Below are 57,212 nucleotides of genomic sequence, written 5' to 3' on the forward strand. Positions count from 1 at the left end.
TCGCTTTGATCGACAGCTGGATCGAACGTGCTTTACGGTCGATGTTGATCACCAGAGCTTCGACGGCGTCGCCGACTTTCAGGTGGGTGCCAGCATCTTCCACGCGGTCACGCGAGATTTCCGAAGCGCGCAGGTAGCCTTCGACTTCTTCCGACAGCTGGATCACGGCGCCTTTAGGCTCAACCGATTTAACGGTACCGTTAACCAGCGAACCTTTGTCGTTCATGGCTGCGAAGTTGTTGAACGGGTCGCCTTCCAGTTGCTTGACGCCCAGGGAAACGCGCTCGCGCTCAACGTCGATGGCCAGAACGATGGCTTCCAGTTCGTCACCTTTCTTGAACTTGCGTACGGCTTCTTCGCCGGACTCGGTCCACGACAGGTCGGACAGGTGTACCAGGCCGTCGATGTTGCCAGCCAGGCCGATGAACACGCCGAAGTCGGTGATCGATTTGATCGCGCCGCGGACTTTGTCACCCTTCTTGTGGGTAACACCGAAGTCGTCCCATGGGTTGGCTTTGCACTGTTTCATGCCCAGCGAAATACGACGACGCTCTTCGTCGATTTCCAGAACCATCACTTCTACTTCGTCGCCCAGTTGGACAACTTTGTTTGGAGCGACGTTCTTGTTGGTCCAGTCCATTTCGGAAACGTGTACCAGGCCTTCGATACCTTGTTCCACTTCAACGAACGCGCCGTAGTCGGTCAGGTTCGTTACTTTACCGAACAGACGGGTGCCTTGTGGGTAACGACGGGACAGACCGGTCCAAGGATCGTCGCCCAGTTGTTTCACGCCCAGCGAAACACGGTTTTTCTCTTGATCGTATTTCAGGACTTTGGCGGTGATCTCTTGACCAACGGTCAGCACTTCCGATGGGTGACGCACGCGACGCCATGCCAGGTCGGTGATGTGCAGCAGGCCGTCGATGCCGCCCAGGTCCACGAACGCGCCGTAGTCGGTGATGTTTTTCACAACGCCGGTCACGACCGTGCCTTCTTTCAGCGTTTCCATCAGTTTCTGACGCTCTTCGCCCATCGAAGCTTCGATGACGGCGCGACGCGACAGAACCACGTTGTTACGCTTGCGGTCCAGTTTGATAACTTTGAATTCGAGGGTTTTGCCTTCGAATGGGGTGGTGTCCTTGACTGGACGGGTGTCAACCAGCGAACCCGGCAGGAATGCGCGGATGCCGTTGGTCAGGACGGTCAGGCCGCCTTTGACTTTACCGTTCACGGTGCCGACGACGATCTCGCCCGACTCCATGGCTTTTTCCAGTGCCAGCCACGAAGCCAGACGCTTGGCTTTGTCGCGCGACAGGATGGTATCGCCGAAACCATTTTCCAGCGATTCGATGGCCACGGAAACGAAGTCGCCTACTTTGACTTCCAGTTCGCCTTGGTCATTCTTGAATTCTTCAACAGGGATGAATGCTTCCGATTTCAGGCCGGCGTTCACGATCACGAAGTTGTGATCCAGACGAACGACTTCAGCCGAGATCACTTCGCCCGAACGCATGTCTTGACGCGACAGGGATTCTTCGAAGAGGGCTGCAAAACTTTCCATATTAGACATTGTAACTTCCAGGTTTGCCAACAAGGCTCGCGATATGCGACTTCAGTTGGGTTAGGGTTGAAACACGTCTAGGCCGCAAAGCGGCCAGACACCTTACCAAAAACATACTACTTAATGCTTCTGCCCACTCATTTGCCTACGGCGGCATACCACTGCAACACCTGCGCGACCGCTTCGTCAGCAGCCATGTTCGATGTTTCCAGCACATGCGCACCTTCGGCAGGGACCAGTGGCGCGATGGCCCGGTTCGTATCCCGGTCGTCCCGCGCCTGCAAATCCATCAGCAGGTCTTCCATCTTAGCAGAAATTCCCTTGGCGATCAATTGCTTGTAGCGACGTTCGGCCCGTGCCGCAACACTTGCTGTCAAAAACACCTTGAGCGGTGCATGCGGGAAGATCACCGAACCCATGTCACGCCCGTCCGCCACCACGCCCGGCGCCTTGCGGAAACCCAGTTGCAGGCCCACCAGCGCATGGCGCACGGCCGGGAAAGTGGCAATCTTCGACGCCGTATTGCCCACCACCTCGGCGCGGATGGCGTCGCTCACATCCTCGTGGCCCAGCAGGATGTGCTCGCCCTGGAAGCTGCATTGCAGATGCTCGGCCAGCTTGGCCAGTGCGTGCTCGTCGGCCAGGTCGGTGTCGCGCCGCAGCGCGGACAACGCCGTCAGGCGATAGAGCGCGCCCGAATCCAGGTAATGGAAGCCGAGCTTATCGGCAACGCGATGTGCGACAGTACCCTTGCCGGATGCGGTGGGCCCGTCGATGGTGATGACTGGAATCTGGGATGTTGGCATGTATTTACTATTTTGCAATCGCCGCAAACGCAGCGAAATATTCAGGGAAAGTTTTGCCGACGCACTTGGGATCGTTGATGCGCACGGTGGTGCCCTTGCGCGCGGCGCCGTCGAGCGATGCCAGCGAGAAGCACATCGCCATGCGGTGATCGTCGTAGGTATCGATAGTAGCAGGAGCGAGGACGGCTGGCGGCGTCACTGTCAGGTAATCGGCGCCCTCTTCCACCACGGCTCCCAGCTTGCGCAGCTCGGTAGCCATGGCGGCGATGCGGTCGGTTTCCTTTACGCGCCAGCTGGCGATATTGCGCAAGGTGCTGGTGCCGTCCGCATACAGGGCGGCAGTCGCGATCGTCATGGCCGCGTCGGGAATGTGGTTGAAGTCGGCGTCAATGGCTTTCAATAGGCCATTGCTGCTGGCCTCGATCCAGTTGTCACCCATGACGATGGTCGCGCCCATCTGCTCGAGCGCGGCGGCAAAGCGCACGTCACCCTGGATGCTCTGCCGGCCCACGCCCTCCACCCGCACCGGTCCGCCGCCAATCGCGCCGGCCGCAAGAAAATACGACGCCGACGACGCATCGCCCTCGACGTGGATGGTGCCCGGCGACTGGTACACCTGGCCCGGCTCGATGGTAAACGACGACCAGCCGTCCTGCGCCACCTGCACGCCGAAGCGGCGCACCAGGTTCAAGGTGATTTCGATATACGGCTTGGAAATCAGTTCGCCGATCACGTCGATGGTGATCGCATGGTCGCGCGCCATCAGCGGCGCGACCATCAGCAGCGCCGTCAAAAACTGGCTCGAGACGTCGCCGCGCACCGCCAGGCGCTGCGCGTGGATCTTGCCCTGCTTGATGTGCAGCGGCGGATAGCCGGGGTTGCCCGTGTATTCGACGTTGGTGCCGGCGGCGTTCAGCGCATCGACCAGGTCGCCGATCGGGCGCTCGTGCATGCGCGGCACGCCATGCAGCGTATAGTCGCCGCCGATCACGGCCAGCGCGGCGGTCAGCGGACGGATCGCGGTGCCGGCGTTGCCCATGAACAGGTCGGCCGATTGGTTCGGCAACACGCCTGCCACGCCCTTGACGTGGTGGATGGTGCCGGTGGCAGTTTGCTCTTCGGTCCATTCCACGCCCAGCGAGCGCAGGGCTGCCAGCATGACAGCGGTGTCGTCGGAGGCCAGCAGGTCGACGATCTGGACGTCACCCTGCGACAGGGCCGACAACAGCAGGATGCGGTTGGAGATGGACTTGGAGCCCGGCAGCCGCACGGTGCCTTGTACGTGTTGGACCGGTTGCAGGTCGATGTAGTCGTGGTTCATATGTATTCCTTTAATAAGCAGTCGTTGCGGCCGTCAGTCCGTGCCCTTGGCACGGCTTAGCGGTATCGGGCCGTTCCGGTGGCGCGCTCCTGCTGCTTCGCTTTATTCTGCTTTATCCTGCGACTGCGGCGTTTCCGCCGTTTCAATCGCGGTAATCCATTGGTGTCTTGCCCTCTGGGCGTTGCCGTACACGTGTTCCAGCCCCGCGCCGTCGCCGGCCGCCAGTTGCGCGCGCAACGCAGCCAGCTGCGCCATGTACGCATCGAGCTCGGTCAGCAGCGCGGCCTGGTTGGCCAGGCTGATGTCGCGCCACATTTCCGGCGACGATCCCGCGATCCTCGTGAAATCGCGGAAGCCGCTCGCTGCATACTGAAACAGCAGGTCGGCATGGGGCTTCCTGGCGATATCATCGACCAGCGCATACGCCAGCAGGTGCGGCAAGTGGCTCACGGCCGCAAACACCTTGTCGTGTTCTTCTGGCGACAGGCGATGGATGATCGCCCCGCACGCGCGCCATGCCGCCGCTACCCGTTCCACATCAAACGCGTCGTTCTCGGCCAGCGCCGTCAGCACGACCTTCTTGCCGACGTACAGGTCGTCGATCGCCGCTTCCGGGCCATAGCTTTCGCGCCCGGCGATGGGATGACCGGGCACGAACTGCGCCACCTTCCCTGCCAAGGCACTGCGCGCGGCAGCCACCACGTCCGACTTGGTGCTGCCGGCGTCGGTCACCACGGTGCCCGGTTGCAGGTGCGGCGCCAGCGCCGCCAGGATCGCGCCGGTCTGGGCCACCGGCGCCGCCAGCAGCACCAGGTCGGCGCCGGCCAGCGCTTCAGCCATGTCGCTGCCGATGACGTCGATGATGCCCAGCTCCAAAGCACGCTGCATCGACGCTTGCGAGCGGCCCATGCCCACGACTGTCGCCACCATGCCGGCTTTTTTCAGCGACCGCGCGAACGAGCCGCCGATCAGGCCCACGCCGAAAATGACGATCTTCTTGAATGCCGTGGACGCCATCTCAGCCCTCGGCCAGCGCCTTGGTCAGCGCTGCGATCAGCACCGCATTTTCCTGCGGCAGGCCGATCGAAATGCGCAGCCACTCAGGCAAGCCGTAGTTGCCGACCGGACGCACGATCACGCCCTGCTTGAGCAGCGACAGGTTGACACGCGCGCCGGCGCCGTCGTCGCTGCCCACCTTGACCAGCACGAAGTTGCCGTACGACGGCACGTATTCGAGGCCAAGCTGCTCGAACGCTTCGATGAACTGCCGGTAGCCGGCGGCGTTGTTGGTGGCGCTCCTGGCCAAAAATTCCTTGTCGTTCAGCGCGGCGATGGCGGCAGCCTGCGCCAGCGAGTTGACGTTGAACGGCTGGCGGATGCGGTTCATCAGGTCGGTCAGCGCTGGCTGGGCGACGGCAAAGCCCACGCGCAAACCGGCCAGGCCGTAAGCCTTGGAGAAGGTGCGTGAGACCAGCAGGTTCGGATATTTTTTCACCCAGTCGGCGGACTCGAACTGGTGTTCCTGCGCCAGGAATTCGTTGTACGCTTCGTCCAGTACCACCACCACGTTGGCCGGCACTTTTTGCAGGAACGCCTCGATCTCGGCGGCGGGGATGAAGGTGCCGGTCGGGTTATTCGGGTTGGCGATGAAGACCAGGCGCGTATCTTCTTCGATCGCTGCCAGCATGGCGTCGAGGTCGTGGCCGTGGGCCTTGGCCGGCACCACGATGTGGCGCGCGCCAACGCCCTGCGTGGCCAGCGCGTACACCGCGAACGAATACTGCGAATACACGACCGCCTGGCCGCGCTCGACGAATGCGTGGGCGGCGATTTCCAGGATGTCGTTGCTGCCGTTACCGAGCGTGATCCAGTCGGCCGGCACGTTGTAGCGCGTGGACAGCGCGGCCTTCAGGTCGAAGCCGTTGGCATCGGGATAGCGTCCCAGTTCGGCCGCAGCGGCGCCCATGGCGGCCCTGGCCGATTCCGGCACGCCGAACGGATTTTCGTTGGAGGCCAGCTTGACGATGGCGTCTTCCTGCAAACCGAATTCCCGCGCGACTTCAGCGATCGGTTTGCCGGCTTGGTAAGGGGCGATGGCGCGGACATACTCCGGCCCGAAATTCTTGGTCATGGTTGTCTCTCGTTGTAATTAAGTGAGGCTCACCGGGTAGGAGCCGAGCACCTTGAAGAAGGCGGCATTGCCCTGCAATTCTTCCAGCGCCTTGGCCACGGCGGGGTTTTCGATATGGCCTTCGACGTCCACGTAAAAATAGTATTCCCAGTTGCCGTTGCGGGCCGGGCGCGATTCGAAGCGCGTCATCGACACGCCGTTCTGCGCCAGCGATCCGAGCAGGCGATAGACGGAACCGGCCTTGTGCGGCGCGGCCAGCGCCATCGACGTGCGGTCGATGCCGGACGGGCCGGTGCGCAGCGTGCCGATCACGGCAAAGCGGGTGCGGTTGTGCGGGTCGTCCTGGATATTGGCCTTGACCGTGCCCAGGCTGTAGCGCACGCCGGCGCGCTCGCCGGCTATGGCCGCCACCGAGTGGTCGTCGCGCGCCATGCGCGCCGCCTCGGCGTTGGACGATACGGCGCGGCGCTCGATTTCCGGATAATTGTTGTTCAGCCAGATCTGGCACTGCGCCAGCGCCTGGGCATGGGCGCAGATGGCGGTCACGCCATCCATGTTGCCGGTGCCGGTGAGCAGGCTGTGACGCACGGCGATGGCCACTTCTCCGCTGATCGTCAGCGGGGTGTTGAGCAGCAGGTCGAGCGTGCGGCCGATGGCGCCCTCGGTGGAATTCTCCACCGGGACCACGCCGAAGTCCGCTGTACCGGCCTCGGTGGCGCGAAACACTTCGTCGATCGAAGCGCAGGCCAGCACATCGACGGCGGTGCCGAACTGCTGGTACACGGCCTGTTCGCTGTAGGTGCCGGCCGGTCCGAGGAAGGCGACGGTGACGCGCTTTTCCAGCGAGCGGCAGGCGGACATGATTTCGCGGAAGATGGTCTGCATCTCGGCGTTGCCCATCGGGCCCGGGTTGCGGTCGGCCACGCCGCGCAGCACTTGCGCTTCGCGCTCGGGACGGAACACGGGGGCGTTGGTTTCGGCCTTGACGTGGCCGACTTCCTGCGCCACCTGGGCGCGGCGGTTCAGCAGGTCGAGGATTTGCGCGTCGATCGCATCGATCTGTTCGCGCAGGGGTTTGAGTTTGTCGTTCATGATGTTAACCAGCGGTTCGGCCGGCGAATTCGTTCAGGTAGTCCACTAGGGCTTGCACCCCTTCGATGGGCATGGCGTTGTAGATCGATGCGCGCATGCCGCCGACGGACTTGTGGCCCTTCAGTTGCAGCAGGCCGCGCGCCTTGGCGCCGGCCAGGAATTCGTCGTTCCGGCTCTCGTCCTTCAGGTAGAAGGGAATGTTCATGCGCGAGCGGCTGCCCGCTTGCACGCGGGTCTGGTAAAAATCGTCGGCGTCGAGCGCCGCGTACAGCAGTTTGGCCTTGGCGATATTGCGCTGTTCCATCGCTGCCACGCCGCCGTTCTTTTTCAGCCACTGGAACACCAGGCCGGCAATATAGATGCCGTAGGTAGGCGGCGTGTTATACATGGAGTCGTTGTCGGCCACCAGCTTGAAGTCGAACGCCGACGGGCAGGCCGGCAGCGCCTTGCCCAGCAGGTCGTCGCGCACGATGACGATGGTCAATCCGGCCGGGCCGATGTTCTTTTGCGCCCCGGCGAAGATCACGCCGTATTTGGCCACGTCGATCACGCGCGACAGGATGTGCGACGACATGTCGGCCACGAACAGCACGCCATCCTGCGGCTGCGGCACGCCGGCGTCGAAGTCGAACTCCACGCCGTCGATGGTCTCGTTGGTGCACATGTGCAGATAGGCCGCGCCGGGCGTGAGCTTCCACTCGGCCTGCGGCGGCACCGACGTCATGGACGACGCGGCGATGTTGACATTGGCGTACTTGGCGGCTTCCTTGATGGATTTGCCCGACCACGAACCGGTGTGGATGAAATCGATGGTTGCTGGCTGCGGCTTGTGGCCCACCAGGTTCAACGGAATCAGGGCATTCTGGGACAAACCCCCGCCCTGCATGAACAAGATCTTGTAATTGTCCGGTACTGCCAGCAGCTCGCGCAGGTCGCGCTCGGCCGCCTTGTAAATCGAAATAAACTCCGGTCCGCGGTGGCTCATCTCCATCACCGACATGCCGCTGCCATGCCAGTCCAGCATTTCGGCAGCCGCTTGCGCCAGCACTTCCTTGGGCAGGACGGCAGGGCCGGCGGAGAAGTTATAGATGTGAGTCACGTTGCGTTCCTTGGTGATCAATATAGGGAGTCCCTAAAAAAACAGGGCCAGTCTATTGTCGCACTGCTGCTCACAATAACCTGGCCCCGTGGCGCCCGGACTGGGGTCCGGACCGATGCTGCGAATTACTCCGGCTGAACGTCGTCGGCAGGCTTGTCGTCACCGGCATCGGTGGCGTCGGCGCCGTCAGCGTCAGCAACTGCGGGGGCAGCCGCTACCACTGGCTTGCCGTCCGGGCCAGGCTCGAGTTCCACTTCGTCGATGTCGGTTTCCACCACGCGCTGCAAGCCGGACAGCTTGGTGCCGTCTTCCACCGCGATCAGGGTCACGCCTTGCGTGGCGCGGCCCATTTCGCGGATCTCCGCCACGCGGGTGCGAATCAGCACGCCGCCGGTGGTGATCAGCATGATCTCGTCGGTCGGCTCCACCAGGGTGGCGGCCACCACGCGGCCGTTACGCTCGGAGGTCTGGATCGCGATCATGCCCTTGGTCCCACGGCCATGGCGCGTGTACTCGGTGATCGGGGTACGCTTGCCGTAGCCGTTCTCGGTGGCGGTCAGCACCGACTGCTGCTCGTTCTCGGCGACGAGCAGCGCGATCACGCGCTGGCCTTCATCGAGGTTCATGCCGCGCACGCCACGGGCATTGCGGCCCATCGGACGCACGTCGTTTTCGTCGAAGCGCACGGCCTTGCCGGAATCCGAGAACAGCATCACATCGTGTTCGCCGTCGGTCAGTGCAGCGCCGATCAGGAAGTCGCCTTCGTCGAGGTCCACGGCAATGATGCCGGCCTTGCGCGGGTTGCTGAAGTCTTTCAGCGGCGTCTTTTTCACGGTGCCCAGGCTGGTGGACATGAACACGTAATGGTCTTCGGGGAAGGTGCGGTTTTCGCCCGACAGCGGCAGGATCACGGTGATCTTCTCGTTATCGGCCAGCGGGAACATGTTCACGATAGGCTTGCCGCGCGAGTTGCGCGAGCCTTGCGGCACTTCCCAGACCTTGAGCCAGTACATGCGGCCACGGTTGGAGAAGCACAGGATGTAATCGTGCGTGTTGGCGATGAACAGCTGGTCGATCCAGTCTTCTTCCTTGGTCGCCATGGCCTGCTTGCCGCGACCGCCGCGTTTTTGCGAACGGTACTCGGAAATCGGCTGCGCCTTCATGTAACCGGTGTGCGACAGGGTGACCACCATGTCTTGCGGCGTGATCAGGTCCTCGGTATTGAGGTCGCTGGCATTGTGTTCGATGCTCGAACGACGCGGGTCCTTGGCAGGATCGCCGAATTCGGTGACCACGCTGGTCATCTCGTCGGTGATGATGGTGGTCACGCGCGATGGCTTGGACAGGATGTCCAGCAGGTCGGCGATTTCGGCCATCACGTCCTTGTACTCGTTGACGATCTTGTCCTGTTCCAGACCGGTCAGGCGTTGCAAACGCATTTGCAGGATTTCCTGCGCCTGGTCGTCGGACAAACGGTACATGCCGTCGGCCTGGATGCCGTAGTGCTTGGGCAGGTGCTCGGGACGGAATGCTTCGATGCCGCCCACGGTATCGCCTTCGCCGGTACGGGCCAACATTTCGCGCACGATGGACGAATCCCACGAACGGTCCATCAGGGCCGCCTTGGCCACCGGCGGCGTTGGCGCTGCCTTGATCAGGGCGATGAAGTCGTCGATGTTGGCCAGAGCCACGGCCAGACCCTCGAGCACGTGACCGCGTTCGCGCGCCTTGCGCAGTTCGAACACGGTGCGGCGCGTGACCACTTCGCGGCGGTGCGACAGGAAGCACTGCAGCATTTCCTTCAGGTTCAGCAGGCGCGGCTGGCCGTCGACCAGCGCCACCATGTTCATGCCGAACGTATCCTGCAACTGGGTCTGCTTGTACAGGTTGTTCAGGACGACTTCCGGTACTTCGCCGCGTTTCAGCTCGATCACCACCCGCATGCCCGATTTGTCGGACTCGTCGCGGATGTCGGAAATGCCTTCGAGCTTCTTGTCGCGCACGTTTTCGGCGATGCGCTCCAGCAGCGACTTCTTGTTGACCTGGTACGGCAGCTCGTCGACGATGATCGCGGTGCGGCCGCCGTCCTTGCCGTATTCCTCGTAGTGAGTCTTGGCGCGCATGACCACGCGGCCACGGCCGGTGCGGTAACCGTCGCGCACGCCCGAGACGCCGTAAATGATACCGCCGGTCGGAAAGTCCGGCGCCGGGATCAGTTCGATCAGTTCGTCGATCGAGCATTGCGGGTTTTGCAGCACGTGCAGCGCGCCGGCAATCACTTCGTGCAGATTGTGCGGCGGGATGTTGGTGGCCATACCCACGGCAATACCGGACGAGCCGTTGATGAGCAGGTTGGGGATGCGGGTAGGCAGAACGGTCGGCTCTTTTTCCTTGCCGTCGTAGTTGGGCTGGAAGTCGACCGTGTCTTTGTCGATATCGGCCAGCAGTTCGCTGGAGATCTTGGCCAGCCGGCACTCGGTGTAACGCATCGCGGCCGCGCCGTCGCCATCGACCGAACCGAAGTTACCCTGGCCATCGACCAGCATGTAGCGCAGCGAGAAGTGCTGCGCCATGCGCACCAGCGTGTCGTAAATCGACGCGTCGCCGTGCGGGTGGTACTTACCCATGGTGTCGCCGACCACGCGCGCGCACTTGACGTAAGCGCGGTTCCACACGTAATTGGATTCATGCATCGAGAACAAGACCCGGCGGTGCACCGGCTTCAAGCCGTCGCGCACGTCCGGCAAGGCGCGGCCCACGATCACGCTCATGGCGTAATCGAGGTAGCTCTTGCGCATCTCTTCTTCGAGGGAAATAGGAATTGTTTCTTTTGCGAATTGATCCATTGGCGGGTCGACTGATCTTTGACTGTGAGGTTATCTTGTAAGCAATGTATGCCGCACTTACTACACTGTTGCCCTGCCCTTCAATAAGGACAGGCAAGAGTAGGATTTTAACATGCGGACAGGGGCACTAACACAATTTGCCCTCGGGGCCAGCGCCTATGCGGGTCGGCGCACGATGCACGCTTGTAACACGATGTAATATTCATGACACATTACTCATTTATTATCGACAATCACGTTGCGACAAAACAACATATTGGTAGTGAGCAAATTGGTGCAAAGGTGCACCGCTTTCGCGCACGAGGATCTATTGTGGCAAAATGAATCAGAAGTCAATTGCTTGTTTCGCAATCGGGAGACGGGCGTGACGCCCCTGCGTGGTAAAATCCGGCCCACGTAATGCACGTCGCGCAGTTTTTCTGCGGATATCACCCCCGAAAGGAAGAAAAATATGAAGAAACTTATTTCGTTGTTGGCCATCTCGGCTGCCTTTGCAGGTTCGGCATTCGCGCAAACCGCGCCTACCGCACCACCTTACGCTCCTGTTACCCAGGACATCAAGGCCGCAACGCCGAAAAGCGCCTACGTGCAAGATGCACGCGGTGTGATCGTGCGTGATCCGTTCGGCCTGTGCTGGCGCACCGGCTACTGGACCCCGGCCGATGCCGTGCCAGGTTGCGACCTGCCACTGTGCGTTGAGCCAGAAAAACTGGAAAATGGCAAGTGCGTAGCACCGCCGCCACCAGTGGCCCCAGCACCTGCACCAGCTCCAATGCCAGCCCCAGCACCGAAACCAGTTCCAGTGCCTACCGCACAAAAAGTGAGCTTCGCAGCTGACGCGTTCTTCGATTTCGACAAATCGGTCCTGAAACCAGAAGGCAAAGCCAAGCTGGACGAAGTGACGTCGAAACTGGGCGCCATCAACCTGGAAGTCATCATCGCTGTCGGCCACACCGACTCCGTTGGTTCGGACGAGTACAACCAGAAGCTGTCGGTACGCCGCGCTGAAGCAGTCAAAGCCTACATCATCTCCAAGGGCGTTGACGCAACCCGCGTGTACACCGAAGGCAAGGGCGAGAAACAGCCAGTTGCCGACAACAAGACCGCCGAAGGCCGCGCGAAAAACCGTCGCGTAGAGATCGAAGTCGTAGGCACCAGCAAGTAATATAAGGGTAACTCTCAAGCCTACTGCGCGACCCGCTATCGCCTCTCCGTTGCTCAGCGTACCTCCGTACGCTTCCGCTACTCAAGACGATATCGGGCCGCTCGCTACGGCTTTCGAGTCACCCCGCCGCACGAACCCCGCCTCGGCGGGGTTTTTTTATGCCTGCTGCTTTAGAATAGCGGGATATCTTTTCATGAAAGCCGCACCATGAACGCTGATCCGTTAGAACTGCAAAAATTTTCCGACCTGGCCCACCGCTGGTGGGACCCTACCTCCGAGTTCCGTCCCCTGCACGAAATCAATCCGCTGCGTCTGGAGTGGATCAATGCCCGCGTGCCGCTGGCCGGCAAGAAGGTGATCGACATCGGTTGCGGCGGCGGCATCCTCAGCGAATCGATGGCGCGCAAGGGCGCCGACGTCACCGGCATCGACCTCGGTGAAAAAGCGCTGAAAGTGGCCGACCTGCACAGCCTGGAATCGGGCGTGCAAGTACGCTACAAACTGGTGGCCGCCGAAGACATGGCCGCGCAGGAACCGGGCCAGTACGACGTGGTCACCTGCATGGAAATGCTCGAACACGTGCCCGATCCCGGCGCCATCGTGCGCGCTGCCGCCGCGCTGGTCAAACCGGGCGGCCACGTGTTCTTTTCCACGCTCAACCGCAATCCCAAGTCCTACCTGTTTGCCATCATCGGCGCCGAGTACGTGCTGCGCATGCTGCCCAAGGGCACCCACGACTACGACAAGTTCATCACGCCGTCGGAACTGGCGCAATACGTGCGCAGCGCCGGCCTGGAAACGCGCGGCATGAAGGGCCTCGGCTACAACCCGCTCACCAAGATCTATTCACTCAATGACGACACCAGCGTCAACTACATGATCGCCACCACCCGCCCACTCGACTGACCTCATGACCACTGCCCTGACTGCCCCGCGCGCCATCCTGTTCGACCTCGACGGCACACTGGCCGACACCGCGCCCGACCTGGCCGCCGCCGTCAACCTGCTGCGCACCACGCGCGGCCTGCAGCCGTCCGACTACGAACTGCTGCGCCCCACCGCGTCGGCTGGCGCGCGCGGCATGATTGGCGTGGCCTTTGGCATGACGCCCGAGGACGATGGCTACCTGGCACTGCGCGACGGCTTCTTCGACAACTACGAAGCCAATATCGCCAACCACAGCACGCTGTTTGCCGGCGTGCCCGAGCTGCTGGCCGGCATCGAAGCGGCCGGCGTGCAATGGGGCGTGGTGACCAACAAACCGAAGCGCTTTACCGACCCGCTGCTGCCACTGATCGGCCTGGGCCACGCCGCCTGCTCGATCTCCGGCGACACCACGGCCCACGCCAAGCCGCACCCGGCGCCGCTGTTCGAAGCCGCCGCGCGCCTGGGCCTCGATCCCCGCGATTGCTGGTACGTAGGCGACGACCTGCGCGACATCCAGGCCGGCAAGGCGGCCGGCATGCCGACCATCGCGGCCGGCTGGGGATACTGCGGCGCGCACAAGCCGCTGGACTGGCAGGCCGACCGCGTGCTGAACGACCCGCTGGCATTGCTGGCCCTGATGCAGGAAACGTTGTAACCGCCGCGCATTTGCTCGGTTCTGTAGAAAACTGTTGATTTGCAAGGAGAGCAGGGGTAGCCTCCGTATTACTGCGTAGAATTACTTATTATTTCTATAGCAATTACTCAGCGACCCTTTTCAACCTACTTTCGACATCATGACTCTTCCCGAGCTGGCTGCCCAAACCCTGCAGCCTCAAGCAGAGCAAATGGCAGATTACACGGCGTACATTCCCGAACGCCATACCGCCCCGCAAAGCTGGTACGCCAGCGTCGCCGATGCCAGGATCCACTGGTACGACCTGATCGCCGGTTTCCCCGAGCGCCTCGACATCCACGATCCGGTCGGCCGCTACCAGCGCCGCATGCAGTTCGAGCTCGACGCGGTGGCCTCCAGGCACCACCTGTTCTTCGCCCTCACCCGCCCGCCGGTGCGCTTCGACGCTGCCGGAACCGTCCACTGGGGATTTTTCTCGCTCAAGTTGACCCTGCCCTTGCTCGTAGGACAGGAGCAGAAGCGCGACAGCATCACCTTCGAACTCACGGTGCCGTTTGCCGCCACGCTGAAAAAGCCGCTGGTCCAGCTCACGGCCAAATACGTCACGCTCAACTGGGGCGGGCTGGTGGAAACTTTCTCTGTCCACGATATCCTGCTGGCCCATGCCCCGGACAAGGTGCCGTGCCAGGTGGTGTACGTGGGCCAGACCCATGACCCGGAAGCGCAACTGTCACGCGCGCATCTCCCCGCGCTGCAAAAGCTGCACGCCAGGCACAAGGAAGATCTCGACACCCTGCTGCTGGTCCAGCAGCTCGACGTCAAGGTCAACTGCGCCAGCGGCGACCCGGCCGAACTGCCCCACAACGCCCACCCGCGCGCCGCCGCCGTGCTGCAAGGCGAACGCATGGACTTGCTGGAAGCGGCCCTGGTCCGCTACTTCGAGGGCACCGCGCCGCTGTCGCGCAAGGAAGACGAACGGCAATTGCGGCGCGAACGCGTGACGGCTGTGCAAGAAGCCAACAACCTGGTGCAGTTCACCATCGATTTACAGTGGCCGGAACTGGGCGCATATGACAAAATCGGCTCCGGGCAAGTGGCTGCGGCAACCCGCCACCTGCTCAGCTGCTTTGTCGCCGACGGTGACGTAATTGTGTCCCGCATGACACCTCCTGAACCTGCCAAGGGCGCCAGGGTGTGAACCCAAGTGTGACATTTAAAGTTTCTTCACGGAAATAATGGATGGATACAATTCGCGGCAGGGTCTATACTGCCCGCTTGATCTGACACACTGGAGCATCCACATGACGAGCGATTTACCCGACCAGGTCGCCGGCGAGGACGATCAAGAGCCCTCGCTGGAAGAACTGGGACTGGTATTGCCGCCCGAGGATGCGCCGGAGCCGTTCCATGACCTGCTGACGGCGCCCGAAGCATTCGACGACCTGTTGCCGCTGCTGCCGAAACGCAGCAACGCACGGCAAACCTGGCGCGTCACCGTATCCGACGCCAAGTACCATTGGTATGACCTGTTTGCCGGCTTCCCCGAGCGGCCCGACATCCGCGACCCCATCGGTCGCCAGCTGCGCCGCATGCAGTTCGATCTCGAGGCGACCATGGAGAAGCGGCTGATTTATTTTGTCATCAACCGCCCCATCGTGCGTTTCGACCACGAGCGCAGCGTCAGCTGGGCGTTCTTCTCGCTCAAGCTCACGGTGCCGATCCTGATCGGCAGCGAAGGCAAACGCGGCACCGTGCAGATGGACCTGGAAATACCGTTCGCGGCCACGTTCAAGAAGCCGATCGTCACCATGACCGACTGCTTCATCACCCTCAACTGGGGCGGCCTGGTGGAAGCGCTGTCGATCCACGAGGTGCTGCAACGCTACGACCACGGCCTGAAAATTCCCAGCAAGGTGCAATACGTGGGGCAAACCAAGGACCCGGCCGGCCGCCTGGCACGCGCGCGCCTGTCCGCCGTGCAACGCATCCACTACAACAATAACGATCACCACGACCTGCTGCTGCTGGTGCAACGCATGCAGGTGGAAGTACTGTGCGACGATGGCGACCCGAGCGAGAAGCCGGTGAACCAGAACGCGGTGGCGGCCGACATGCTGCTCAAGGACCGGGTGGACGCCATCGAATGCGCGCTGATCCGGTATTTCGAAGGGCCGATCATGCAGGGCCGCACCAGCCGCGAAGTGGATGTGCGGCGCGAACGGCTGCGCGAGATCGAGGCCAATAATCACCTGGACGGCGTGCGCATCGACCTGCGCATCGACGACGACAACCCGTACAACGAGTTGTACTCCATCGCCGCGCCCGCCTCGCGCGCGCACATTTTCGATTGCACTTTCAAGGACGGCGCAGCGATGACGGTGCCGCTACCCCAAGAAACGCCGGGCAAGGCGCGCGCCTGAAACTAAACTGCGGCCAGTGCCTGCTCCAGGTCGGCCAGCAGATCGTCGCTGTGCTCGATGCCGATCGATAGCCGCACCGTATCGACGGTGACGCCCGCCTTGGCCAGCTCCGCCTCGTTGAGCTGGCGGTGCGTGGTGGACGCCGGGTGACAGGCCAGCGACTTGGCGTCACCGATATTGACTAGCCGCGTAAACAGCTGCAACGCATCCTGGAAGCGCGCCCCGCCTTCCACCCCGCCCTCGACGCCGAAGGTCAGCACGCCCGACGGCCGTCCGCCCAGGTATTTGACCGCCAGCGCATGGTCGCGATGGTCTTCCAGCCCGGCGTAATTGACCCACTTGACCTTGCCATGCTGGCGCAGGTATTGCGCTACCGTGCGGGTATTTTCCGTGATGCGGTCCATGCGCAGCGCCAGCGTCTCGATCCCTTGCAGGATCAAAAAGGCGTTGAACGGCGAGATCGCCGCGCCGGTATTGCGCAATGGGACCACGCGCGCGCGGCCGATGTACGCCGCCGGCCCCAGCGCCTCGGTATAGACCACGCCGTGGTACGACACGTCCGGCTCGTTGAGGCGGCGGAAACGCTGTTTGTGCTCGGCCCACGGAAACTTGCCCGAATCGACGATCACGCCGCCGATGGAATTGCCATGCCCGCCCAGGTACTTGGTGAGCGAATGGACCACGATGTCGGCGCCATGCTCGAACGGGCGCAGCAGGTAAGGCGTGGCCACCGTGTTATCGACGATCAGCGGCACACCGTGCTGGTGCGCCACGGCGGCGATTTTTTCGATGTCGGTGATATTGCCCAGCGGGTTGCCGATCGATTCGATGAACACGGCCTTGGTACGTTCGTCGATGAGCGCGGCGAACGACGCGGGATCGGCCGGATCGGCAAAGCGCGTGGTGATGCCGAACTGCGGCAGCGTGTGCGCGAACAGGTTGTACGTGCCGCCGTACAGGGTGGAGGCCGAGACGATGTTGTCGCCGGCCTCGGCAATGGTCTGGATCGCATATGTGACCGCCGCCTGCCCCGATGCCAGCGCCAGCGCCCCCACGCCACCCTCGAGGGCGGCCATGCGCTGCTCGAGCACGTCCTGGGTGGGGTTCATGATGCGCGTATAAATATTGCCCGGTACTTTCAAGTCGAACAGGTCGGCACCATGCTGGGTATCGTCGAACGCGTAAGCCACGGTCTGGTAGATGGGCACGGCAACTGCACGGGTAGTGGGGTCTGGACGATAGCCGCCATGCACGGCCAGGGTTTCGAGCTTCATGTCTCCTCCGTTTGAATGATGTCGCCAGCGTAGAGCGATTCGAAAGACATGCCAAAGAATGAATTCGCGCCAGGTTATGCGGACAGCGGATAAGCAATGCATACAGGGGCGCCCGGAGCCCGTCGTGCAAGCCCCCGGCCGCCCCCTGTATAAGCCTGAGTGAATTTCAGGCTCGCAGCGGCGGAGAGGGTTGGACTGGGCACACCCCGTTTTGGTTCCCATTTACGCAACCATCTACGCGTGAGGGTGTGTCAAATTAGCAAATGTGGTGTCTTTTAGAAATTAAAAATGTTACTATGCAATCTAATTGTTGCATACTGCAAGCCAACTCACTGGAGACTAGCCATGCCCGCCAAGAACCTTGTTCGTACCGCATTCACCGTGGTGCTCGTTGCCGCTACGGCACTGGCGACTGCTGCGCCAGCCAACAACGGCGCCGGCCATGGCAATGCGAATGGCAATGGCAACTCGAATGGCAATGGCAACGCGAATGGCAATGGCAACTCGAATGGCAATGGCAACGCGAATGGCAATGGCAATTCGGCAGGTAACGGTAACGGCAACGCGAATGGCAACGGCAACTCGGCTGGCAGCGGCGGCAGTGGCGGCAGTGGCACCCCGACCATCGCCACTTGCTCGGCAAGCGATATCTCGATTACCGGCGCCTCCTGCCTCGGCTTCTACAGTGGCAACCTCAACGGCAATGCCCCGAGCCTGGCCGCAGTCAACACGGCGCTTGGCACGTGGCACCTGAACCTGACCGAGGCAGTCGATGCGGGCCACATGATTTCCAGCCTGACCGGCAACACCATCAACTTCAGCCAGCAACTCTATGGTGACACCATCATTGGCGTCCACTACGGCAACGTCAACGGTTCCAACAACGTGACCGCATTCTATCGTTTCGACGCAGGCACCACCGGCATCGACGCCTTCACGACCAGCTTTGCCTCGCTGTCCAATGCGACCTTGTACCGTACCGGCGTCGCCACGACCGTACCGGAACCGGAAACCTACGCCATGCTGCTGGCCGGGCTGGGCCTGGTGGGCATGGTCGCCCGCCGCCGCCGCAAGTGATCATGTGACATGCCGGCGGCCGCCGGCATTGCGTTATGCTGTCACAAAACGCGCACTCCGCGCGTCTAGATGCAAACCCACAACGTTTGCAGACACCATGACCGACTCCTTCAACACCCTGCGCCCGCGCCTGTTCGCCATCGCCTACCGCATGCTGGGCGTGCGCGCCGATGCCGAGGACGTGGTGCAGGACGCCTGGCTGCGCTGGCATGGCAGCGACCACGCCGCGATCCAGTCGCCCGAAGCCTGGCTGGTCACCACCACCACCCGCCTGGCGATCGACTACCTGCGCGGCAGGCAGGCCGAGCGCGCCACCTACATCGGCTGGTGGCTGCCCGAACCCGTCGTCGAACTCGACGAACGCACGCCGGAGAGCAGCGCCGAGATGGCCAGCGATGTGTCGATGGCGTTCCTGTGGGTGCTCGAGCGCCTGTCGCCCGAAGAGCGCGCCGCCTTCCTGATGCGCCAGGTGTTCGACCACGACTACGCCGACATCGCCACCATGCTGGGCAAGACCGAAGCCGCCTGCCGGCAGATGGTGCACCGCGCCCAGGAACGCGTGCAGCAGCAACAGCCGCGCTTTGACGTACCGAAACAAACCCACCAGGCCCTGCTGGGCCGCTTCATGGTGGCCGCCAAGGCAGGCGACCGCGACGCCATGAAAGCCATGATGGCCGACGACGTGCAACTGGTGTCCGACGGCGGTGGCAAGATCCTTTCCTTCATGCGCATCCTGCGCGGCGCCGGCCGGGTGGCGGGCGTGTTCTGGTCGGTGGAGCACCAGCACCCGCAGCGGGTGGACTACCGCCAGGCGCGCGTGAATGGCGAGCCGGGCCTGCTGCGCTACGTGGAAGGCAAGCTCGAATCGGCGCAATCGTTCGTGATCGAGGATGGCAAGATCGCCGCGGTGCTGGTGGTGCGCAATCCCGACAAGCTGACCGGCGCGCCGCAAACTATTTTGTAGCAGGCTGTCACAAACGCGGCGGCGGTCGCGTCTAAGGAGTATGAGGCGCGCAATCAAGCGCCCTCCACTCCCTCGAAAGGAAACATCATGACCCAAGCCGCCCGCATCAAGGACTTTTACCGCGCCGCCCCCACCAGCCTGCAGGCAATGATTGCGCTGTCCACCAGCGTCAAGAAAAGCGCGCTGGGCATCCGCCTGGTGGAACTGGTCAACCTGCGCATCTCGCAAATCAACGGCTGCGGCGTGTGCGTGGACATGCACTGGCGCGACCTGGTCAAGCAAGGCCTGGACCCGCGCCACATCAACGCGATTGCCGGCTGGCGCGAAGCCCCCGCATCGTTTTTCAGCGACAGCGAACGCGCCGCCCTCAACTGGGCCGAAGCCGTCAACGCCCTGCCCCACAAGCAGCCGGGCGACGCCGATTTCGCGCTGCTGAAAGCGCATTTCGACGACAACCAGATCATCGAACTGAGCTACGGCATCGCCGTGATACGCGGTTGGAACGTGATCAATGCCAGCTTGCACAACCAGATTCCCGAGGTGCCGGCGCCGGGGTTCTAAACGGCTACGACGACAATCACGCTATCAAAAAAAACTCCCGCGCGGGACGCGCCCGGGCGGGAGAAAGATCGGCCGGCGTGGAGACCATCCGCGCTGGCCGATCCGAGTGACAACCCGATCAGAACGAGTATTGCGCCAACAGGGTGTAGCGCGGACCGCTCATGAAGACCTGGCGGGTGAAGTCGCCCGCGTGCTGCTGCATGATCTGGCGCGTGTACGAGTTGGTCAGGTTGGTGCCTTCCAGGCCCACGCGGAACTTGTCCGTGAAGTCATAGAAGATCGACGCATCGACCTGGCCGTAGCCCGCCTGGTACAGCGGCAGACCGAAGGCCTGGTCGTTGTTGGCCGTCGGGATCAGGTACTTGTCGGCCGGAGCCGCCGGATTCGTGTTCAAACCGTTGTTGCCACGGCTGCCCCACTGGGTCACGCCCAGCAGGTAACGCGAACGCCAGTTGTAGGCCACGCGCATCGACAGGCCGTGCTGCTCGTACATCAGCGCCAGGTTGACCGTGTGACGCGACAATCCCTGCAACGGGGTCTTGCCGAACGGACGTCCATCGGTATCGCAGCCGTTGATGAACAGGTTGAAGTTGGACGACGCGTCGTTGCCCGAGCACCATGCTTCGTTGACCGGATCTTTCAACTTGCGCTCGCTCGACACATAGGTCCAACTGGCCTGGCTGCCGAGGCCGCGCAGCCAGTCGGGCACGAAGTCGTAGTACTGCTGGTGGGCCAGCTCGAAACCGCGCGCATAGCCCTTGGCGCCGTTGACCGGACCGGTGACCACGAAGGTCTGCTGCTTGCCGGTCGAATCCACCGCGTTGTAGCCGTAGTTCTTGGTGGTGATGATGTCCTTGAGGTCCTTGTTAAAGGCCGAGAACGTTAGCGAGCCGGCCTTGGCGAAGTACCATTCGGCGGTCAGGTCGATGTTGGTCGACGTGGTGGGCTTCAACAGCGGATTGCCGTCGCTGGTGCCGTTCAGGCTGGTGCCGTCGAAGCGCACGGCGGTGGTGTTTCCGGCCGCGTCCCGGGTGACCGTCTGCATGTGCTGGGCATTGAGCGTGGTCTGCACCTGGAGCTGGTTGAAGTCGGGGCGGGACATCGACTTGGCCACCGCGAAGCGGAATTGCAGCTGATCGCTGGCTTTCATGCGCAGGTTCAGGCTCGGCAGCCAGTTGTCGTAGGAATTATTCACCGACTGCTGCTGCGCGAACGAGGCAATGTCGATCAGATTGCCCTGGCCGCTCACGGGCACGCCGCTGCCGACGCTCGGCAGCGACGGGCGCGTGAACGAGACATAGCCGCTGCCGGCGCCTTTGGTTTTCACGTAGCGGATGCCGACATTGCCGTCAACCGGGTATTTCAGGTTATCCCAGCCGAAGCGCAGCTGCGTGTACGCGGCGCGGGTCTTCTCGGTCTGCGTGTTGGTGGCGGCAGGGTCGTTGAAGGTTGCCGGCTTCCATGGATCGCAGGTCGAACCTTTTTCAGCGCACAGCACGTCGTGGTAGGCGTGGATCTTGGCCCACTGGTCGGGGAAGCCGCGCACCGTCGCCTCGTCCGCGAACAGCATCGGCGGAATGTTGTATTTGCCGCCGAAGAAATTGTCCATCGTCTGCAGCGACGAGCCACCGGCGAACCGGGGATCGCTCAGGCGCGCGACGCCATTGATTTGCCAGCCTTCCATCCACGGGAAGGTAATGGCCGACCAGTTGTAGTATTTCTGCGCCTTGTGGTTTTCGCCTTCGCGGTTCGCCATGCGCACGCCGAAGCGGATGTCGCGCAGCACCGGATCGTCGAACGCGAACTTGACGTCCGATTTCCACGCCTTCTGGTTGGCCGACGCGTGGTCCAGCGCTTCCTGGGTGTAGGCCCAGTAGTAGTTTTTCGGGTCGGCCATGTAAGCGTCCGGGCCGAGGCCGATCTGCGGCACCTTGCCGGTCGTATTCATGGTCTGACTCGGCAGGATGAAGCCGGTCGAGACGTCGGCGTCGAAGCCCTCGGTGGTGGACCGCACATGCTGGAAGTCGTTGGTCCAGGTGAACTCCGGCGTGATGCGCCACTGGACGTTGAGCGAGATATCGCGCGTGGAGGATTCACGCGTGTTGATGCGCTGCGAGCTGTTGAACGGCGAACCGCCATAGGTCGGGTTCGAGATCGTGCCGCTCTGGAAGGCGCCATTCTTGTCGAACACCGAGTCCGCGCTGGCGACTTGCTGGTACCACTTGTCCTCGGACGAGGCCACCACGTGCTCGTCGAGGTCTTCCTTGTAGCGGGTTTTGAAATAGGTCAGCCCGGCAGTGAGATCCTTGTTCGGCTTCCACTGCAGCGCCGCATAGTCGCCGCGGCGGGTGCGGTCGAAGTCCTGGGAACGATAGCCCATGCCCAGCGGTATCCATTGCGTCTTGGCACGGTCGTACAGGGCCGGATCGGTGGAATTCACGTGGGGGAAATACGGATCGACGCTGACGCCGTCGGAACGGCTCGGGCTTTTCGCCTTGGCAAAATCGACCAGGGCGCCGACTTCACCGAATGGCGTGCTCCAGCGGTTCGACAGCAAGATGGTGCTGGTCGGCGAAGGTTTGCCCTCGCGCAGTGTCGAATACGATTCCGAGAAGCCGACAGTGCCCTTGAAGCCCTTGTAGTCGAACGGCATGGCGGTCCGCAGATTGACCAGGCCGGCAATCGCACCCTCGACCTGCTCGGCCGAGGGATTTTTGTACACATCGACGCCCGACATCAGTTCCGGCGCCACGTCGGAGAAACCAAGCGAGCGGCCGCCACCGGCGGAAAACGCGTCGCGGCCGTTGATTTCCGACCGCACGTAAGTCAGCCCGCGCACCGACACGCCGGAACCCTCGACCGACTGGCGGTTCGGATCACCCGCCATGTTGCGGTCGATGGTGACGCCGGCAATACGCTGCAGCACCTCGGTGACCGAACGGTCGGGCAGTTTGCCGATGTCTTCGGCAACGATCGAATCGACGACTTCGTCGGAATCCTGTTTAAGTTTTTGCGCCGATTGCAGCGCGGCGCGCTGACCGCTGACCACCACCACCGCACCAGGGGCTGGTTGGTTGGCAGGCTGGGGCGAGGTTTGGGCGATGGCCGTGCCGGTGTACAGCAAAGCGATATTTGCGACCGCGAGCGCGATCGTGGTTTTCTTGAAATTATCCAAGGGGGTCTCCTTCTGGTGTTTTTATAGTTACACCTGAGGGTATTGCAAATAACACAATTATCATCAGGATGATATACGCTAACATCTATTTTTCACCGAACAAATAGTTGTCGAGTGGGATATATGTGTTTAACTAGGTTCACTAAACAAACCGAGATTTGAAAGCTTTTCATTGGTGAATAGAGTCGCATAGATTCTTTTACAATCAATGACTTACGAAAATAGTAGGTTTGACTCCATTGTGGCTGGCAAACAACGCAGTTGATGGCGGCGGCGTGTTCGCGAGCAGTCTCACTGCACGCTTCGTCGACTGTCGGTGTCGCTGGCTAGATCCATTGTCTTCTTTGCAAAGCGCCTAAGACTATGCTCAAAAACAAGGCACAGAAGGTCAAGCATGCGACATGGAGCTGAACATCGGATAGGAGCGTTAATCCGGACGAAGTCCGCACGCAAGAGCAACTGAATGGATGGGTGAAGCGGTATAAGGGGCCGCCCCCATAGAGAAACCCGCACGGGACGGGTTTTTTAGGTCTTGCTGCGCCTGTTTGAAACGAATAAGTGGTGGAAACGGCGGCAATTGAACTCATCTTACAGATTCCATTGGAATCAATGAGTTAAGCCAATTTTCCGGGTGTGTACGCTTTTCAAGTTCCCCTGAAAATTACCGGGCGATGCGGAAGTGATTGTTAGCACTCAAAACGCCACCGTCTATAATTGCATGTACAACACGGTTTAGTACCAGAGTCCACCGGCGATTTGCACACAGAATTACTACTGGACGCTGGATTTCATTTGTTTAAAGTGCGGAATGTCTGTTGCGACCACCGATTGAATCCGCACCCCATAGCCGACCTTCGACTATGCTCGGTAACTTCAACTAATTCGTAGGCCGTGCTAAATTCTGCCGAGCTTCCTCTTTACTGATGGCACCACGACGGATCGTCTTGAATGCTCGTTTGTACTCTCCCCAAGCCACTTCAGAACCATCTCCGAGTTCCTCGTAGATTGGCAACAAATCGACGATTCCTTCGAATATCCACTGCACGTCTACGCCAGCTGGACCACCCTTATACGGTGAGGTGTTCTCAAGGCCGAACGTGACCGCTTTGTCATAAACCTCATCAATACCAGATGCTTTCACTAAAATCGTGTTTTCCCAAATAAGGAATCGACGTTCGGGATCATTATTTGCTGTGTGCGCCAATTCGATGAATCTCAGCTGATAAGTTGCCAAATACCATCCAACTGGAGAGATATCGCTATCGTTACTCATAGGCTCTGCATTGTTGAGGTCTAGCAATAGGCGCCGATCCAAAAACTACAATAAAACGCATATTGCGCAACGGCGGGGAACGTCGCCTTCTGGCCGATTCCTGTCTCAAATGCTCTAAACAGGCAGATTGCAACGTAGACATGCGCGCGAGCGCGCGACTTCAGTCCAGCCGGATTCATTGAGCTCAAGTTCAGGAAATGCTTGCATGGCAGGATTAATGATTTTAAGTGCGATTTCCCCCATCGCGTCTCCAATTGCAAGTTTCAACGCTCGCGCATTTTCTGAGGAAACGCCGACTAGGGCCTCGTTGAGCGCCAAATCCAACGCAGAGATAGCAGCAATGCCTCCGTCTCTCATCATGAGGCCGGCACTTTCAATTGTCTGTGTCTTCATTAATAAAGTCTCCAATACAGCTGTTTACTACAGATTTGCGAACGTCTGCTCTTGGCCGAACTCCGGCGCTAGCTTACCAGTCCCAAGACGGCAGTTCATCGTTCTCGGTAAGCTCACATCCGTAGAAGCTCGCGCCATGGACTTTAACTGCCTCTAGTTTCGCGCCAGTTGTCTTTATCGACTCGATTGCGGCAAGTTCGAGGATTGCGCCAGTGAGGTCGGCAGCTGAAAAATTAGCACATTTAAGATTGCATTCTCTGAAACTCACGCCGCGCAGGCTCGCCCCTGAAAAATCAGCATCAAAAAACCAAGAGTGCTTTTCAAAGTCGGCACCATCCAGCTTGATTCCAACAAGCGATTCGCCGCTCAAATCCGTTTCCGGGAAGTAGCGCTCTCCAGCCGCATATCGCCGTTCAAGCTCAGCTCGGTTCTCAGGTGGCTTATAGCTTTCGGTTGAGTGCACATTCATATAATGGCTTTCTACAACGGCTGGCTGCTTCTGGTCGAATCATTGGACATCGGTACCCTTCTCAAGCACATGAAAATGGTTCCAGCAACAAGGAAAGCGACGCAGACAACGCTGCCCTCCGGTCCCTGCGCCCCACCGTTGAGCCACTCGGGCCCGAGCGGCTTGAGGGCGACCAGCAGTGGAGGAATATTCATGTCGAAGCCGGTCACAGGCAAGCCAAACCCAACGGCCAGCAACCAATTCCAACCAGTATGCCAACCCATTACCCCAAGAAGGCTACGCGTTCGCCATACCCAGGCACAACAAAAGACGGCGTACAAGACCATACTGACGGTGGTCAGCCAATGCTGTCCGCGATTAAAGTGTGCCAGCGCAAACACGGCCGAACTGAATGCGACGGCCAGCAATAGATTCCATTTCTTGGCAAGCAGCGACAGCAACCAACCACGGAAAAAGATCTCCTCGGTGCTGGCCTGCAAGGCAAAGCACAGTAGCAACACGACCATGAATGCCAGCGCGCCGGGCGTATGCCAGCCACTGGCGAGCACAGTCGACGGATCAGACGGCGCGCGCTCCAGCCCTCCCGCCAGCCAGGTCATGGCCACTATGCCGGCGATGCTGGCCATGCCGATCACATGCCCTTGCAGGAAGCAACGAAGCTTGGCGGCGCCGGTCAAGCCGATGGCGGCGAGGCTGCGGCCTTCGACCCGCTGGACCCATAGCAGCAAGATCAGCAACAACGATCCGGACGAAATCAGCAGGAATAGCGCAAATCCCCACCAGTCCACGGGCAAGCCTTTGGCATCGAGTCGAACCAAGCGCCGCAACACCGGACCGGTTGCCATGTCGCTGACAATGATGAAGAACAGGGCAAGCACGGGTGCTAACACGCCCCATGGCACCCACCCGGCTGCCGTCTGCGTAGAAAAGATTTCTTGTGATTTCACTGTTCCTCCATTCAGGGCCGCACTGCGGCATAAAGAATGGCCAGATGTTAAGCATTGCCAGGTACGGCGGATAGAACGATCGTGCAATCAGCTCATTTGCCGCAGGCAATGATCCAGTGCCCGGGTGTCATGCCGAACGCGCTGCGGAACTGGCGGGTCAGGTGGCTCTGGTCGGCGAAATGGCAGTGAAAGGCCACGTCGGCGATGGTCTCTCCTGCACCAAGAAGCTGGCGCGCCCGTTCCAGGCGCCGCATCGTGAGATAGCGGTAGGGGCTGGTGCCAAAGGCCTTACGAAAGTCGCGTGACAATTTCCAGCGATCACGACGCGCAATGCGCTCCAAAGTTGCCAGATCAACCGATTCGTCCCAGTGTCCATGCAAGTACTCCCGCGCGAGCTCCGCCGCGCGGTAGTCGGCATTGGGCAAGCGGCGCGAGCTGCCGCCTAGCCAATCCAGGGTGACTGCCAGCTCGTACAGGGCATCACTATACTCAAGCTCGTCGAGCGGCCGGTCACAATCTTTCAATAGAGACATCGCCGCGTGCAACAAACGGCTGTCAGTTGACACCCCACCCTCAAGGAACGGCAGCGCCTTACCGCCAAGCATGCTTTGAAGGGTATATGGTTCGAGATACAAGGCCCTGTAACGGAAACCCTCCACCGTTCCAGCATGACCGTCGTGCAGTTCATCCGGATGTATGACCACCACGCCGCCGGGCAAAGAATGGCGTTCGCTGCCACGATAATGGAAACTCTGCACCCCATCTACAGTCAGGGCGATCGCATAATTGTCGTGGCGGTGCGGAAGGTAGCCCTCGCCGGCGATAAAGGCCTCCATGCGCACGGGCTCGCCTTGTGCGCGTTTGCTCCAGTTGACGATCCTTGCTTCTCGCATCCGCTCTCCAAAATTGGCGTTCGGTCGTAGTATTTACCCGCAAACGATAGCAGAAGTGCGCCGAACAGGACAGTCGCGATAAATCCGCGCCGCATAAATTTCCACCCATGCGAGTAGGGCCATGCGAGTTCCGCCGAGGGCAGCTCCTGGCCGGTTTCCGCTGCATCAGTAATTGAACACTAGTGGCAAGGCAGGGCGGAAATCATGCCGCAGACCGGAAAAGCCATAGTCGAACGTGATTTCCATGAGATGGTGCTTATCTTTCACAATGCTAATGCTTCCGGCATCCACCGCCGCTTGAGCTGCATCCGACCACTTTTTTTCCATGGGAGTCGTGATGGCTATAGAGGTAATTTCGAGAACGCCAGCAGTGTGTTCAAGCGGTTGGCGGCGGTCGTCAGGTGCAGCATCGGGAGCTTTACCATTCTCGAGCCAGAACCACATCAGTTCCGACAAAGATACCTCGTTACCGATTCCAATAGACATACCCGCAGGCATGTACTCTGGCGTGTAATCCCACATAGGGAAAGGAATACTCATTCCCTTTACTGTGGGTCTGAAACACACCCCAAAGGGCGACACTGAGCTGTCGGTCAGTCTTTCGTAAAGCATCGTTGGCCGAGTAGTTTCACTTTGAACTTCCGACTCATCAGACACCCACAGGAGCTCGATAAACGCGTTGCGAAAAAAGAATCGTCGATTTTCTGTTCCTTGGCCAGGATGCGGACGCCTTTAAACCAAGCTGGACAAGCCCCCATAGAGAAAAACCCGCACGGGGCGGGTTTTTTAGGTCTTGCTGAGCCTGCTTGAAACGAATAAGTGGTGGAGACGGCGGGAATCGAACCCGCGTAGTTTGAGCAACCATGCGGCTTACAGCATCATGGTTGGCGCCACGTTGTCATTGTGCAGACGTGTGCACTCAGCTCATCGGCGAGGATTGCCGCTTCTGTACGGCGCTTAAGATGCCGTTAGGCGCCGACGGCTGCTTACGCCCCAGGCTGTGTGAAAACTCCGAATCTCAAAATATTCGTGGGTAGGGTGACCATTGCCGACACCGAGAAAACGGTATGGCGCGCGTTTTGAGAGGCCGTTTTTTGAAGGCTCCGAATTTTTCTGTGTTTTCACACAGCCTAGCCCCGTTGCACACGTTCGTGGTTGAGCCAATCACGCTCATCCCACAACTACATGAGCTCCCGAGCCGCACCTCCAGCTTGAACCGACTGGCCGCAGGGCAAGCACGGGTCGGCGCACTTGACTAGACCGCCGTCTGGCTATCGCTTAAGGTGATGGCTTTCGTACCTCGGGACTTTCCATGCGCGTTTTACCTTCTATTCGATGGCTAACTGAAACAATAGAATTGCACGATTGCATTTTTGGAAGCCCGGTGTGAAAATTGAAACTCCCTTGCTCGTTCCCGTGCTGGCCGCACTGCCTGTGTGCGCCTGCATGGCCATCCTCGGCCTGCCCGCCTACGGTAATGGCTATATAGTTGCCTTTCGTACGCTTTTCTTCGTCGCCTGCCTGGTGTGGCTAATTCCGCTGACGCTGCTTCAGCGGGCCATGTGGCGTCGCGATTGGTCCTGGCTGCGCATGGGATCGATACTGCTGGCGACCACCTATGCCATGGCGATTACGAACGCCTTTCTGGGACAGAGCTTTGGGATCGCGATCGGACGGGAGACGGGCTACCAATGGGAATATCTGGCACGGGGCCTGGATAGCTGCTGGCTGGCGTTGGTCGCGTTCTGCGCGGTCCATGCAGTGGCGGCCTATTACCTGTCGCTGCAACAGGTCCGGCTGCATCTGGCACAGGCGCAAAGCTCGGCCCGCGACGCCGAGTTGCGCGCGCTGCGCCTGCAGGTCAATCCGCACTTCCTATTCAACTCGCTTAACGCGATTTCAGCGCTGGTGTCGGCCCAATCCAACCGTGAAGCCAACCGCATGCTCGCGTGCGTGGCCGACTTCCTGCGCGCCACCCTGGCGCATGATGGCCGCCACGAGCATGCGCTGGCCGATGAACTAGCTCTGCTCGACGCCTACCTGGCCATCGAAAAAGCGCGCCTCGGCGAGCGCCTGCGCCTGACGATGAAAACCGGCCCCGACCTGCTGGGCAGCGTTGTGCCCTACCTCATGCTACAGCCGCTGGTCGAGAATGCGATCCGCCACGGCATCGCGCCGCTGTCCGCTCCCGGGCGGCTCGATATTCTGATCGAGCGCGCCGGGACGCGCCTGCTCATCGACGTACAGAACGATGGCCAGCCGTCGGCGCAAAAGGGTAGCGGCATCGGCCTGGCCAACGTCCGCGAACGCCTGTGCCACCTATACGGCGCGGAGCAAGAGGTGGATGCAGGTTGGCGTCCGGATGGCCGCTTCCACGTGCAGATTTCCATGCCGCTGCGCGGCATCGAGGTGGCGGCATGAACATCAGGGTGGTGATCGTCGACGACGAACCGCTGGCCAGGCTGGCGGTCAAGGTCAGGCTGGCGCAGCGCGGCGCCTTTGAACTGGTTGGCGAATTCGGTGACGGAGCCAGCGCCTACGAAGGTATTCTGGCGCTGAAGCCCGACCTGGTGTTCGTCGATGTCGAAATGCCGGGCAAGTCCGGCCTCGACGTGCTGGCCGCACTGCCGCCGGCGCAGCGGCCGATGGCGATCCTGCTCACCGCCTACGACGGCTTCGCCCTGCAAGCCTTCGAACTGGCCGCCCTCGATTATCTGCTCAAGCCCGTCGATGACGAACGCTTCGACGAAGCCCTTGACCGTGCTCAGCAGGCTTTTCCCTACCGCGGCCATGGCCGTGCCGCAGCTCCGGCAGCACCGAAAGCGCGCACTTTCAGCGTGCGTGTCGGATCGCGCACGGTGCTGGTGCCGGTTGCAGAGGTCGAGCGCATCGAGGCGGACGGCGACTACGCCTCCCTGCATGCGAACGGCAAAACCTGGCTGATGCGTGAACGCCTGCACAACCTGGCCATGCAGCTCGATCCGCGCCAGTTCCATCGTGTGCACCGCTCGTCCATCGTACGGCTGGACATGATCGCCGAGCTGCGCTCGCTCACCAACCGGGATGCCATGCTGCGCCTGCGCGACGGCAGTGTGCTGCGCGCCAGCCGCTCCTATATGCCCGCTCTGACGGAGGCACTGCAACACCTCGACAAGAAACCCGAATGATGCAGGGCGCATCACGCGCATTTTTTTCACACAACAATCAAACGCTTCGTAGTCCAACTTGGAGGAATGTATGGCATGTAGAAAGAAATTTGTCGCAGCAGTCGTATTGGGTGCGCTGTTGTCGTTTTCCGCCTTCGCGGCGGAGGACACCGTCTTGAACGCGTCCGCCCGCGCTGCGATCGTGCAGACACTGGTAACGAAAATGAACGCGAATTACATCGAGCCAGCGGTGGCGGAACGGGTCGGCAGTGCGATCGTCAGGAAAAATGCAGAAGGAGGTTATGCGACCGCCGCCAGCGTGAAGGCGTTCAGTGCGGCGCTGGCGAAGGACTTGCGCGAATTGAGCGGCGACTTGCATTTCGGCGCCGCGTTTTATGAAGGTCTTCGTGAGCGTAGCGGTACCCCCGAACTGCCCAACCGCGCCAAGATGGAAGAGTGGCGCGACCAAACCGCGCGGCGCGGCTATGACATCGAGAAGATCGAACGCCTTCCCGGCAACGTCGGCTATATCGAGCTAAGCGGCTTTGGCGGCCCGGAATTCGTCGGCGCGGCGTACACGGCGGCGATGTCACTCATGGCGGGCACGGATGCGCTGATCCTCGACCTGCGCCGCAACGGCGGCGGCAGCCCGGCCAGCGTGGCTTACCTGATGAGTCATTTCTTCCCGCTCGGCGACGAGCGTCACCTGATCGACATGTACGACCGTCCGAGCGATACGACGCGGCAGTTCTGGACCGTGAAGACGGTCGCACAGCGTTACGACAAGCCTGTGTACGTGCTGACCTCGGCCCGCACATTCTCCGGAGGGGAGGATTTCTCCTATGGCATCCAGGCGCAGAAGCGCGGTACGGTGGTCGGAGAAACCACAGGCGGCGGCTCCAATCCGGTGAGCTGGTACAACGTGGGGCAGGACATCATTGTCTCGATCCCGACCGCGCGCACGACCAATTTCGTCACCAAAACCAACTGGGAGCACGTCGGCGTAAAACCGGATATTGCCGTGCCCGCAGCACAGGCTCTGCAGACGGCGCAGGTCGCCATTCTGCGCAACCTGGTGTCATCGGCAAAGGACGGCAACGAGCGCATAGAACTGCAGCGCCTGCTTGCGATGGTGGAGAAAGGGGAGTCCGAGAAGCCGGTGTACACGCGCAGGGGCGAGCCTTAATCGAACCGGTGCGCATGCAGGATGCACCTGCCCTGCGCACCGACGAGTACGAACGTGACCAAGCGCGGGCACCGGTACCGTAGGCGCTGCGCACGTTCACGCCGTGCGGAATGCGCACGACGGCCAGCTGTGGCAAGAGGCGCAGGGTGCTCGTGGCGTTCGTGAAGTACATGACGTAGGGGGCGTCCTCGCAGCCCGTCACGTACGGCCGCTTCTGGCCGATATCGGCAGGTCGCGCAAGCATAGCATGTTGCCGTTACGAAAACATCATGATCAACCCCGACACGCCGTTGTCGCCCCAAAGCACGCTGTCGCGCTACATTGTCATTTTGTCCCCCTCTATCCCGAATCCTGAGCAGGATTGATCACCTAGCTTCGATTACACAGCCACCTTTCCCAAGTCCACCAACGCGGCCAAGTTTGCCAATCAGCTCGGCGACGTCGAGCTGATCGAGTCATACCTGGAAGCCTGGCTGAAGCGCCAGAAGCCTCACCTCAAGGCCAGCGGATGGGACGGCTACCGCAAGATCGTGGACGGCAAGCTGATCCCCTGGTTCGGGAAACTCAAAGTGTCGGAGTTGAAGAAGAAGCACATGCGGGAAAAGCTGCAGGAGAGCACCGCCAGCAACAAGACCCTCGCCAACATTCAAAGCGTCATGCGCAAGGCCCTGGACGACGCCATCAACGACGAGCTGATCGATATCAACCCGCTGGCCAACTGGTGCTTCTCCAAGATCGAGCCTCCGAAGGAAGAGGATGAGATCGATCCCTTCAGTAAAGACGAGCAAGCCATCATCCTCGAGCAGCTGACTGGCCAGGCCCGCAACCTTATCCAGTTCGCATTCTGGACCGGCATGCGTACGTCCGAGCTGGTGGCGCTGGACTGGGGCGACATCGACCTCGTGCGCAGCGTGGTCAAAGTAACCCGCGCCCTTACCCAGAAGTCGAAGGAAGCCGAGAGCACCAAGACGGCCGCCGGCCGACGTGAGATAAAGCTGCTACAGCAAGCGCTCGAGGCGCTGAAGGAGCAGAAGCAGCATACCTGGCTAAATGGCGCCGAGGTGTTCCAAAACCCACAGACTGGTGAGCGATGGACTGGCGATCAGTCGATTCGCAAGACGCTGTGGACATGGGCATTAAAACGGGGCGGTGTTCGGTATCGTAAGCCATATCAGACGCGCCACACCTACGCGAGCATGATGCTTTCTGCCGGGGAGCACCCAATGTGGGTGGCGAGGCAGATGGGTCACAAGGACTGGACGATGATCGCTCGAGTTTACGGCCGCTGGATGCCAGATGCGGACCTCGACGCCGGTAAAAGAGCAGAGTCAGTCTTCAACAGATCCCCGGGCGAACTACTCTCCAAAGCGTCATGAATTACTCATGAGTGCTACTCTGTGAATTTCCCGGACAGCTCAGAATGGAAGGTTCCCCAAGCGTAGTTCATCTTGTCGAATTGACGCTTATAGGAGCCCTCCTCAAATCTAGCGGCCTCTTTTACGAGGTCAGTCGCCATCACCATAATTTGGATAGCGATCCATAGTATTCCGAAAGTAAGCTCGGCGCGAGTTTCACCGAAAAGTCGAAGATTGCCGTCATCAGTTTCGTGGCGATCAGATAACGCGGCTAAGTCCCAGTGTGCGAAGCTGTTTAAAATTACATAAGGCGCAGCGAGGAAGGACAGCCTCGCTACCCGGATCGATTGCGCAATATTCTTGCTCCTCAGCGTAAGATCTTTCAACCGCTGTTTTTCGAGGGCAAGTCGATCAATTCTTGCTTGCAACTCCTGTATATCCTCGAGAGTCAGGTTTTCGTCCTCGAGCAATGTCTTTGAAAGTTTCAAATCCCCATCCACCTCATCAAAAACCATTTGTTGGAAATGGGCGGGGTCCTTCAGTAGAGTCATATTCACAAACGACTCAAGCATCGCACGTATGTGCAGCGACGCATGAGCATCGAGGCTCGCGCGGATGAGAACATTGCAAGCATTCAAGCTTTCTACAATGTTGAGGTATAGGGCCGACTGAGTCCGCCGCTGGTCATCAAGACCCGGCTCCATCGACTGCGTGAGGTCCATGGCAGCTAAGCCGACTATTTCTGCAGTAGCCTTTGCAAGAACTGCATCACTGTGCTGCGCCTTAAACCTTGGCATGCCTGCCCCCTTACAAAAAGAAAAGGCCCGCGATCAGGCGGGCCTTCTTTAAAACGCATTCAAGAGTCGGAAGGAGGTTGTCATTATGTTGTCATTCCAATGCCTATTTAGCCCCAAAGCACCCCAATTAATGCCAACCTTAACTACCTAACCCCTTGATTTTAAAGTGTTTTTTGGTGGAGACGGCGGGAATCGAACCCGCGTCCGCAAGCACTCCACAGACAGTTCTACATACTTAGCACTATCATTTAATTTAACCAGTACAACACGGACGTGCACGTTTTGGACTAGCGATTCACCTTAGATTTAGCGCTGATTGAAGTGACCCCTCACAGCGCGAGTCCCTGTAAATGACTCCACAGCTTTTAACGGCCCACCCCAGGGACGAGGTGTTGTGGAGCTAACAGCAATTAAGCTGCCAGTGCGTACGAGTTATCGTTTGCAGTTAAGTTTTTTCAGGTTGTATTTACGAGGTAGCCCGCCCTCGGTATGCCCTGCTCTGCTTTGCAACCCACGTCGAAACCAGGTCGTCCCCACAGACTTGTGATTCTACCCCACTTTGACCACGAACGCACTCACCACGCGTCCGCTCGTCAAACGCCCGTCACAATCGCCCGGTAAGATGGCCTCAGTTCTCACATGGAACGATCCATTAGCGCCCCACGGGACGCTTCTACCGGCGCCGGCGGTCGGGAAATATACCGGCACCATCTTCCAGCGGGACCAGGGTTACACTCTGATCCCACGCTGCAGCCATCAAGACTGCGCAGTTGGCTGTTGCAACGCAACACAAACTGATCAACTTCTATGACAAAAGTGTCAAATTCGTGCCGATTGTTGATTGGTTGGTGATTGCCTGCATTAGAATCAACGGTGACGCGACTCTCTTGATCGATTTTCCATATATGCAACTCCCCGACGTCATCGACGCATCCCGCCCGAAAAAACGCGGCAGGCCACTCAAGGGAGCAGGCGGGGGATTGCGCGCCGAGCTGATCGAGAAATCGGCCGAGTTATTCCGCACCAAGGGTTACGAGAACACCACCGTGCGGGATATCGCGGCGGCGGCTGGCGTGCAGGCGGGTAGCTGGTTTTATCACTTCAAGTCCAAGCAGGACATCCTGGCCGCCATCATGGAGCATGGCATGGAGCATGCGCTGGCCGAGGTCGAACGTATCGGCAACCAGCCGCTGCCGCCGTGCCAGATCCTGTCGCAGCTGGTCGAAGCGCACCTGCACACCCTGCTCGCGCCCGATCATCACTATATTGCCGTGCTGCTGTACGAATGGCGTTCGCTCGACGAGCCGTCGCGTTCGCGCGTGGTCGCGCTCAAGGACCGCTACGAAGCCGTATGGGATCGCGCCATCGGTGCGCTGCACAATTCCGGCGACTGGGTGGCGCCGTCGCAGTTCGACCGCTTGCTGATCTTCGGCGCGCTCAACTGGACAGTGCAGTGGTACAAGCCCGATGCGGGCGCCGATGTGCCGGAGCTGGCGCGCCAGGCGCTGCGCTTCATCCTGCGCACGCCTCCAGCACCCGACGCACAGACGTAAAAGCTTGGTTTGAGGCACAATGGGATCCTCTCCACCAGGAAAGGACATCCATGATTTACGAAGTCGCCGAGCTCTATATCAAGCCCGAATCGCACACCGCCTTCCAGGCCGGTGTGGCCGAAGCCGTACCGCTGTTCCGCGGCGCCAAGGGTTGCCTGTCGATGCGCCTCGATCGCGATATCGAAACGCCCGATACGTACCACCTGGTCATCGGTTGGGAAACGCTTGAGAACCACACGGTCGATTTTCGCGGCAGCACGGATTTCAAGGCCTGGCGTGCGCTGGTGGGTGACCACTTTGCCCGTGCGCCCAAGGTGGAGCATTTCGCAACCGTGGTGGACGGCTTCTAAGCCCCATCACCCAACAACCATACGGAGGCCTTCATGACACGCACCATCCACCGCAACTTTACGGAAGTCACGGACGCCGAAAGCGCGCGCACCGCCTTGCTGTCCAAGGGTTTTCCACCGGCCAGCGTCACGCTTACCCGGCACAAGCCGCTGCCGCAAAACGGCGCCACCAGCACCGTCAGCCACCTGCTCGACAACCTGACCCCGGGCGGGCCGGATGCCGCCGAGCACGCGCGCGAGCGCTCCGGCGCCATGCTGACCATCGACATCTACGATGACGACCAGGTGGAACAGGCTGACGCCATTCTGTCCAGCTTCGGCGCGCGCGCGGCCTGAGAACCGTGTCCGGCGGGGAATGCGGCGCAGCTTGTGACCGCCTCCCTGCTGCGGCAGGTTCTCAGCCGAACTACACGGCAGGATGGTGAAACACCTGCCGCAAGTAAGCGAGAAAGGTCTCGTCCTTGCACACGGTCTTGCCCGGCGAGTCGGACAACTTGGCCACCGACTGGCCGTTGCAAGCGACCAGCTTCATGACGATATTGAGCGGCGCCAGGCCGACGTCGTTGGTCAGATGCGTGCCGATGCCGAAGCCCGCCATGATGCGGTCGGCAAAATGGCGGTACAGCGAGATCGCCTTTTCCAGGTTCAAACCATCCGAAAACACCAGGCGCTTGGTCTTGGCGTCGATGCGCAGCGCGGCGTAATGGGCCAGCGCCTTTTCGCCCCACACCACCGGATCGCCCGAATCGTGGCGCAACCCGTCGAACAGCTTGGCAAAATACAGGTCGAAGTCGTCCAGGAACGCATCCATCCCCACCACGTCGGTCAGCGCAATCCCTAAATCACCCCGGTATTCCTGCACCCACGCCTCGAGCGATGCCTTCTGAAAATCGCGCAGCCGCACGCCAAAGGCCTGGAACGATTGCATGTACTCGTGCGCCATGGTGCCGATCGGCACCAGGCCAAACTTCATCGCCTGGTAGACGTTGGACGTGCCCTTGAAGTATTCGGGCACTTCGCGCGACAGGCGCTGCACCACCTCGTCGTGCCAGGCGCCGGAAAAGCGGCGGCGCACGCCGAAGTCGGAAAACTCGAACGGGTTCAACCGCTGCGGCTCGGTCAAGCCGAATTCTTTCAACAATGCGATCTTGGCGCCCAGGCGCTGGCGGCCTTCGGCCAGCGCGGCCTGCTGGTCGAAGCGGCGGAAGTACAGCTCGTTGACGATATACAGCACGTAAATCTCGAAGCCCATCACGTGCACTTGCGGACCGGCAGCGTGGATCACCAGCGTATCGCCGTCGGCACGCACGTCGATGAACTTGCGCTGGAAACGGAACACGGTCAAGAAGTCGACGAAGTCGCTCTTGATGTACCGCAGCGCGCGCAGGAAGTCGAGCTCCTCGTCGCGGAAACTCATCGAACACAGGTGGTCGAGCTCGCGCTCGATTTCTTCGATCAGCTCGGTCAGCGGATACGCGGTCTGGTTACGGCAGACAAATTCGTACTCGGTGTGGGCATTGGGATGGCCGTGCAGCAGGGCCTGCCACATGGTGAATTTGTATAAATCTGTCTCCAGCAGGCTGCGGACGATGGGCTGCTTCATTGGGTCTCCAAATTGCTTATGCCCATGATCTTACGCGATCATGGGAGATAGCGTGATTCACCCGTCAGAGCCTGGCCTTGTACGCGGCCAGGGCAGCGAGCAAGTGCCGCTGCACATCGCCCTGGCGCTTGAGGCGGGCCAGCCCGGCAGCCAGTGGCGGCGCCAACGCCGCGCGCGACGCGTTCAGGTAGGCGTGGCCAGTGGTGGCCAGGACCACGCCAGCCTGCCGCATGGTGCTGGTGGCATGGCGCTGAGCGGGATTGAGAAAATACAGGTAATCGCCAACCGCCTCCTCCACGTCGAAGTACAGGTCGGTGCGGCCCAGCAGCAATTTCTTCACTCCCTGGACGATGGTGGGTATGGCCGACACCTGCGTGGCCGGCAGCTCACGCAGCAGCATGCGCTCGAGTTCGACGATGCCGAGCCGGTACTCGCAGCGCACGCCGCCGGCGCGCAGCGCCTGCCAGGTGTCGAAGCGCAGGCCAGGGCGGGTAGCGTAGGCGGCAAAGCGCACGGCGTTATTGGGTTCCGGCACCCGCACCAGGGTCGGGTACAGCAACTGGTAATCGAAAGTTCTGCCCAGTTCGCCATCGACTTCGCCCAGCAGCACCAGGGCGGTGGCGCGCTTGGGCGGCACCTCGACAAAGGCAAAGCCCAGCCCCAGCTCCGTCGTGAGCTGGGTGTACACCCGGATCAGCCATTGGGTACGCGGATTGTCTAGCGGGCGCGAGAACACGAAGCGCAGCACATCCGGCGCCGCCGGGACCGCCGGCGCGACCGCTAAAGAAGCCGACGCAGCCGAGGCGGCCAGCAGCTGGCGCCGGGTGATCATCAGCGATCAGGCGTTGGCCAGCAATTCGGGCAGCACGTCGCCCGACTGCATCAGCCGCACGCCGCGCGCGGCCATCGCCTGCAGGAAGGCCTGGTACTGGGCGTCGAAGCCGTACACTGGGCTGATGCAGTCGGTGACCAGCACCAGCTTCGCCGCCGCTGCGCCAAAATGGTCGGCGATGTGCTCGACCGTGGCTTTCACGCAGTGGCTGCCGGCCTCGCCTGCCACGTAGATGGTGTCGGCGGCGGCCAGGGTATCGACGAAGGCGGTATTGAACTGGGTAGCGGGGTCATCGTCGTATGGCACCTCGGCCATGACGGCGGAATAGTGCTCGGTCCACGGATTGGACCCTTTGGCCAGCTTGGCGACCATTCCGTGCATGCTGTCCTCCCAGCCGTTGTACGCGGCGCGCACGTCGTCGTGGATATTCTGGCCCCAGCTGCCGATTTCGCAATGCACGGGCCAGACCATCAGCGTGTAGCGCCCGGCCGCTTCCAGGCGATCGAGATAGTTCAGTGCGCGTTCCAGGTTGGCCCGATCGCGCGGCCGGTACTGGCCAGCACGCACCTGGGCGGCAGTGATTTCGGTGAACGGTGCAACCGCCTGGCCGTCGCAGCCGGCCCAGAACGTGGGGTGAGCGATGTCGAAGCGGTGGTGCGAGTCGAGCGTGACGCTGATAGCGGAGATGCCGTCGCGACCATGGTTGATCAGCGTGGCCAGGCGCTGCATGTCGGCATGTGCGCCGGGCACGGGCAGCGCCGGGGTGCGCGCTGCGCCGGTAACGGGATCGATAGGCAAGTAAGCGGGCGGCAGATCGCAAAAATCGTTTTGCGGGTCGATGATCAACAGGTGCAGGTGGCGTTTCATGCAGGGCTCCAGGATACGTAGCCCCCATGATATATCAGCTCCACGCGAAAACGACGAAGCCCCGTCCAGCGGGGCTTGCGTCGATAAAGCAGTGCTGAAAATTAGCCGGTGATCGCGTCGATCTGGCTGCGGGCTTTGGCAACGGCATCGGCCACTGCCGCTTCGCCCATGGCCACGCCTTCGGCCAGGATGAACGTCACGTCGGTCATGCCGAGGAAGCCCAGCGCGGCGCGCAGGTAGGTGGTGACGTGATCGTAACCGGCGGCAGGACCGGCGCTGTACACGCCGCCGCTGGCGACCACGACGTACACTTTTTTACCGGTGACCAGACCTTCAGGGCCGTTGGCGCCGTACTGGAACGTGCGGCCGGCGCGGGCCACGTGGTCGATCCAGGCTTTCAGGCTCGATCCCACCGAGAAGTTGTACATCGGGGTGCCGATGACGATGGTGTCGGCAGCGAGCAGCTCATCGACCAGCGCGTCCGAGGTCTTGATGGCGTAGGCCTGGTCGGCGTTGCGCTGCTCGGCCGGGGTGAAGAAAGCGCCGATCAGCGATTCGGTGAGGTGTGGCAGCGGGTTCTGGGCCACGTCGCGGCGTGCCACGGTGGCGGCTGGATTGGCAGCCTGCAATTTGGCAACGAGTTCGCCGCCCAGCTGGCGCGACAGGGAACCGGTTTGACGAGCGCTGCTATCGATATGAAGAATGGTTGCCATGATGGGCTCCTGGTAAGTGGTAAGTTGCATCCATCATAGAACGGGTTTAGTATCGAGGAAACACGCTAAATTTAAATGATATCTATCGATATTGTAGATATAAGGACTTGCACCATGCGCGACCCCGGCCTCCCCTCCCTCGACCAGCTCCGCGTATTCATTGCCGTCATCGACCACGGCGGCTTTGCCCACGCGGCGCGGGCGCTGCACCGCACCCAGTCGGTGATCAGCTACACCATTGCCAACCTGGAAGAACAACTGAATATCGAGCTGCTCGACCGCAGCAAGCGCAAGCCGGTGCTCACCGAGGCCGGCAAGGCGCTGCTGGCGGACGCCCGCGCCGTGTCGCTCAAGGTCGATGGCATGCGGGCGCGGGCCAAGGCGCTGTCGTCGGGGCTGGAAGCGGAAGTGTCGCTGGTGGTCGATGTGATGTTTTCGACCTGCAAACTGGTGCGCATCCTGCACGCATTCCAGAAGGAATTCCCCACTGTCTCGATGCGGCTGCGCACCGAGGCGCTGGGCGCGGTCACGCAACTTGTAATGGAAAACACGTGCAAGATCGGCGTCAGCGGCTGGATGCCGGGCACGCCGGACACCATCGAGCGCCAGAGCTGCGGTTCCGTGACCATGGTGCCGGTCGCCTCGCCAGACCATCCGCTGGCGCAGATCAAGGGCAAGATCCCGAGCGCGGTGCTGCGCGAGCACACCCAGTTGGTGCTCACCGACCGCAGCACATTGACCAAGGGACAGGACTTCGGCGTGATGGCGCTGCGCGACTGGCGCCTGGGCGACCTCAGCTCCAAGCATGCGCTGCTGCGCAGCGGCATCGGCTGGGGCAATATGCCGGTGGAATTCGTGCAATGGGACCTGGACGCGGGCCGCCTGGTGCAGCTCGATGTGAGCGAGGGCAGCTCGTTCAGCTTCCCGCTGTACGTGATACGCCGGGGCGACGAGGAGCCGGGCCCGGCCACGCGGTGGTTGATGCAGCAGTTCCTCGACCTCGAACATGCGGGCCACGGCCTCGACCTGGCCGCGCACGCGGTGCCGCACCACGCGCAGGAGGCGCCGGCGCATTTCTACCGGCTGGGCAGTGAAATGCCCAGCGGTCCGCTGCCGCCGATCGCCGAGACGCCGCCCGGCATCGCGGCCCCGGCGCCAATCGCCCTGCGGCAGCGTTGAGCGGACCGCGCCGCTGCGCTGCCAAGACCGGACGATCACAGTGCGGCAGCGTCGGTCTGACCGCGCCGCTGCTGCAACAATGCACGGCGACGGCGCTGCCGGCAGGCAGTTGCGCGCCTATCGCACGCCGGCGGCATTGAGCTTCTGGCGCAGCCGCGAAATCTCCTCCGTCAGATCCACCACCAGCGCCGCAACATCGTCGTTGGCTTCGAAATCGCGCTCGATCTGCCACAGGCGCCGTGCGCGCACCAGGTCGGCGCTGGTGAAGCGCCATACCGCATGATCGTCGGGCGCCGTTTCGAGCAGCACGCCGGTACGCACGCGTTGCACCACCCAGCCCGGCTCCACCGCGCACGCGTGCGCCAGTTCGTCCAGAGTCAGGGCCACTTCGTCGATCACCACCGCTGTGACGATGGTTTCATTGCCTGTTGCCATGTTCATCCTCCTGCGCGCGGATTGAACGCCATGTCGCGCGCCATCTGCTGATACAGTTCTTTCGCCTTATCGGTGGTGGCCGGCGGCAGCGCCACTTCGAGCAGCAGGTACAGGTCGCCGGCCTCCTTGCCCGGTATGCCGCGCCCGCGCAGGCGCAGCTTGCGACCCGTTTGCGAACCGGCCGGCACCGTCACATTGACTTTGCCTGACGGCGTGGTCACCTCGATCTCGCCGCCGAGGGCCATTTCCCAAGGCGCCACCGGCACGGTCTGGTACACATCGCGGCCGTCGATGCGATAGCGGGCATTGGCGCTGAACTGGATTTCCAGGTACAGGTCGCCCGGCCCCGCTTCGCCATTCTGGCCCTGGCCGGTCAGGCGCAATTGCTGGCCGGCCGTCACGCCTTTCGGAATATTCACGCTGAGCGTGCGCTCGCGCGTGTGGATGCGGTCGTGTTCGTCGCGTTCGGCCACCATCAGGCTGATCTTGCGGGTGGCGCCGGTGTACGAGTCGGTCAGGTCGATGGTGATGCTGGCGTGGGTGTCGTCGCCCTTTTGCGGCTGGTAGGCCTGGCGCCGGCGTCCGCCACCGTTGCCGAAGTTGGCGAACAGGTCCGAGAAAAAGTCGCTGGGATCGGCGCCGCCACCGAAGCCCCCCGCGCCGGGACGCCCGCCTCCTGCGCCCCAGCCCGGCGGCGGACGGAATTCCTGGCCGGCGCGGAATTGCTGGCCGCGCCCGAGGTCGTCGTAGGCCGCGCGTTTTTCGGCGTCGCCGAGCACGCCGTAGGCTTCGTTGAGTTCCTGGGTTTTCTTTTGTGCATCCGCTTCCTTGCTGACATCCGGGTGGTACTTGCGGACCAGCTTGCGGTAGGCCTTCTTGATCTCGTCCTCGGAGGCCGTCTTGGCCACGCCGAGGGTCTGGTAATAATCCTTGTATTCCACCTTGTTGCTCCTGTATGGGCTGTCCACCGTCCTGTCAAAACAGTCTAGCGCAGATTAAAGCTTTAATGAGTTCGTGATCCAAATGATAATCCGCAAGTTGGTGTGTCTCACAGTAAAATCAAGGGTTTCTCCCATCAGGTCAGGTTTCCATGCAGCACTCGTTCACCGTTCGTAATATCCGCGCCGAAGTTTCCTCGCTGTGGCAGCTGGCCTGGCCCATGCTGATCGGCCAGCTGGCGACGGTGGGCATGGGTGTGGCGGACGTGGCCATGACCGGCCATACCAGCGCCGACGAACTGGCGGCGGTCTCGCTGGGAGCGTCGATCTGGTCGATCATCCTGGTCACCGTGAGCGGCACCATGATGGCGATTAACAGCATCGTCGCGCACGATATCGGCGCCGGCCAGCTGGCGCGGGTGCCGCACGCGGTGCGCCAGTCGCTGTGGAAGTCGCTGGGCGTGGGCGTGATCGCCATGGGGCTGGCCAACCTGGCCACGCTGCTGTTCGACCATTTGTACCTGACCCCGCACGTCCAGCACCAGGCCGAGCTGTTCGTCCACATCATCAGTCTGGGCCTGCCGCCGTTCGCGGCGTACCGAGCACTGTACGGCTATAGCACCAGCATCAACGAAACGCGGCCGGTGATGGTGATCGCCATCCTGGGCCTGTGCGTGAACGTGTTCGTCAACTGGCTGCTGGTATTCGGCAACTGGGGCATGCCGCAGTTGGGCGGGGTCGGCTGCGCCGTGTCCACCGCGCTGTGCATGTGGCTGATGCTCGCTGCCATGCTGCTGTGGATACGCCGCGCGCCGGCCTACCGCGCCACGTACCCGTTCACCCACTGGGAAGGTCCGCACTGGCCAGAAATCGCCTCCATGCTGCGCCTGGGCGTGCCGATCGGTGTCAGCTATTTTGCCGAGGTCAGCGCGTTCGGCGCGGTAAGCCTGTTGGTGGCGCGCTATGGCGTGATACCCATCTCGGCGCACCAGATCGCGCTCAACTTTACGTCGCTGGTGTTCATGGTGCCGCTCAGCTTTGGCATCGCCCTGATCACGCGCGTGGGCCAGGCCATGGGCGAAGGCGAGCCGGCGCGGGCACGGTTCATTTCGTGGGTGGGCGTGTGGATGTCACTGGCGTTCGGCGTGGTGTCGGCGATTTTCATCGTGCTGTTCCGCTACCAGATCGCCCGGGCCTACACATCGGACCCGGCGGTACAGGACTTGTGCGCGCACCTGCTGCTGTTCGCGGCGCTGTTCCAGCTGTCCGATTCCACGCAGGTGGCGGCATCGTGCGCGATACGCGGCTACAAGGTCTCGCGCCAGCCGATGGTGATCCAGGTGACGGCGTTCTGGGGCTTCGCGCTGCCGATCGGCTGCTGGCTGGGACTGGCGCCGCAATGGCTGCCGCTTGCACCGGCGCAGCCGATGGCGGCGTCCGGTTTCTGGATCGGGCTGGTGGTGGGGCTGACGGTGGCGGCGCTGCTGCTGAGCTGGGCCCTGCAACGGCTGTCGCTGGCGCGCCTGAAGGTGGCACAGGCCTGATCCCCACGCTGGTGCGGTTCGTAAAAGCCGCACCAAACTATAAACGGTATTGACCGTTTTATTCAGAACATTGCTACCTCGCCACGATTGGTACAGTCTGGTATCGTCACGGATTGCCCAATTTCCGAGACATTCTTCAATGCGCTTTATTCTCGCACCAATCACGCTTTGCGCCATGCTGGCCGGCGGCCACGCCACCGCCGAGAAACTTACCCTGGACCGCATCCATTCCGACCCGTCGCTCAGCGGCCCCGGCGTGCGCAACCTGAAAGTGTCGCCGGACGGCGCCCGTGTCACCTTCCTCAAGGGCCGCGACGACAACCAGTTCCAGCTCGACCTGTGGGAATACAACCTGAAGAACAAATCGACGCACCGCCTGGTCGACTCGAAAACCCTGGTGCCGGAAGAGAACCTGTCCGACGCCGAAAAAGCGCGCCGCGAACGCGCCCGCACCGCCGCCCTCAAGGGCATCCTCAACTACAGCTGGTCGCCGGACGGCAAGCAGCTGCTGGTGCCGATCGCCGGCAACCTGTACCTGATCGACGCCGCCAAACCCGATGCCGCCCGCCTGGTCGCCAAGGGCAATGTGCTCGATCCGAAAATCTCGCCGAAAGGCCGCTACCTGTCGTTCGTGCGCGACCAGAACCTGTTCGTGATCGACCTGAGCAATAACCAGGAGCGCCAGCTGACCACCGACGGCGCCGGCACCATCCACAACGGCGAAGCCGAGTTCGTAGCGCAGGAAGAAATGCACCAGACCACCGGCTACTACTGGGCGCCGGACGATTCCGCCATTGCCTTCAAGCGCTACGACGAAGCGCAAGTGCCGGTCGTGCGCCGCTTTGAAATTTACGCCGATCGCACCGACGTGATCGACCAGCGCTACCCTGCCGCCGGCGACCCGAACGCCACCGTACAACTGAAAATCGTCTCGCCGAACGGCGGCGAAATCCGCAACGTCGACCTGGGCACCGAACAGGACATCTACCTGGTGCGCGCCGACTGGAGCAGCGACAGCAAGGCTTTGCTGTTCCAGCGCCAGAGCCGCGACCAGAAAAAACTCGAACTGATCTCGGTCGATGCCGCCACGCTGGCGCAGCGCACCCTGATCACCGAAACCTCGCAAACCTGGGTCAACATCTTCGAAGACCTGCGCTTCCTGGCCAAGGGTAAAGGCTTTGTGTGGTCGTCGGAACGCACGGGCCGCAAGCACCTGTACCTGTACGACATGAACGGCAAGCTGCTGCACCCGATTTCGAGCGGCGAATGGGGCGTCGAGCGCCTGCTGGCCGTCGATGAAAAGACCGGCCGCGTGTTCGTGCAATCGAACCGCGATGCGGTGATCGACAGCCAGACCTACGCGCTCAAGCTCGACGGCTCCACTGCCGACAAGCCCACCCGCATCACCCAGGGCGACGGCTGGCACGACTCCAACTTCGCCGGCAATGGCGAAGTGTTTGTCGATACCTATTCCGATCCGAACACGCCGCCCCAGGTGAGCATCCGCCGTCCCGACGGCACCATGATCAGCTGGCTCGAGCACAATGAGCTGAACGCCAGCCACCCGTATGCGAAATATCTGGACGCTCACCTGCGCCCCGAATACGGCACCATCAAGTCGAAAGACGGCCAGACCATGTACTACTCGATCACCAAGCCGTCCGGCTTCGATCCGGCCAAGAAATACCCGGTGTACCTGTCCACCTACGGCGGTCCCGGTGCGCAGCACGTCTCGCGCAAGTGGGGCAACCTGTTCGACCAGTACATGGCGCAGCAGGGCTTCGTGGTGTGGCGTCTCGACAACCGTGGTTCGAGCCGCCGCGAACGCGCCTTTACCGACCCGATCTACCTCGACATGGGCCGCGCGGAAGTGGAAGACCAACTGACCGGCATCGAATGGCTGAGCCAGCAGAGCTTCATCGATCCGAAACGCATCGGTGTATTCGGCTGGAGCTATGGCGGCTTCATGACCTTGCGCCTGCTGTCGCAGGGTTCGGACAAGATTGCCATGGGCGTATCGGTGGCGCCGGTGACCGACTGGTCGCTGTACGACACCCACTACACCGAGCGCTTCATGAGCACGCCAAAGCTGAACGTGGCCGGCTACAAGTCGGGCAGCGTGTTCTCGCACGTCGATGGCTTGAAATCGAAACTGCTACTGGTGCATGGCATGGCCGACGACAATGTGCTGTTCACCAACACCACGCGCATGATCGACGCGCTGGTGGCGCGCAACGTGCAGTTCGACCTGATGACCTACCCTGGCGCCAAGCACGGCATCTCGGGCAAGGTGCCGCAGCGTCACGTGTACGGCATGATCGAAGCGTTCTTCAAGAAGAATCTGATGCCGGAAGCAACGAAATAAGTTAGACGACAAAAGGGCCGCAAATGCGGCCCTTGTTTTACCTGCATCCTAAGCGATGCTTAGTTGCGGTTACCCTTGAGGGTGTCGTCAATGGCTTCTTTGGCGTCGCCGACGTTTTTCTGCAGCTTACCTTCAGCTTGCTTATTCAGGCCCTTGGCCTGCTGTTCGGACGAACCAACCACTTTACCGGCGCCTTCCTGGATTTTGCCGCCGATTTCCTTCGCCTTACCTTTGACTTGATCTTCGTTCATGATGCACTCCTTGGGTCAATGTTGAAGCTACGGGACACACAACGCTGTGTGCATGGGTTCTACTGTAGTCCGGTCGCGGCTGAGCTTCTGTGCGGTCGCCCACCCAAATGTAAAACGGGGGGCAGCAGAAAAGATACGGTCGGGCATCAAAAGGCTTCTTTCCCATGACGAATCGCTATATAGTTAACCTATAGCAACGTGCCCATAACCAGGAACAACCAGGAGATACCCGATGAAACTTGATGCACTGTTCCAGAATCCGACCGCGTTGCCTACCGCCCCGAAAGTCGTCGAAGAACTGATCAGCAGCTTCGACAAGGCCAGCGTCTCCACCGAGGAAATCGCCAAGAAGCTGTCGACGGACCCGGTGCTGAGCGCCAAGCTGCTGCGCCTGGCCAACTCGGCCTACTACCACGTCTCGCGCAGCATCGGCACGGTGGAAGATGCGGTGCTGATGCTCGGTTTCGTCACGGTACGCACGCTGGTCATCAGCTCCGGCCTGGTCAGCGGCTTCAAGACCGTGCCCGGCCTCGACCTCAAGCAATTCTGGCGCTACAGCCTGCACACCGCGGTGTCGGCCAAGTGGATCGCCAAGAAGACCAAGGAAAACACCGACCTCGCCTTCACCATCGGCATGATGCACGCCATCGGCCAGCTGGTGATCCACTCGGCCATGCCGGAAAAAGCCATGGCTCTCGATAAAGTGGCCGGCCCGATGGACTCGCGCCGCCTGGACGCCGAAGTGGCCTCGTTCGGCTACACGTTTGCCGACGTCGGCGCCGAACTGGCCCGCCGCTGGAAGTTCCCGGAAGCGTTTGCGGAAACCATCGTGGCCTTCCCCGAGCCGCACAAGGACGGCGAGCTCAATCGCCTGGCAGCGGTCGTCTCGCTGGCCGCCTGGCGCGCACGCGTGGAGCAAGCTGGCTTGACCGCCGAAGAAATCGCCGCCTGCTACCCGACCGAACTGGCCGAAGAACTGGGACTGGACGACGACGCCCTGATCGACGACATGCCGCCACCGGACGAACTGTCGGCCGGCCTGGAAGAACTCGTGAAATAAGCGACAACATTTCATAAGCAAAGCTGCCTGATTTCGGTCCGGCAGCTTTTTTTTCATCTTTTTTCAAATTATTTTGTTTTTACCCTCAAGTTCCCGTTTAAGTGGACGTTAATCAAGACATGCGGTAATCCGTCTTGATGTCGCAACTTTCCAGGTGAACTGATGAACACTTCCGAAGTCCTCGCTATGTACGAAAACATTGCCGGCCTGAGCACCCAAATGGCTGCCGCCGCGCGCATGGGCGACTGGGACGGCGTCGGCAAACTGGAAACCCAATGCACCAGCGCGGCCCGCGCCACGGCCACCGGCGTCCCTGCCCTCGACGGCGCGCCCCGCCTGCGCAAGATCGACTTGCTCAAACAAATCCTGGCCAACGACCGCGAAATCCGCGACCTGGCCGATCCGTGGATGAACACCGTCCCCGGCATGGCCCGGCAGTAAAACAGCGAGCCCAGCAAAAAAGCGCCCAACGAGGCGCTCTTTTTTTGCCCCCACTTCGGGGTCAGTGCCGACATTCGGACATTTTTGAACTTATCTGTACGGTGTTGGTCACCATAGCGATCAGCTCGTGTCTGAATGTCGGCACTGACCCCAAAGTTCTATGCGAGGGCGACGCGCAGGGACAGGGCGATGCCTTGGGCGGCTTGGGTGATTTCGTCGAGCGACGGGAAGCTCGGGGCGATGCGGATATGGCGGTCTTTTGGATCGTTACCGTACGGGAAAGCAGCGCCAGCAGGCGTCAGGGTAATGCCCGCTTCCTTGGCCAGTGCGACCGTGCGCTTGGCGGCGCCGTCCGGGGTGACCAGGTCGATGAAGTAGCCGCCTTGCGGACGGGTCCAGCTCACGCCCGGCACATTGCCCAGGTATTGTTCGAATTGCGCCAGCACGGCGTTGAACTTGGGTTTCAGCAGTGCGGCGTGCTGCTCCATCAGCGCTTCCACGGTCGGCAGGTCTTTCAGCAGGCGCACGTGGCGCAGCTGGTTGATCTTGTCCGGGCCGATGCTGCGTATGCCCGAATGTTTGGTCCACCAGGCGATATTGGCCGGCGACGACGCCAGCGCGGCAATGCCCGAACCGGCCCAGGTCACCTTCGATGACGACGCAAACACGAAGGCGCGGTCCGGGTGGCCGGCGGCGACGCACGCTTCGAGAATATTCAACACTTCCAGCTTTTCAGCACCCAGGTGGTGGAAGCGATAAGCGTCGTCCCACATCAGGATGAAGTCGGGGGCGGCGGTTTTCATCGTGGCCAGGCGCTGCACCACGGCGTCGGAATACACCACGCCACCCGGGTTGCTGTACTTCGGCACGCACCACATGCCCTTGATGCTGGCATCCTCGGCCACCAGTTTCTCCACCAGGTCCATGTCCGGGCCGTCGTCATACATCGGCACGTTGATCATCTTGATGCCGCGCGTTTCGCAGATGGCGAAGTGGCGGTCGTAGCCCGGTACCGGGCACAGGAACGTGACCGGCTCGCGCACCCAGGGCGCATTGCCCGGCGTGCCGTTCAGGAGCGCGTACATGATCACGTCATGCATCAGCGACAGGCTGGCGCTGCTATCGACCACCACTTGCGCGGCCGGCACATCGAGCAGTTCGCCGAACAGTGCGCGCGCCTCTGGCAAGCCCACGGTGCCGCCGTAGTTGCGGCCGTCAGTGCCGTCAGCAGCCTTGTAACCGTCCACGGCGTTCAACAAGGCGTTCGACAGGTCGAGCTGTTCGGGCGATGGCTTGCCACGGGACATATCGAGTTTCAGTCCGAGCTGTTTGAACGCTTGGTACTGTTGTTGGTCCTGCGATGGGAGGTCGGCTGCAGTCATGGGGCTCTTTCAAAATGGGAAGACGAAGCTTGGAAGCGTCGATAACTATACCCCAGTTCGTCAGAGCCTTGACAGAGATTCAAGTAATATACTTATGCGAAAAGTGCTGGCATCATGGCTGCACGGCCGGTTCCGGGACCGTTGATTTGGGCGTGGGAACTTCGCGGAAATCGTCGCCCGCCGCATCGGCCGGGCCCTGTTTCTTGCGGAAGCCTTGCCAGATCTTCAGCGGCGCGCCCGACTTCTTGCGGCGCAGGTAGAACAGCGCACCAGCACCAGCCAGCAAGGCAACGCCCAGGCCACCGATAATCAGCGGCAGCTTGCTCGACTGCTCCTCGGGCGGCTTTTCCTTTTTGTACTTCAGCTTGGGCAGCACGCGGCGTTGCTGTACCGGCGCTGGTGGCGGGGCGGCGGCAGTTTCGTCTGCGGCAGTTGCTTCTGCGGTAGTTGATTCAGCGGTGGCTGCTTTGGCGGTGGCGGCTCCGGTCTTCGGCGCCTCACTCGGCGCGGGGTGCTTCTCGGCGACCGGCGTGCCTGGCGCCGCGACTTGCTTCGCTCCCCCCTGCGCGTCTGGCGTCGCTGCTTGCGCGGCTGCGTCCCGTGAGTCTGGCGCCGCAGCCGCGCCTGGCTTCGCGGCCACCGGCACGTCTGCCGAGGCGGTCCGGGCATCGCCCATGCCGGAGGCGATGGTCAAGAGCTTGGTGGCGGCAGCCGGCGCGTCGGGCTTGGCGCCAGGTGCCGCCGCCGGGGTGGCCTGTTTTGCCACCTGCGCCGCAGCCGCCGCACCGGTGGACCCGGCCAGCGCGCTTTGCAATTGCTTCACTTTGCCTTCCAGTTCCACCAGCTTGGTGGACAGCGCCTGGCTCTGCAGGTCGAGTGCCCGGCACTCTTTGGCGCTGGCGCCGGACGGCGCGCAAGCTGCTGGCGCCGCCATTTTTTTCACACCGGCCGGCAATGGCAGGGGCGGCATTGGCAACAACGCCTGCGCCACTTGCGGCGGTGGTGCAGCGGTGATGGTGGTGGCGGCCAACTGGCTGGCGCCGGCTGGTGCAGCGGCGACGGCTTCTGTCTTGGCAGCGTGCTTGTTATCGGCCTTCGACGCCAGCGCCTCCGCTGGCTTGTCAGCCCGTTTAGGAACGCCCCCCACGGTGGGCTTGTCCGCCGGTTTAGCCGCGCCTGCTCCTACAGATTTGTCCGCCCGTTCAGAATCGCCTGGCCCGTGCCTATCTGCCAATTTAGGATCGATTGCACCAGTTGGCGTGTTGGTTGGCTTCGCCATGCGATTCCCGGCCGCACTGGATACCGGCGTCCCTGCCGCCCTCGCTGGCGCTATCACGCGCGAGCCAAGCGCTGCGGAAATCCGTTCAGGAATATCGCGCACCGGCACCAGCGCTGGCGGCCGGGCCTGCGCCGCTGCAGCTTTCAAGCCGCCCGGCCCGCCCACTTCCGATTCGTGGAACGACGGCATCGGCGCCGGGCGCGTGCGATCGCGCATCAGGCGGGCGGCAGCGGTCGGTGCGGCGCTGTCGGCCACCCTGGCCGGCTCGGCGGGGGCAACCACGGCAGGCGCCGTTACTGCTGGCGCTACCCGGACCGGTGGCGGCGCCGGATTGGGATCGGGCTGCAACCAGACCGTGGCCAGGCGGATATCGCGCCGCCCGCCCGCCGTCAACTCCACGTACACGTGCACGTAATCGGCATTGACGGCACCGGCGGTGGAGATGTGCAGGACATCCTTGCCGTCGCGCCGCACCACGGCCATCTTGACCGACGCCAGCGCCGGATTCATGGTGATGTTGGCGCCGCGATAGACATCCAGCTGCGCCAGCCGGGCTTGCACCGGGCCGCCATCGCCAGCCAGCAGTTCGACATCGGCCGACAGCGGCTGGCCGATATAGGATCGCGCAGCAACGTCGCCCAGCTCGGCGGCGTGCGGCATGGGCGCCTGGACGACCAGCGCCAGCACGGCCAACAGGTGAAGCAAATTGTGAGTGAAGAAGCGTTGCATAATCGATAGGCCGCCAGGCGACATCTGGGAATCTTCTTCATTAACGGCTGGAAATCCAGTTTTTGTAGCCCTCAGTAAATTTTTCCGAAGTGCGCTACACTGGTTGATGCATGCCGGATGAGAATGATTGCCATTTCCAAAAAGGAACCTTTATGAGTACCCGTAGCGAAAAAGACAGCTTTGGTCCCATCGATGTACCGGCTGAACAATTGTGGGGCGCACAAACCCAGCGTTCCCTCGAGCATTTCCACATTTCCACCGAGCGCATGCCGCTCGAGCTAATCCACGCGCTGGCCAGCGTCAAGCGCGCTGCCGCCCGCGTCAATCTCGACCTGGGCTTGCTCGACGTCGCCAAGGCCACCGCGATCACCGGCGCCGCCGACGAAGTGCTGGCCAACCAGCACCCCACCGAATTCCCGCTGGCCGTGTGGCAAACCGGCTCGGGCACGCAATCGAACATGAATATGAACGAAGTGCTGGCCAACCGCGGCTCCGAACTGATGGGTGGCGTGCGCGGCGAATCGCGCCTGCTGCACCCGAATGACGACGTCAACAAGGGCCAGTCCTCGAACGACATCTTCCCCACCGCCATCCACGTGGCCGCCGCCCTGGCACTGGCCAACAACGTGCTGCCCGGCCTGCGCCAGTTGCGCGCCAGTCTGCACGCCAAGGCTGAGGCTTTTGCCGACATCGTCAAGATCGGCCGCACCCACTTGCAGGACGCTACGCCGCTCACGCTGGGACAGGAATTCTCGGGCTACGTGGCGCACCTGGACTTCGCCGAACACGCGATTCAGGCCGCCCTGCCCGACGTGCTGCAACTGGCGGCCGGCGGCACGGCGGTAGGCACGGGCCTGAACGCCCATCCGGAATACGCCACCCGCATCGCCACCGAACTGGAACACGCGCTGGCGCTGCCGTTCCGCACCGCCGAGAACAAGTTTGCCGCGCTGGCCGGCCACGACGCCCTGCTCTCGGCCCACGGCGCGCTGAAAACGCTGGCCGCGGCGCTGATGAAAATTGCCAACGACATACGCTGGATGGCCTCCGGTCCGCGCTCGGGCCTCGGTGAAATCACGATTCCCGAAAACGAGCCGGGCAGCTCGATCATGCCGGGCAAGGTCAATCCCACCCAGTGCGAAGCAGTCACCATGCTGTGCTGCCAGGTGTTCGGCAACGACGTGGCGATCACCATGGGCGGCGCGTCGGGCAACTTCGAGTTGAATGTGTACAAGCCGCTGATCGCGCACAACTTCCTGCAAAGCGCGCGCCTGCTGGCCGACGGCATGCGCAGCCTGGAAGAACATTGCGTGCACGGCATCGAGCCGAACCGTGACCGCATTGCCGAACTGATGGAACGCTCGCTGATGCTGGTCACCGCGCTGGCGCCGCATATCGGCTACGACAAGGCGGCCACAATCGCCAAGAAAGCCCAGCACGAAGGCACCACGCTCAAGCAGGCCGCACTGGCCCTGAACTACGTGACGGCGGAGCAGTTCGAGCAGTGGATTGTGCCGATCGACATGACCCGCCCGGGCTGATCAGTATCCATTCGACTAGCGGACGCTAGCCCATCGACATGACCCGCCCGGGCTGATCGGCATTGATTGACTCAGAAACCGTGCGAGTAACGCACGCCGGCCAGCCAGTCCGGCGCGGCATTGGCGTCGTGGCCGGGGTTGAAGCGCAACATCACGGCGCCCGTCACCTTGCCGCCGCGCCCATCGCGGCTGCCGCCGACCGTGGTGCTGTAGCCGAATTCGATATCGCGCTCGGTGGCGGTCGGTTGCAGATTGAGGGCCGGGGCGCCGAAGGCCTGGCTGCCCATGTAGGCGGCCTGACCGCTGCCCTGCTGGACGCCGGTACGCACCTTGGCCGGCACAGACACCGTGATGCCGATGCGGTCGCGGTTATCGAAAATTTCCCGCGTGGACCAGCCGACGCTGAACGCCATCGTGCGCACCGAAGACACTTGCGCCATCAGGCTGTCCGGGCTGCCGTAGCCGTCGGTCTTGCCGTAGGTGGCCATCGCCATCACCGAACTGCGCGGCGTGACCGAGTATCCCATCGATAGCGAAGTGAAAGCCGTGGTGGGCCGCGCCCGCAGCGCCAGCGCGGTGTTGCGTTCGGCGCCCGGACCGGTTTCGCGCAAGATGCCGGCGGTCACCGCGCCTACCGCCCGCCCCATATGGGTTTCGAATTCCGCGATGCTCGAGTAGCGACGGTTGCGATCGGCCAGCAGCGGCCGGAAATCGGCGCGCGCTTCGCTGGGCTGGACCAGCAGCGGTAGCGGGGTATCGCCCGCCGCTGCGGCGCCACAGCAGGACCAGCCAGCCACGGTGATAACCATCGAAAGCTTGTTCATGATGCCACCTCGAAGGTAGAACAGCACTCAACGTAAAGAGGTATAAGTCACACTACCAGTTTTTCTTGCTGGCAAATACGAGTTGCACGGTAAACTGTGCGCCTGTCGGAATACCGCTACACTATCCTGGCGGGAGCCCGTACTTGAAAACCATGGTATCAGAGGAAAAAATGCAGAAAGTCAGTTTTGAGTTGAATGGGGAATTTGTTGAGTTGAATCAGTTGCTCAAGCTCGTGGGGCTGTGCGACAGCGGCGGCGCCGGCAAGATGATGGTGGCCAGCGGCGACGTCAAGGTGGACGGCAAGCAGGAGCTGCGCAAGACCGCCAAGATCCGCGCCGGCCAGCAGGTCACCGTGGGCGACATCCGTATCAGCGTCGATCCCGTATGATTTATCTTGCATTGTGGAAATAATGCGCTAAGCTGAAAACGCTGCGCGGTCCATGACACCGCGTAACGCGGCCAGCGCTCCCAGCTCGTATAGTGTGGGGTCGGCTGCGGTCTGTGGCGGGCGCCAACGTTATATTGAAACGCTTATTGAACAGGGGGACGTCATGGACGGTCCACAACCAGCCAAGCCCACCCAGGAACGCTTGCTTGGCGATCTGCGCGAAGTAATTGAGAATGCCGAAGAATTGCTGAAGAACACCACGCAATACAACGGCACCTTGTACGAAACCGCCCGCACCAAGCTGGCGCAGGCGCTGCTGGCCGCCACCGAGGAGCTGGCTCGTTTCGAGGATGCCCATATCGGCCGCATGATGGAACTGACCGCGCGCGCCAACCAGCTGCACCAGGATCTCACGGGCGAAGCCCGCCTGCTGCGCGCCTTCCACCGGGAAAACTAGCGCGCCTGCTCACCCACGATGCAAGGCGCAGCGACGCAGACAGTACGTGCCTGCAACGCCGCTATGAAGGTTCAGTCTGGCGTTCTGTAGCGACGATCAGTTGCAGGTCCAGCCACAGGCGCAACTGCCCCGCCACATCGAAATCCCCTTCCACGTCGAACGCCGCATCGAGCGCAGCCCCGAAGGTGCCGCCCGCGCGCAACACCGTCAACGCGGCATAGCCACCCGCGCCGAGCGCACCTACCTGCACGCGCCAGCCGGGACGCGCCACCACACCAGCTTCCTGCACTGCCATGTCGGTGGGAAAATCGTTGGTGGGCTCTGGCTGGTGCGCCAGCCAGAGCGACACCACCGCCCAGTCGAACCGCATCGGCACGCAGGCGTCGTGCAGGCGCAGCCGGACCGCTTCCAGTTGCGCCGGCGCCAGCTCGCCCAGTTGCTGCGCCGTCACATGTTCCGCGTCGGCCGCATAGTGGGCGCGGTGCACGGCCCATTCCAGGCGCGCCATGTCGGCCAGGTAAGGCAATTGGGCCGCGTGCGGAAAATCGTCGAGGAATTCGCCCAGTTGGCCGCCGAAGCGATTGAGGTCGCCATCGTGCGACGGCCGGGCGCGCACATAGGCATGGGCCAGCGCACCGAAAAATTCGGTCCCGACCAGCGCGGCAATGACCGGGTAGGCAGCCGTCAATGCCTTGGTCGCGGTGGCAGCCAGGTTGCCGCGATACAGCGCCAGCCGGTGCCGATTGTGCGGATGCTCGCGCCATAACGCCAGCGCCGGCGGCGCGGCTTCCAGGTTCAGCAAAGCGTCAGCGAACAGTTGCTGGCCTGGGACAAGCGTGGCGGCACTGCCGTCTGCGCCGTGACCGGCTGTGCTGCGGTCCACGCCCGAAGCGGCCGCACTATCGCCCGCACCAGGTCCAACCAAGGTGACGATATCATGTTGCGCCACCGGTGCAAGCAAGTAGCTGTGCTGCGGCGACACTATCTGGTGGCTGGAAAACGCCACCGGTTCGACCAGTTGGCTGTGCTGCAGCGCCCTCGCCTTCGCCGCCTCGTCCAGCAACACGCCCAGTGGCGGGATTTCGGTGTCCCACTCGACCAGGGTCGGTACGGCGCCAAAGCGCTCCAGCGCAGCAGCATACAGTTGCCACACGGGCTCGGCGACGGCGGCGCCGTGGTGGTCGATCACTGCTTGCGGTGTGACCAGGTGGCCGCCCAGGTGCAGTTCGCCTACCGTGCCGGGGGCGATCGCGAGCAACGCTTCAAGCGCGTCTTCACCGTGGTTGCACTGGTTGACGTACAGGTTGTTGATGTCGAGCAGCAAGCCGCAGCCGGTGCGTGCCGCCAGCGCGGCCAGGAACTGCGCCTCGCTCATGCTGTCGCCATGGAACCTGGCGTAGGTGGAAACGTTTTCCAGCAGCAGTTGCCGTTGCAATGCGTTTTGCACCTGGTCCACGCGGTCGCACAGCAGGTCGAGCGCGGCGGCGTCCAGTATCAAAGGCAGCAGGTCGTTGAGGTGGCGGTCGCCCACCGCGCCCCAGCACAAATGCTCGGATACCAGGCACGGCTCGATGTTGCGCACCAGCGCACGGACGCGCTCGAGGTGCTGCATGGAAAAGCCGCGCGCCGAGCCCAGGCCCAGCCCCACGCCATGCAAGCTGACCGGATAAGCGCGCCGCAACTGTTGCAGCACATGCCAGTCGCGGCCCGATTGGTCGAGGTAGTTTTCGGTGTGAACTTCGAGCCAGTCCACCGCCGGCCGGTCGTCGAGAAACTGCCGGTGGTGCGGCGCGCGCAAGCCGACGCCCACGCCGAAGGCGCGTGATCCAGAGGCAGGCACGGCGGAATTACTGGCCAACTTGTTGCGGTTAAACAGGCGAGCGCCGCGTGAGCTTACTTGGCGGGTGGCGTGGTCTTGCCGCCGACTTTGTCGCAGGTTCCCTTGGGAACGTTTTTCCATTCGACCGGGGCGTTATCGGTCGTGGCCTGGCCTGCGCAGGAATGCGAGCCGTCGGCCGCGGCGCAGTCGTTCTGGCCGGCCTTGGCAACGCCATAGCATTTTTCGGTATCAGCCGAGCCGGCCATGGATGGGGTGGCAGCGGTGGCCGTGCTGGCGGTGCAAACAGCTGCCAGGGCGGCGGCGATCAGGGCGTGGCGTTGGTTCATGGTCGGTTCTCCTCGAAGATAATGGTGTGCAGACGCAGCGTAGCAGCAATCACGCTGCCACGGCTAGCCCGCGCGCCCTGTCCGCATGGGAGGCCGACGCTGGCACCGCTGTCAGGCGGTGGTATTGATGGTGTTGCCGAGGTTGGAAGGCAGGCGCGGCGCCGATGGCACCGGCGGAATCGCCTCGATCAGCGCATTGGCGCTGGACGCCTGGATATCCTGCGCCTTTTTCAAAACGGCAATTCCCACCGCCTGTTTGTTGCCGGTGTCGGAAATGCTGGTTGCAAGCTGGGCAATGTTGGAAACGTCCATGGTGTCCTCCTTTAAGGCGTATCCCTTATTTACGGAAGACCACGCCGGAACTTTAGGCCGGCGGCGAGATTTAAACGCGCTTTTTTTCCACCAGCGCCAGCAGCCAGTCCAGCACGTCCTGCGGCGCGTTCAAGTCCAGCCAGACTGTACTGTCCGGCAATTCCTGCGGACGCGGCAAATCGGACGCCACCGCCACCACGTGCGCATCGTGCGGATAGAGCGGTTCGCGTCCCTGTTCGCGGCGGTACACTTCCAGCTTGTCGATCGGATATTTTTTAAAGCCTTCGAGCAAGGTCAGGTCGGCCGGTGACAGGCGCGCCAGTTGCTCCTCCAGCGTCGGCTCGGGGGCGCCGCGCAACTCGTGGACGATGGCGTAGCGGAACGGCGACGCCACCATCACCTCGGCCGCGCCCGCCATGCGCAGGCGCGCACTGTCCTTGCGCGGTGGTTCCAGCTCCAGGTCGTGGTGGCTGTGCTTGATCACATTGAC

General features: G+C 61.6%; 54 protein-coding genes and 1 other RNA gene (2 of these 55 running past the window's edge). 23 read left to right on the forward strand and 32 right to left on the reverse strand.

Annotated elements, in window-relative coordinates:
• From rpsA to gyrA, 8 genes are all read right to left on the reverse strand, one after another.
• Nucleotides 1-1,561, reverse strand: partial view of a 30S ribosomal protein S1 gene (gene rpsA / locus SR858_RS20010; RefSeq protein ID WP_019921781.1) — the 5' portion only. It extends 116 nt beyond the left edge of the window; the window shows 1,561 of its 1,677 coding nt (coding positions 1-1,561); its start codon is at nt 1,559-1,561; the stop codon falls past the left edge of the window.
• Between the two features lie 137 nt (nt 1,562-1,698).
• Complete coding sequence (gene cmk / locus SR858_RS20015; protein WP_019921780.1) at nt 1,699-2,367, reverse strand: (d)CMP kinase; 669 nt, start codon at nt 2,365-2,367, stop codon at nt 1,699-1,701.
• 7 nt (nt 2,368-2,374) lie between these two features.
• Nucleotides 2,375-3,688 carry a 3-phosphoshikimate 1-carboxyvinyltransferase gene (aroA, locus tag SR858_RS20020; protein ID WP_019921779.1) on the reverse strand — a complete coding sequence of 438 codons (1,314 nt, stop codon included), beginning with the start codon at nt 3,686-3,688 and terminating at the stop codon, nt 2,375-2,377.
• Nucleotides 3,689-3,790: 102 nt separating this feature from the next.
• Nucleotides 3,791-4,705, reverse strand: coding sequence for a prephenate dehydrogenase (locus tag SR858_RS20025; RefSeq protein ID WP_019921778.1), 915 nt, complete (start codon nt 4,703-4,705; stop codon nt 3,791-3,793).
• A 1-nt stretch (nt 4,706) separates the two neighbouring features.
• Nucleotides 4,707-5,819 (reverse strand): histidinol-phosphate transaminase, encoded by a 1,113-nt coding sequence (gene hisC / locus SR858_RS20030; RefSeq protein ID WP_019921777.1) that lies wholly within the window; start codon nt 5,817-5,819, stop codon nt 4,707-4,709.
• An 18-nt stretch (nt 5,820-5,837) separates the two neighbouring features.
• Nucleotides 5,838-6,911 (reverse strand): prephenate dehydratase, encoded by a 1,074-nt coding sequence (gene pheA, locus SR858_RS20035; protein ID WP_019921776.1) that lies wholly within the window; start codon nt 6,909-6,911, stop codon nt 5,838-5,840.
• 4 nt (nt 6,912-6,915) lie between these two features.
• Nucleotides 6,916-8,010 carry a 3-phosphoserine/phosphohydroxythreonine transaminase gene (gene serC / locus SR858_RS20040; protein ID WP_040377787.1) on the reverse strand — a complete coding sequence of 365 codons (1,095 nt, stop codon included), beginning with the start codon at nt 8,008-8,010 and terminating at the stop codon, nt 6,916-6,918.
• Between the two features lie 125 nt (nt 8,011-8,135).
• On the reverse strand, nt 8,136-10,856 hold the full coding sequence (gene gyrA / locus SR858_RS20045) for a DNA gyrase subunit A (RefSeq protein WP_026637271.1): 2,721 nt from the start codon (nt 10,854-10,856) through the stop codon (nt 8,136-8,138).
• A 451-nt stretch (nt 10,857-11,307) separates the two neighbouring features.
• Here gyrA and ompA point away from each other — a divergent pair, with 451 nt between their 5' ends.
• The 5 genes from ompA (at nt 11,308) to SR858_RS20070 (ending at nt 16,002) form a co-directional block, all read left to right on the forward strand.
• The gene (ompA, locus tag SR858_RS20050; protein WP_019921773.1) at nt 11,308-12,021 is read left to right on the forward strand and encodes an outer membrane protein OmpA; all 714 of its coding nucleotides are present in this window, start codon (nt 11,308-11,310) and stop codon (nt 12,019-12,021) included.
• A gap of 207 nt (nt 12,022-12,228) precedes the next feature.
• A complete protein-coding gene (gene ubiG, locus SR858_RS20055) occupies nt 12,229-12,927 on the forward strand; it encodes a bifunctional 2-polyprenyl-6-hydroxyphenol methylase/3-demethylubiquinol 3-O-methyltransferase UbiG (RefSeq protein WP_019921772.1) in 699 nt (232 codons plus the stop codon).
• 4 nt (nt 12,928-12,931) lie between these two features.
• Nucleotides 12,932-13,603 (forward strand): HAD family hydrolase, encoded by a 672-nt coding sequence (locus tag SR858_RS20060; RefSeq protein WP_019921771.1) that lies wholly within the window; start codon nt 12,932-12,934, stop codon nt 13,601-13,603.
• A gap of 190 nt (nt 13,604-13,793) precedes the next feature.
• Entirely contained in the window at nt 13,794-14,780 is a 987-nt protein-coding gene (locus tag SR858_RS20065) for a hypothetical protein (RefSeq protein WP_019921770.1), read from the forward strand.
• Nucleotides 14,781-14,883: 103 nt separating this feature from the next.
• Nucleotides 14,884-16,002 (forward strand): hypothetical protein, encoded by a 1,119-nt coding sequence (locus SR858_RS20070; protein WP_019921769.1) that lies wholly within the window; start codon nt 14,884-14,886, stop codon nt 16,000-16,002.
• A gap of 2 nt (nt 16,003-16,004) precedes the next feature.
• Here the strand turns inward: SR858_RS20070 and SR858_RS20075 are convergent, their stop codons facing one another.
• A complete protein-coding gene (locus tag SR858_RS20075; protein WP_019921768.1) occupies nt 16,005-17,276 on the reverse strand; it encodes an O-acetylhomoserine aminocarboxypropyltransferase/cysteine synthase family protein in 1,272 nt (423 codons plus the stop codon).
• Nucleotides 17,277-17,621: 345 nt separating this feature from the next.
• Here SR858_RS20075 and SR858_RS20080 point away from each other — a divergent pair, with 345 nt between their 5' ends.
• The 3 genes from SR858_RS20080 to SR858_RS20090 all read left to right on the forward strand — a co-directional run bounded on the left by SR858_RS20080 (nt 17,622) and on the right by SR858_RS20090 (nt 19,878).
• Nucleotides 17,622-18,353, forward strand: a complete 732-nt coding sequence (locus SR858_RS20080; RefSeq protein WP_019921767.1) for a PEP-CTERM sorting domain-containing protein — start codon at nt 17,622-17,624, stop codon at nt 18,351-18,353.
• Nucleotides 18,354-18,450: 97 nt separating this feature from the next.
• Entirely contained in the window at nt 18,451-19,317 is an 867-nt protein-coding gene (locus SR858_RS20085; RefSeq protein WP_019921766.1) for an RNA polymerase sigma-70 factor, read from the forward strand.
• An 87-nt stretch (nt 19,318-19,404) separates the two neighbouring features.
• Nucleotides 19,405-19,878 carry a carboxymuconolactone decarboxylase family protein gene (locus tag SR858_RS20090; protein WP_019921765.1) on the forward strand — a complete coding sequence of 158 codons (474 nt, stop codon included), beginning with the start codon at nt 19,405-19,407 and terminating at the stop codon, nt 19,876-19,878.
• Nucleotides 19,879-19,996: 118 nt separating this feature from the next.
• Here SR858_RS20090 and SR858_RS20095 read toward each other — a convergent pair whose 3' ends face one another.
• The 7 genes from SR858_RS20095 to SR858_RS20125 form a co-directional block, all read right to left on the reverse strand.
• Nucleotides 19,997-23,053, reverse strand: a complete 3,057-nt coding sequence (locus SR858_RS20095) for a TonB-dependent receptor (RefSeq protein WP_019921764.1) — start codon at nt 23,051-23,053, stop codon at nt 19,997-19,999.
• A gap of 877 nt (nt 23,054-23,930) precedes the next feature.
• Nucleotides 23,931-24,326, reverse strand: a complete 396-nt coding sequence (locus SR858_RS20100; protein ID WP_084669941.1) for a DUF4288 domain-containing protein — start codon at nt 24,324-24,326, stop codon at nt 23,931-23,933.
• A gap of 114 nt (nt 24,327-24,440) precedes the next feature.
• Nucleotides 24,441-24,719: a hypothetical protein gene (locus tag SR858_RS20105; RefSeq protein WP_154819929.1), complete on the reverse strand. Its 279-nt coding sequence runs from the start codon at nt 24,717-24,719 to the stop codon at nt 24,441-24,443.
• 73 nt (nt 24,720-24,792) lie between these two features.
• On the reverse strand, nt 24,793-25,188 hold the full coding sequence (locus SR858_RS20110; protein ID WP_026637270.1) for a pentapeptide repeat-containing protein: 396 nt from the start codon (nt 25,186-25,188) through the stop codon (nt 24,793-24,795).
• Nucleotides 25,189-25,199: 11 nt separating this feature from the next.
• Complete coding sequence (locus SR858_RS20115) at nt 25,200-26,135, reverse strand: CPBP family intramembrane glutamic endopeptidase (RefSeq protein WP_040377746.1); 936 nt, start codon at nt 26,133-26,135, stop codon at nt 25,200-25,202.
• A 92-nt stretch (nt 26,136-26,227) separates the two neighbouring features.
• Nucleotides 26,228-27,028: a helix-turn-helix domain-containing protein gene (locus SR858_RS20120; RefSeq protein WP_019921761.1), complete on the reverse strand. Its 801-nt coding sequence runs from the start codon at nt 27,026-27,028 to the stop codon at nt 26,228-26,230.
• Between the two features lie 165 nt (nt 27,029-27,193).
• Nucleotides 27,194-27,568: a hypothetical protein gene (locus SR858_RS20125; protein WP_154819928.1), complete on the reverse strand. Its 375-nt coding sequence runs from the start codon at nt 27,566-27,568 to the stop codon at nt 27,194-27,196.
• An 846-nt stretch (nt 27,569-28,414) separates the two neighbouring features.
• Between SR858_RS20125 and SR858_RS20130 the strand changes: the two genes are divergently transcribed.
• From SR858_RS20130 to SR858_RS20145, 4 genes are all read left to right on the forward strand, one after another.
• Nucleotides 28,415-29,449, forward strand: a complete 1,035-nt coding sequence (locus tag SR858_RS20130) for a sensor histidine kinase (protein ID WP_322533837.1) — start codon at nt 28,415-28,417, stop codon at nt 29,447-29,449.
• Nucleotides 29,446-30,195, forward strand: coding sequence for a LytR/AlgR family response regulator transcription factor (locus tag SR858_RS20135; RefSeq protein WP_019921758.1), 750 nt, complete (start codon nt 29,446-29,448; stop codon nt 30,193-30,195). The genes SR858_RS20130 and SR858_RS20135 overlap by 4 nt, the downstream gene beginning before the upstream one ends.
• A 70-nt stretch (nt 30,196-30,265) precedes the next feature.
• Nucleotides 30,266-31,360: a S41 family peptidase gene (locus SR858_RS20140; protein WP_084669939.1), complete on the forward strand. Its 1,095-nt coding sequence runs from the start codon at nt 30,266-30,268 to the stop codon at nt 31,358-31,360.
• Between the two features lie 461 nt (nt 31,361-31,821).
• Entirely contained in the window at nt 31,822-32,736 is a 915-nt protein-coding gene (locus SR858_RS20145; protein ID WP_322534630.1) for a tyrosine-type recombinase/integrase, read from the forward strand.
• A 14-nt stretch (nt 32,737-32,750) separates the two neighbouring features.
• Here SR858_RS20145 and SR858_RS20150 read toward each other — a convergent pair whose 3' ends face one another.
• Both SR858_RS20150 and ssrA read right to left on the reverse strand, forming a co-directional pair.
• Entirely contained in the window at nt 32,751-33,512 is a 762-nt protein-coding gene (locus SR858_RS20150; RefSeq protein WP_154819927.1) for a DUF5677 domain-containing protein, read from the reverse strand.
• A 174-nt stretch (nt 33,513-33,686) separates the two neighbouring features.
• Nucleotides 33,687-34,047, reverse strand: a transfer-messenger RNA (tmRNA) gene (ssrA, locus tag SR858_RS20155).
• Nucleotides 34,048-34,417: 370 nt separating this feature from the next.
• Between ssrA and SR858_RS20160 the strand changes: the two genes are divergently transcribed.
• Genes SR858_RS20160 through SR858_RS20170 form a run of 3 tightly spaced genes read left to right on the forward strand, consistent with a single transcriptional unit; the run spans nt 34,418 to nt 35,751 of the window.
• Nucleotides 34,418-35,065 carry a TetR/AcrR family transcriptional regulator gene (locus tag SR858_RS20160; RefSeq protein ID WP_040377784.1) on the forward strand — a complete coding sequence of 216 codons (648 nt, stop codon included), beginning with the start codon at nt 34,418-34,420 and terminating at the stop codon, nt 35,063-35,065.
• 50 nt (nt 35,066-35,115) lie between these two features.
• The gene (locus tag SR858_RS20165; RefSeq protein WP_019921753.1) at nt 35,116-35,415 is read left to right on the forward strand and encodes an antibiotic biosynthesis monooxygenase family protein; all 300 of its coding nucleotides are present in this window, start codon (nt 35,116-35,118) and stop codon (nt 35,413-35,415) included.
• Nucleotides 35,416-35,448: 33 nt separating this feature from the next.
• Nucleotides 35,449-35,751 (forward strand): hypothetical protein, encoded by a 303-nt coding sequence (locus SR858_RS20170; RefSeq protein WP_019921752.1) that lies wholly within the window; start codon nt 35,449-35,451, stop codon nt 35,749-35,751.
• 70 nt (nt 35,752-35,821) lie between these two features.
• Here SR858_RS20170 and pncB read toward each other — a convergent pair whose 3' ends face one another.
• From pncB to SR858_RS20190, 4 genes are all read right to left on the reverse strand, one after another.
• Nucleotides 35,822-37,018, reverse strand: a complete 1,197-nt coding sequence (pncB, locus tag SR858_RS20175) for a nicotinate phosphoribosyltransferase (protein WP_019921751.1) — start codon at nt 37,016-37,018, stop codon at nt 35,822-35,824.
• Between the two features lie 64 nt (nt 37,019-37,082).
• Nucleotides 37,083-37,850 carry a hypothetical protein gene (locus tag SR858_RS20180; RefSeq protein WP_019921750.1) on the reverse strand — a complete coding sequence of 256 codons (768 nt, stop codon included), beginning with the start codon at nt 37,848-37,850 and terminating at the stop codon, nt 37,083-37,085.
• 6 nt (nt 37,851-37,856) lie between these two features.
• A complete protein-coding gene (locus SR858_RS20185; protein ID WP_019921749.1) occupies nt 37,857-38,717 on the reverse strand; it encodes a cysteine hydrolase family protein in 861 nt (286 codons plus the stop codon).
• A gap of 101 nt (nt 38,718-38,818) precedes the next feature.
• Nucleotides 38,819-39,430 carry an FMN-dependent NADH-azoreductase gene (locus SR858_RS20190; protein WP_019921748.1) on the reverse strand — a complete coding sequence of 204 codons (612 nt, stop codon included), beginning with the start codon at nt 39,428-39,430 and terminating at the stop codon, nt 38,819-38,821.
• Between the two features lie 114 nt (nt 39,431-39,544).
• Here SR858_RS20190 and SR858_RS20195 point away from each other — a divergent pair, with 114 nt between their 5' ends.
• On the forward strand, nt 39,545-40,609 hold the full coding sequence (locus SR858_RS20195; protein ID WP_019921747.1) for a LysR family transcriptional regulator: 1,065 nt from the start codon (nt 39,545-39,547) through the stop codon (nt 40,607-40,609).
• A gap of 117 nt (nt 40,610-40,726) precedes the next feature.
• Here the strand turns inward: SR858_RS20195 and SR858_RS20200 are convergent, their stop codons facing one another.
• Both SR858_RS20200 and SR858_RS20205 read right to left on the reverse strand, forming a co-directional pair.
• Nucleotides 40,727-41,044, reverse strand: coding sequence for a chaperone modulator CbpM (locus SR858_RS20200; RefSeq protein WP_040377745.1), 318 nt, complete (start codon nt 41,042-41,044; stop codon nt 40,727-40,729).
• Nucleotides 41,045-41,046: 2 nt separating this feature from the next.
• Complete coding sequence (locus SR858_RS20205; protein WP_019921745.1) at nt 41,047-41,985, reverse strand: DnaJ C-terminal domain-containing protein; 939 nt, start codon at nt 41,983-41,985, stop codon at nt 41,047-41,049.
• A 149-nt stretch (nt 41,986-42,134) separates the two neighbouring features.
• On the opposite strand from SR858_RS20205, the gene SR858_RS20210 reads away from it, so the two are divergent.
• Nucleotides 42,135-43,526: an MATE family efflux transporter gene (locus SR858_RS20210; protein WP_019921744.1), complete on the forward strand. Its 1,392-nt coding sequence runs from the start codon at nt 42,135-42,137 to the stop codon at nt 43,524-43,526.
• Between the two features lie 139 nt (nt 43,527-43,665).
• Nucleotides 43,666-45,891 carry a S9 family peptidase gene (locus tag SR858_RS20215; RefSeq protein ID WP_026637268.1) on the forward strand — a complete coding sequence of 742 codons (2,226 nt, stop codon included), beginning with the start codon at nt 43,666-43,668 and terminating at the stop codon, nt 45,889-45,891.
• Nucleotides 45,892-45,950: 59 nt separating this feature from the next.
• Here the strand turns inward: SR858_RS20215 and SR858_RS20220 are convergent, their stop codons facing one another.
• Nucleotides 45,951-46,142, reverse strand: coding sequence for a CsbD family protein (locus SR858_RS20220; protein WP_019921742.1), 192 nt, complete (start codon nt 46,140-46,142; stop codon nt 45,951-45,953).
• A 232-nt stretch (nt 46,143-46,374) separates the two neighbouring features.
• On the opposite strand from SR858_RS20220, the gene SR858_RS20225 reads away from it, so the two are divergent.
• Nucleotides 46,375-47,202 carry an HDOD domain-containing protein gene (locus SR858_RS20225; RefSeq protein WP_019921741.1) on the forward strand — a complete coding sequence of 276 codons (828 nt, stop codon included), beginning with the start codon at nt 46,375-46,377 and terminating at the stop codon, nt 47,200-47,202.
• 162 nt (nt 47,203-47,364) lie between these two features.
• The gene (locus tag SR858_RS20230) at nt 47,365-47,643 is read left to right on the forward strand and encodes a flagellar protein FliT (protein WP_026637267.1); all 279 of its coding nucleotides are present in this window, start codon (nt 47,365-47,367) and stop codon (nt 47,641-47,643) included.
• A 158-nt stretch (nt 47,644-47,801) separates the two neighbouring features.
• Here SR858_RS20230 and SR858_RS20235 read toward each other — a convergent pair whose 3' ends face one another.
• Both SR858_RS20235 and SR858_RS20240 read right to left on the reverse strand, forming a co-directional pair.
• Nucleotides 47,802-49,025: an aminotransferase class I/II-fold pyridoxal phosphate-dependent enzyme gene (locus tag SR858_RS20235; RefSeq protein ID WP_019921739.1), complete on the reverse strand. Its 1,224-nt coding sequence runs from the start codon at nt 49,023-49,025 to the stop codon at nt 47,802-47,804.
• A gap of 112 nt (nt 49,026-49,137) precedes the next feature.
• Nucleotides 49,138-51,009: a FimV/HubP-related protein gene (locus SR858_RS20240; RefSeq protein WP_154819926.1), complete on the reverse strand. Its 1,872-nt coding sequence runs from the start codon at nt 51,007-51,009 to the stop codon at nt 49,138-49,140.
• Between the two features lie 176 nt (nt 51,010-51,185).
• Between SR858_RS20240 and fumC the strand changes: the two genes are divergently transcribed.
• The gene (fumC, locus tag SR858_RS20245) at nt 51,186-52,574 is read left to right on the forward strand and encodes a class II fumarate hydratase (RefSeq protein WP_019921737.1); all 1,389 of its coding nucleotides are present in this window, start codon (nt 51,186-51,188) and stop codon (nt 52,572-52,574) included.
• A gap of 71 nt (nt 52,575-52,645) precedes the next feature.
• Here the strand turns inward: fumC and SR858_RS20250 are convergent, their stop codons facing one another.
• A complete protein-coding gene (locus SR858_RS20250; RefSeq protein ID WP_019921736.1) occupies nt 52,646-53,398 on the reverse strand; it encodes a hypothetical protein in 753 nt (250 codons plus the stop codon).
• Between the two features lie 170 nt (nt 53,399-53,568).
• On the opposite strand from SR858_RS20250, the gene SR858_RS20255 reads away from it, so the two are divergent.
• The gene (locus SR858_RS20255) at nt 53,569-53,787 is read left to right on the forward strand and encodes an RNA-binding S4 domain-containing protein (RefSeq protein ID WP_026637265.1); all 219 of its coding nucleotides are present in this window, start codon (nt 53,569-53,571) and stop codon (nt 53,785-53,787) included.
• A gap of 163 nt (nt 53,788-53,950) precedes the next feature.
• Nucleotides 53,951-54,244: a hypothetical protein gene (locus tag SR858_RS20260; RefSeq protein WP_019921734.1), complete on the forward strand. Its 294-nt coding sequence runs from the start codon at nt 53,951-53,953 to the stop codon at nt 54,242-54,244.
• Between the two features lie 61 nt (nt 54,245-54,305).
• Here the strand turns inward: SR858_RS20260 and bufB are convergent, their stop codons facing one another.
• The 4 genes from bufB to mobB all read right to left on the reverse strand — a co-directional run.
• Complete coding sequence (bufB, locus tag SR858_RS20265; RefSeq protein ID WP_026637264.1) at nt 54,306-56,084, reverse strand: MNIO family bufferin maturase; 1,779 nt, start codon at nt 56,082-56,084, stop codon at nt 54,306-54,308.
• A 53-nt stretch (nt 56,085-56,137) separates the two neighbouring features.
• Entirely contained in the window at nt 56,138-56,410 is a 273-nt protein-coding gene (locus tag SR858_RS20270) for a BufA1 family periplasmic bufferin-type metallophore (protein ID WP_019921732.1), read from the reverse strand.
• Between the two features lie 111 nt (nt 56,411-56,521).
• Nucleotides 56,522-56,722 (reverse strand): YjfB family protein, encoded by a 201-nt coding sequence (locus SR858_RS20275; RefSeq protein ID WP_019921731.1) that lies wholly within the window; start codon nt 56,720-56,722, stop codon nt 56,522-56,524.
• 70 nt (nt 56,723-56,792) lie between these two features.
• On the reverse strand, nt 56,793-57,212 hold the 3' portion of the coding sequence (mobB, locus tag SR858_RS20280; RefSeq protein ID WP_019921730.1) for a molybdopterin-guanine dinucleotide biosynthesis protein B. Its footprint extends 120 nt past the window's final position; 420 of the gene's 540 nt are visible here — the last part of the coding sequence; its start codon lies beyond the right edge, outside the window — the gene reads right to left on this strand; it ends in the stop codon at nt 56,793-56,795.

Source organism: Duganella zoogloeoides (assembly GCF_034479515.1).
Classification (GTDB): Bacteria; Pseudomonadota; Gammaproteobacteria; order Burkholderiales; family Burkholderiaceae_D; genus Rugamonas; species Rugamonas zoogloeoides.

Coding starts and splice junctions, on each gene's coding strand:
- cmk (WP_019921780.1), bottom strand. CDS start 2,367: ATGCCAACATCCCAGATTCCAGTCATCACCATCGACGGGCCCACCGCA.
- aroA (WP_019921779.1), bottom strand. CDS start 3,688: ATGAACCACGACTACATCGACCTGCAACCGGTCCAACACGTACAAGGC.
- SR858_RS20025 (WP_019921778.1), bottom strand. CDS start 4,705: ATGGCGTCCACGGCATTCAAGAAGATCGTCATTTTCGGCGTGGGCCTG.
- hisC (WP_019921777.1), bottom strand. CDS start 5,819: ATGACCAAGAATTTCGGGCCGGAGTATGTCCGCGCCATCGCCCCTTAC.
- pheA (WP_019921776.1), bottom strand. CDS start 6,911: ATGAACGACAAACTCAAACCCCTGCGCGAACAGATCGATGCGATCGAC.
- gyrA (WP_026637271.1), bottom strand. CDS start 10,856: ATGGATCAATTCGCAAAAGAAACAATTCCTATTTCCCTCGAAGAAGAG.
- ompA (WP_019921773.1), top strand. CDS start 11,308: ATGAAGAAACTTATTTCGTTGTTGGCCATCTCGGCTGCCTTTGCAGGT.
- ubiG (WP_019921772.1), top strand. CDS start 12,229: ATGAACGCTGATCCGTTAGAACTGCAAAAATTTTCCGACCTGGCCCAC.
- SR858_RS20060 (WP_019921771.1), top strand. CDS start 12,932: ATGACCACTGCCCTGACTGCCCCGCGCGCCATCCTGTTCGACCTCGAC.
- SR858_RS20065 (WP_019921770.1), top strand. CDS start 13,794: ATGGCAGATTACACGGCGTACATTCCCGAACGCCATACCGCCCCGCAA.
- SR858_RS20070 (WP_019921769.1), top strand. CDS start 14,884: ATGACGAGCGATTTACCCGACCAGGTCGCCGGCGAGGACGATCAAGAG.
- SR858_RS20075 (WP_019921768.1), bottom strand. CDS start 17,276: ATGAAGCTCGAAACCCTGGCCGTGCATGGCGGCTATCGTCCAGACCCC.
- SR858_RS20080 (WP_019921767.1), top strand. CDS start 17,622: ATGCCCGCCAAGAACCTTGTTCGTACCGCATTCACCGTGGTGCTCGTT.
- SR858_RS20085 (WP_019921766.1), top strand. CDS start 18,451: ATGACCGACTCCTTCAACACCCTGCGCCCGCGCCTGTTCGCCATCGCC.
- SR858_RS20090 (WP_019921765.1), top strand. CDS start 19,405: ATGACCCAAGCCGCCCGCATCAAGGACTTTTACCGCGCCGCCCCCACC.
- SR858_RS20100 (WP_084669941.1), bottom strand. CDS start 24,326: ATGAGTAACGATAGCGATATCTCTCCAGTTGGATGGTATTTGGCAACT.
- SR858_RS20105 (WP_154819929.1), bottom strand. CDS start 24,719: ATGAAGACACAGACAATTGAAAGTGCCGGCCTCATGATGAGAGACGGA.
- SR858_RS20110 (WP_026637270.1), bottom strand. CDS start 25,188: ATGAATGTGCACTCAACCGAAAGCTATAAGCCACCTGAGAACCGAGCT.
- SR858_RS20120 (WP_019921761.1), bottom strand. CDS start 27,028: ATGCGAGAAGCAAGGATCGTCAACTGGAGCAAACGCGCACAAGGCGAG.
- SR858_RS20125 (WP_154819928.1), bottom strand. CDS start 27,568: ATGAGTATTCCTTTCCCTATGTGGGATTACACGCCAGAGTACATGCCT.
- SR858_RS20135 (WP_019921758.1), top strand. CDS start 29,446: ATGAACATCAGGGTGGTGATCGTCGACGACGAACCGCTGGCCAGGCTG.
- SR858_RS20140 (WP_084669939.1), top strand. CDS start 30,266: ATGGCATGTAGAAAGAAATTTGTCGCAGCAGTCGTATTGGGTGCGCTG.
- SR858_RS20150 (WP_154819927.1), bottom strand. CDS start 33,512: ATGCCAAGGTTTAAGGCGCAGCACAGTGATGCAGTTCTTGCAAAGGCT.
- SR858_RS20160 (WP_040377784.1), top strand. CDS start 34,418: ATGCAACTCCCCGACGTCATCGACGCATCCCGCCCGAAAAAACGCGGC.
- SR858_RS20165 (WP_019921753.1), top strand. CDS start 35,116: ATGATTTACGAAGTCGCCGAGCTCTATATCAAGCCCGAATCGCACACC.
- SR858_RS20170 (WP_019921752.1), top strand. CDS start 35,449: ATGACACGCACCATCCACCGCAACTTTACGGAAGTCACGGACGCCGAA.
- pncB (WP_019921751.1), bottom strand. CDS start 37,018: ATGAAGCAGCCCATCGTCCGCAGCCTGCTGGAGACAGATTTATACAAA.
- SR858_RS20180 (WP_019921750.1), bottom strand. CDS start 37,850: ATGATCACCCGGCGCCAGCTGCTGGCCGCCTCGGCTGCGTCGGCTTCT.
- SR858_RS20185 (WP_019921749.1), bottom strand. CDS start 38,717: ATGAAACGCCACCTGCACCTGTTGATCATCGACCCGCAAAACGATTTT.
- SR858_RS20190 (WP_019921748.1), bottom strand. CDS start 39,430: ATGGCAACCATTCTTCATATCGATAGCAGCGCTCGTCAAACCGGTTCC.
- SR858_RS20195 (WP_019921747.1), top strand. CDS start 39,545: ATGCGCGACCCCGGCCTCCCCTCCCTCGACCAGCTCCGCGTATTCATT.
- SR858_RS20200 (WP_040377745.1), bottom strand. CDS start 41,044: ATGGCAACAGGCAATGAAACCATCGTCACAGCGGTGGTGATCGACGAA.
- SR858_RS20210 (WP_019921744.1), top strand. CDS start 42,135: ATGCAGCACTCGTTCACCGTTCGTAATATCCGCGCCGAAGTTTCCTCG.
- SR858_RS20215 (WP_026637268.1), top strand. CDS start 43,666: ATGCGCTTTATTCTCGCACCAATCACGCTTTGCGCCATGCTGGCCGGC.
- SR858_RS20220 (WP_019921742.1), bottom strand. CDS start 46,142: ATGAACGAAGATCAAGTCAAAGGTAAGGCGAAGGAAATCGGCGGCAAA.
- SR858_RS20225 (WP_019921741.1), top strand. CDS start 46,375: ATGAAACTTGATGCACTGTTCCAGAATCCGACCGCGTTGCCTACCGCC.
- SR858_RS20230 (WP_026637267.1), top strand. CDS start 47,365: ATGAACACTTCCGAAGTCCTCGCTATGTACGAAAACATTGCCGGCCTG.
- SR858_RS20235 (WP_019921739.1), bottom strand. CDS start 49,025: ATGACTGCAGCCGACCTCCCATCGCAGGACCAACAACAGTACCAAGCG.
- fumC (WP_019921737.1), top strand. CDS start 51,186: ATGAGTACCCGTAGCGAAAAAGACAGCTTTGGTCCCATCGATGTACCG.
- SR858_RS20250 (WP_019921736.1), bottom strand. CDS start 53,398: ATGAACAAGCTTTCGATGGTTATCACCGTGGCTGGCTGGTCCTGCTGT.
- SR858_RS20255 (WP_026637265.1), top strand. CDS start 53,569: ATGCAGAAAGTCAGTTTTGAGTTGAATGGGGAATTTGTTGAGTTGAAT.
- SR858_RS20260 (WP_019921734.1), top strand. CDS start 53,951: ATGGACGGTCCACAACCAGCCAAGCCCACCCAGGAACGCTTGCTTGGC.
- SR858_RS20270 (WP_019921732.1), bottom strand. CDS start 56,410: ATGAACCAACGCCACGCCCTGATCGCCGCCGCCCTGGCAGCTGTTTGC.
- SR858_RS20275 (WP_019921731.1), bottom strand. CDS start 56,722: ATGGACGTTTCCAACATTGCCCAGCTTGCAACCAGCATTTCCGACACC.